This window comes from Arthrobacter sp. P1_D4, assembly GCF_056406115.1.
This window is the reverse complement of record NZ_JBFUAU010000027.1, coordinates 1-57,671: the sequence shown is the minus strand read 5'-3', so window position 1 is coordinate 57,671 and position 57,671 is coordinate 1. Positions and strand designations below refer to the sequence as shown.

Below are 57,671 nucleotides of genomic sequence, written 5' to 3'. Positions count from 1 at the left end.
CCTCGGGCTGGCGACTGATGGGCAAGGTTTTCATTGTTTTGCTCTTACCTTCTGTGCAGCGGGTAACTGCTAGGGTTTGTTGTTTGGAAGCCGGGGTACCTTGTTCTACTCATGGACAGGCACGCTGGCCGGAATTGCGTCGATGTCGTAGTCCTTGTTGGTCGGCAGGTCGAGGTATGGGAAGCGTTCGACCGTTGCACGGATGGGTTTGATCCGGGATCCGTGGTCGCCCCAGTGCACGATGACTTCATTGCCGATGTGTGCTTGGTCAAGGTCCAGGGTCGTGTGCGAGATCATTTCGCGGTAGTAGTACGAATAGACTGCCAGCGATGAGACTCCCACGGGCTTACCGTCTTTGGTGACGAGGTCAGCGTGCCCCCCTGCGGGGGATTGGGGTGTTGTTGGGAACTCGAAGTGTTTGTACTCTTCCCCGACCTCAAATTGGGAGGCGAAAACATCGAGGATATCTTCTTTGTTCCACTTGAGCACCACGGTTTTGCGCTGGGGATTCGCCGACTCGGCCTCCAAGGCTTCACGGCCGATGAAATCGTGATCGAACTTGGCCATCCAGCCCCAGTTCACTTCATATGGAGTCCTCAGCCGCGCCCTCATATCCAAAGGACTGAGGCTGCCTGGCAGACCTCCGGGGGTATTTGAAACCGGTGTTCCGGCACCGAATACGGGGTGGGCGATAAATGCGGGATCGGCATAGGCGGCCGGTAAGAAGGTGCACCCTTGCTGTGGGAACCCTCCTTCTGTGTGGTTGACGACGTAGGTCCGCCAGCCAAGGCGCTTGAGTCCGAAATCCTTACCCGCTTGGTAGACGGCGTCGAAGATGGCCGGGCCGTGCTCGAGTGGGCCCCTCAATTCATAGGCAAGGGTGCCGGACATTCCGATTCGAGACAGCTCGATTTCCACGGCCTCATCTATGCCAGGGACGCTGACTTTTTTGACGTCCAGAAAGTTGAGGCTTCGTACCTGGTCGCCCAGAAGCCGTTCCAGAACCTGCAGCGACGTGGGGCCGGCAACTTGGAACAGGAAGATGTTCCTGAGGCTGATATCGACGTCGATACCCAGATCAGGAGCCTTGAACATGGGCCAGGGCATGGAAGCGAATTGGCGGAAGGACTCCTCGCTGTCCCGGACTGTGAGGGCGTGATTGGCGATGCATCCGTTTTCATCGAGCATGACAAGGTGCTTTGAGGTGCCGATCGGCCACTTGTACACGTTGTTGATGCTGAGGCGTGAAAGGAACTCCTGGGCGTGGGGGCCACTGAAAGTGATTTCGGGGAGGCCGCTGAGGTTGGATGCAATGTAGGCGCCCTTTTTCCATGACAGCGATTCAGCCTTCCACCCGTCCCCTTCCCAGATGTGCAGGCTCCCCAGGACATTCAGATAGGTTGGAACGTCCGGGTATGCCGGCACGTCGTTGACGGCTACGCCTTGCGTTCCGTTGGTGTCTCCCATGATGAAACTTCTTTCTGTATTTTGAGCGGTCGGCCTGGCGCGTAGCCTGTTGTTGTCGGGCCCGCCCTGATTGTTGGGGGTACTAGCGGGAAATCGCTCTTAGACCGGTTCTTCGATGAGGTCGTAGCGCGTTGACTTCACGCGCTCCATGACTGACCGCAGGGTCTCAGGCTCCTGACCTGTAATCTGCTTCACGTGCTGGGACAGGACGGCCTGATAGCCCTGGGCAACTGCCATGTCTGCTGTCACGAGTTCGTCGCTGGCCCAAAGGTGACCGTCTGGATTTAGGGGCATATTCGGATCGTAGGTTCGAGGCATCCCTATGGAGTCGAAAAACGCCTGTCGCTCTTCCGGGGTGACCGGCGTATATGCGATCGGGGCGTCGTAGATTTCCGCTCCGATACGGGCAATGTCTTCGTAGTTCAGCAGCTGGGGCCCCGTGATTTCATAGACAGCTCCTTCATGTTCCTGGGGGTCCTGAAGTACGGCGGCCGCTGCCCTTGCCACATCTGCTTTTGCTGCGGGAGCGAGGCTGCCGAAGCCGGTGGCCATTTCCAGCCGGCCGGACGCCGCCGCCGGTGCGATTTGGATGCTGCTGACAATTTCCGAGTACAGCGCGTTGCGGAGAAAAGTGAATTTCAAGCCGGATGCGCGCAGGTCTAGTTCAGTTTGGTAGTGGTCCTTGGCCGACATCGCTGGATTATTGGGTTGGACACCGCTCACCGAGGTGTAGACGATGTGGCGGATACCGGCCCGCTGCGCTGCGGCGATGGCATTGCGGTGCTCTGCGATTCTGCGGCCCAGGTTGAGCCCGCTGATGAGAAACAGCGTCTCAGCGCCGAGATAGGCTGCGTCGAGTGATTCGCGGTCCTGATATTCCCCCTGCAGGACACGAATGCCCTGCGCTGCCCGATCGGACAGCTTCCCAGGCGTGCGGGTGACGAGAGTGAGGTCTTCGTGCGCTGTGTTCTTCAATAGCAGCTTCGTGACGCGGCGGCCCAGGTCTCCTGAGGCTCCGCTAATGACTATCCGGCTCATGCCGTTCCTTTCAAAGGCACCTTGGACGGCCCGCCAAGGTGGAAGTTTTTCGAAATTTTCAGGGTCCTCCTCCGCTGTAAAAAGCGGTCGGGGAAGCCTGTCCTGCAGGTTTGGGACTGCTATCCGGGCGGTGTCAGGGGACTGTGCTCACAAGGCCCAGTCTCCTGACTCCGGGATAGCGGTGGACGGCTACCCGAGTTCAAGGCGTCTACGGGTGGAGCTGGTATGAAGTCATGCGATAGCTGGCTTCGCCGCTCAGCTGTTGCGGTTCGACCCAAACGGAGTAGCCTTCGGCCGCCTCGTACATCGTCCGCGGATTGATGCCGTCGGCCGCGAGCCAGACGATTGAGGAGTCAGGCATGGCATCGTCAACGACGCCATGCCTGACAAGTTGCTGCTGGCGGCGGACTTCGACGTGTGCCCCGATGAGCCGCTTCCAGTCTGGATAGTGTTCCAAGATCACACCTTCCTGCCGCAGGTTTTCAGCCGCGCCTTGCTGGCGCAGCAGCGCAAGGATGCCTTGAAGGCCTATCCGAGGGGTCCCCAGAACGTCTCTCCCGCGTATGTGTCGGATAACGGCTCCAGTGCCTCGGGCCAATTGTCTGGGTCCACGGTCCGCCGTTGGGCCGCCGGCTTGGCCTGGCCGTCCCATCCAATCTGTTCCATGTAGTAGTACAGCTGCATGGCATGCCCGTCCGGATCGACTGCATGGATGACGTAGTCGATGCCCGGGTGGACTTCCTGTGGCAGGTCAATGAGTTTCACTCCGCGCTCTTCGAGAAAAGTTCGCGCTGCTCGGAGCTGTTCGTAGGAGCCTAGCTGGATGCCGAAGGCCAGCAAGGTGCTATGTTCGCTGACCCCCAACACCTTGCGGAGTTCCAGCGGAAATAAACCGAGGCTGTGGTGTTCCGTGTTGGCGCGCAGGAACACGACCCGGTGTCCCTCGACGGTGGTCTCTTCGCTTTTGACCAGGCCCAGCCGCTCTGTATAGAACCGCTCAGCAGCCGCCACGTCTTCAACGAAGATGCTGACAGGGCCGATGCGAACGGGTTTGAACGGACGAGAAAGCAGGACGCCGCCGACGTCAAAGGTCTTGGGCAGTTCGTCCATCCAGCGGTAGCCGGAAGTCAGATCGACTCCGTCAGATTCAGCGGCAACCAGCTCGGTTGCCTCCGAGCTGGTTGGCAGTGAGGGGTGCTCGTTGGCCCAGGGCCACAGGACTTCAGGTTTGCTACGACCGTCCCAGCCGACCTGTTCGATCCCGTATTCCAGTTCATTGGTATGTCCGGTGGGATCGGGAAAGTATGTGTGCCAGTTGGAACCCGGGTCACGACCGTACCGCTCAATTTTGTTGCCCAACGACTCGAGCCACAGGCGGGCCTCGACAACTTCGCGGAGACTCCCTACCTGCCAGGTGATCTGGTTGATGGTGAGGTCGCCACGTGCCGGAGAGTCCATGTGCTCAACCCAGGGCCGCGGCATCAGGACGAACGTGTGGTGATCGCTGTTGTGGCGCAGGAAATAGATGTTCGTGTCAGACAGACCGTCCAGCCACACTCCCGGGTCGTACTTCTGAAGGTCGAGGGCATCCGCCTGATAAAACCCCAGGAGCTCGGTGTAGTACGAGAGCGAGGCGCCGGTGTCCTCCACGCTGATGCCGAAGTGGTTGAGACGGCGGATTTTGAATGGTCGGTCGTAGAGGACGCCGCCGACCGAATGTTGTTTCTTCTGGGTCATTTCTTGTCTTCCTTCATCTGTAGGGGTCACGTCGGCTTGCCTGCGCGTGCCGGCACTTCGCGTGAACTGAAGATTTAGTTGGCCGCCTTGACGACCTGGTTCCGGAGAGTCCCGATGAGGCTTGAGGACACTTCGACTACGTCGCCCGGCTTTACGAACAGTGTTTCCGGGTGAGATCCGTCCGGCTGCTGTTGGCTGGAATCGATAGCTGTCCCCTTCGGCGTGCCGCTGCTGACAAGATCACCGGGATACAGTGTGGTGTCCGCCGACAAATGCTGGATAAACGCAGCGAAATCGTGCACCATCGATTTCGTATTGCCGCTCTGCCTGATCTCGCCGTTGACACGGCACTCGATCGGGATGTTCTGAGGGTCGAGCTCTTCCCCCACCACAATCCAAGGACCAATGGTGGCGGAGGTATCAAAATTCTTTGAGTGCATGAAGTCGGGACCGAAAGAGACGTTGTCTCGGACAGACCAGTCATTGTGCAGGGTGTAACCCCAGATATACGGGAGGGCATCATTACTGCGGATGTCCCGCCCGCGCTTGCCAATTATGATGGCAACTTCCGCCTCGTAATCCAGGCGCTTTGTCCGCTCGGGATAGCGTACTTCTTGTCCGTCAGCGGAAACCGCGCGGTGATCCTTGAGGAAGTACTTCGGCCCGCCCTTGACAAGACGCTCCAGGACTTCAGAAGTGTCTCCGGCCGAGCTGTTTTTGCTCGCCGCTTCCATGTGGTCGTAAAAGTTCGCCAAGGCGCAGAAAATACGGGCCTCCTTGGCGACCGGGGGGTGAAGTTCCACCTCGCCCAACTTGAAGCAGAGCTGCTCGCCCAGCAGACCGCGGTCGTCCTCTGCTGCGGACCATAGATACTCCACGGCGGTTTGTGCTTCCTCAAGGGCCCGCGTTCCCTCCGAGATGAAAGCACTTAGCTCATGCGGGACCACAAGGTCGGCTTGTGCCTGCGCCCGCGCCGCCCCGGTTGTCTCTGCAAGATACTTTGCATAGGTGGCATTGACATCGACCACGGATTCGCTCCGTATGATGCCAACTTTGCGTTCAGGGCCGAAAATTGCGACCTTCATGTGTTCTCCTCATCAATGTTGCTGAAACTGCTTTGGAAGGTATCGGCAGCTGGACCTGCTGGTTTCCAGTGAAAGCGTGTGTCCGCCTCCGGTTACTGGGCCGGGTCCACTCCCACCTTGTCGAACAGGCTGGCGTCGGTGGGGGTGAGGCTGTAAATGGTCAAAGTCTGGATCTTGCCGTCTTTAATCGTGAAAAAATCGCCGAGTTTGAGAGGAACCCCGTTCGCATCCAGCTCTATTTCGACAGCGACGTGGTCGCCGTTCACCACTGGCGGCCGTGGGCTTGGCGTCATCGCCCCTGGAGCTAGTCCGTTTTCGTACATCGTCTTTATTGCGTCTGCGCCCCGGATGGTTCCTTTGGCGTTGATCAGCAGGGCATCAGGTGCAAACAGTGCTGCAACGGCGCTGGCGTCCCCGGCTTTCACTCCCGCAAAGTAGGCGTCGACAACTTTGGTCGGATTTGTCATCAAGATTCGAACTCCCTTAGTGGACCTTGTGCCCGTAGCGCACGACAGGTATTTGATGGATGCTGTTCAGGCAGACAGGTACTTGGAAGAGCCATAGATCGATTTGTATTCGAGGTAGGCGTTGATCCCTTCCGGGCCCAGCTCCCGGCCAATGCCGGAGTCTTTGAATCCACCGAAGGGGGCACCGAGGTCAAGGGTGTAGTAATTCAGGCCGATCGTCCCGGTGCGCACCCTTCGTGCGACCGACAACGCCCGATCTTCGTCGGCGCTCCACACTGACCCGCCGAGGCCATAGTTGCTGTCATTGGCCATTCGCACGGCATCCTCGTCATCATCGAACGGGATGAGCGCCATAACCGGCCCAAAGACTTCCTCCCGAGCGAGACGGTCATTGTTGTCAACGTCGGCGAACACGGTGGGCTGGACAAACCAACCTCGGTCCAACGCGGCCGGGCGCCCGCCGCCAGCAACGAGCCGGGCAGTGGAACTTTTCGCTGTTTCGATATGGCCCAAAACCCGTTCGAGGTGCCCTTGGGTGGCCATCGGGCCCATTGTTACGGATGGATCAAGAGGGTTCCCGAGCTTGTACGAGTCGGCAAAACTGGCAACGGCATCCACAACCTCCTCATACCGGGAACGCGCGATCAGGATGCGGGATTGGGTGGTGCACGTCTGGCTGTTGTTCAGGAACGAGGCATTGTCCAGCCCGGACAGGAAGGTCTCGATACTGCCGTCCTCGAGGAAAACGGCTGCCGATTTTCCACCGAGTTCGAGTGTGCAGCGGCGGATAAGGCGTCCGCATTCTGCGCCGATGATCCTGCCCGCTTCGGTTGATCCGGTGAATGCGATCTTGTCAACGAGTGGGTGTGAAACGAGTGCGGCGCCGGCATCACGATCGCCGAGGACAATGTTGAGCACCCCGTCGGGCAGTCCTGCCTCCCGGGCGGCCTCAGCAAATACATAAGAGTCCAGCGCGGTTTCCGGGGATGGTTTGAGAACGACAGTGCAGCCGGCGGCCAGGGCAGGGGCAATCTTGAACATCGCCAATGCCTGCGGGAAGTTCCAGGGTGCTATGGCACCGACCACGCCCACTGGTTCGCGACGGACGATTGTTGAACCTGCCTGGCTTGGACGTACCTCTTCCAAAGGGAGGGCTTCTATTACATCGGCATAGATTCTCAGAAGGGCGGAGGGGGCGCCGCCATTGAGCATCTGCGACAACCCGATGGGCATGCCGTTTTCCCTGCTGACGAGCTTTGACGTATCAGTGGCACGGCGTTCGAGCGCCTCGGCAAATTTGCGGAGCGTTGCGGCCCGTTCGGCGGCGGTTGACCTGCCCCAGGGACCGTTATCGAGGGCACCCCGCGCAGCCTTTACGGCCGCATCAATATCGGCTTCCGAGCCTAACGCTGCGGCACCGATGACCTCGCCTGTGGCCGCCTCTATCTGGTGCTGGATGCGGACAGTGCTGGGTTCGGCCCACTCTCCGTTGATGAAGAAGCGCATTCGATCGACTTCATTTGGTCGCTCAATAGTGACTGACATGGGTTCTCCTAGCTCGTAGAAAAATTTGGGGACAAAGCGGTCCGAGGAATTAGATGGCGGCACGAGCAGCGGCTTCGGTCGTTTTACGTGGATCGGGCCGGTCCTGTTGTTCGCGCTGCTGTCGCCGGACGTGGGGACGCCTAACCAGTTCGCGGATGATGAACACATCGCACAAGTGCCCCGATGCGGGAGACATTTATAGGTGATCGATAATTCGAGGTTCAGCGCTCACGCGACTCCGACCAGGGGCCTGCAAGGATCTCTCCCTGTTCATGTCTTCGGCGCGAACTGGCTTCGAGTGCATTGGCCATGGACGTCGTCGCTGTCATGATCAGCCGGCGACTTCCCGGAACTGAGCTCAGCGATAAGCCGAGTGCCTGCCACAACCTTCAGGCACTTCCGCAGCATGGGAATGTGCTCCGTAGGGCCAGACGTGTGCTGCATGACAGTAACCCGTGGTTACCTGGTGAGAGCGGGTTGCATCTTTCCCGCAATGTGCCCGTGCTGTGTGGCATACCGCCGCTGGGAGGTGTACTCGGCGTGGGCATTGGCGCTTAAGGGTCCCTATGTGTTTCATCAGTCTTTCCATCGAGGCCGCTGTTGCATCCTTGCAACTGCTTCCAGTGTGGTCTTTTTCGGTGGAGCAGAAACGGGTCAGATGACCCCATCTGATACCTGTATTGTTTTGTGCATCACAGGAGGAACATGAGTACCGACGCACTTGTCGGCCGTTCACACGACGGCCATCATCTGACGAGCTTCATCGGACGGCGTCGCGAGCTAACTGAAGCCCGTGAGCTGATGTCACGCTCCCGGCTTCTGACTCTGGCGGGTCCTGGCGGCGTCGGTAAGACGCGTCTGGCGCTGGAGTTGGTTTCTCGGGTCCGCAAGGCATTCAGCGATGGTGTCTTCATCGTGGAGCTCGCCGAGGTGGAGGACGGCGCAATGGTTGGATCTCACATAGCCGCTGCACTGCGGCTGCCGGACCAGTCCAACCGGTCATCCCTGCAGAGGATCGCAGACTATGTCCAGGACCGGCATCTCCTTCTCGTTCTCGATAACTGCGAGCATCTACTCGATGCAGTGTCCGTCCTGGCCGCCCGACTCCTTGATCGAGCTGCGAGATTGAGGATTGTGGCCACGAGCCGGGAGCCTCTGGGCATCTTCGGGGAGCAGGTCTACAACGTGCCTCCTCTTGCAGCTCCCGTCCATACAGCCGCGGAAGGTATGACAATCGAGTCCTTCGACGCTGTCCGCCTGCTCATAGACCGGGCTCGTAGCGTGGATCCTACCTTCGAAGTTACCGAGGCTAATCGGCTGGCTGTGGCACAACTGTGCCAGAGACTGGACGGGATCCCTTTGGCGATCGAACTTGCAGCGACCCGGCTGCGTTCAGTGTCAGTTGTTCAACTCATCGAGCGGCTTGACAAGCGGTTCGATATTCTGACTGGCGGCAGCCGCGCGGCATTACCAAGGCAGCAGACCCTCAGGGCACTGATCGATTGGAGCCACGAACTCTGCAGTTCAGATGAGCGGCTGCTGTGGGCGCGCCTCTCAGTCTTCCCGGGCGGCTTCGAGGTAGAGGCTGCCGAAGAGGTTTGCGGGTTTGGCCAGCTGACACGCGAAGGCGTGCTCGATCTGATTGACCACCTTGTCGCTAAGTCGCTTGTCGTCGCCGAGAACGTTTACGGCACCCAAACAGGAGGCAGCGTCCGGGTTCGGTACCGCCAGCTCATGACCTTCCGCGAGTATGGTGCTGAGCTTCTCGAATCAGTCGGGGAGTCCACGGACATGCGGCGCCGCCAGCGTGACCACTACCTGACCCGGGCGGCTGCCACAGTGAAGAATTGGTGCGGCCCGCACCAGGCCGAACGACTGATGGCGGCGCGGCGTGACCATCCGAACCTTGTGTCTGCGCTGGAGTGGTCGGCCTCGACTCCGGGGGAGGAACGCGCGGGGCTGCACCTCGCCGCCCTGCTCAGGTACCACTGGACGGCCGGCGGGAACCTTGCCGAGGGCAGGCGATGGCTGGACCGCCTACTTAAGTTAGCAACCGAACCGAGCCCTGAACGAGGAGCCGCACTGTGGGTTGGAGCCTGGATCTGCCTCGTGCAGGGTGACAGGGAACAAGCGCGGGAGCATGTTGCCGAATGCCGGCTGATCGCAGAGAGCCTCAACGACAGGGCACTGGCGGCCCATGCAGATCATTGGGAGGCCCTTTGTGAGGTATTCGACGATCACTTGGACCGCGCCATGGGGCTTTTTACCGCAGCTGTCGGCGTTCACCGCCAAGTGGGCGATACGGCGTCGGCCCTCTACGCCTTATTTCTGCTGGCTTGGACTCAAATGTACGCCGGTCGCACCGGGGATGCCCTGGCCACCTGCCGGGAGGTCTTGAAGGTAAGCGATAGTTACGGAGAACGATGGGCCCATGCCTACGCTGATGCCGTGATGGGGCTGTGCCAGTGGCACGTTGGGGAACTGGATGCGGCGAGGCAATCACAGATCGCAGCACTCGAAATACAACGAGACTTCCCCGACGGCCTTTGCATCGCTCTGACAATTGAACAAATGTCCTGGACAGCTGCCTCGGGCGGACACTACGAATCCGCAGCCGTTCTCTACCATGCAGCCCGGGCCGTATGGAGTGGGATAGGAACCACTATCTCGGCGTTCGGCCCTCTGGAGAAGGACTTCGAGCAGATGGCGACCAAGGTGCGACGCGAGCTCGGGGAAAGGGAATTCAAGGTCCTCACTGCCCGCCCTGAACCCTCTCAGGAGCAAGCCATCGAGCTTGCACTAGGCGCAGCCCGCACAGGGTACGCCTCGACAGGTACCCCACAGCCCGGCCTCACGAAAGTAAGTACCAAGCGCCGTAACGGCACGGCTGAGACCCCAGACGGCTATGGGAAGCATGGAGGTACCGCGCTCACTCAGCGAGAAGCTCAAATCGCCGGCCTGGTTTCCCAGGGGCTCAGCAATAAGGAGATCGCAGCCCAACTCGTGGTGTCACCCCGAACGGTTGGAGGGCATATTGAGCGTATTTTGGCGAAACTTGGTTTCAACTCACGCACTCAAATTGCATCGCTGATGTCTGGTCCGGCCGGGGCGGGACTGGTAGGCCGAAAGAATAGTTCATCACACGGCCAAACGTAGGTGCAGCGCGATTAAACGGAGCCCGTCTGTCTGACTCACGCGGGGTCCGGCACGCGATGGTGCTGGACCACCCCCAAGGTCTCCGTTACAAAGCAGTGTTTGCATTTGGCGGCCTAAAAACCGGCCTGTCCAGACATGCAGCCATGGGACGACCCGCCCCGCTGACCTGCAAGTAGAGGACATAACCTCCGGTAGGCGAGCAGAGGAACAGGGGTGGGAGCTGCTTCAAAAACAGTCTTGCATCGCATGGGAACAAAAATGTGCCTAATTGTGGACCAATGAAGCCGTGAGTAAAGTGTGAGGAATTCGAGCCACACTCAACGGAGAGGTGCCATAAATGTCAGAAAAATGTAATCCGGATCCACTATTCTCACCGTTACTGGTAAATAAGAAATGGATTCGTAATCGTTTTGTACTGCCAGCGATGCAACGGAAAACGCGTGATTATGCGCCGACCCTTGGCATGGCAGATACCCTGCGAAAGTGTGCCGAAGATGGCGCAGGTCTAATAATCGCCGAAGGGGCAGCACCAGATCATCCTGCGGCCTACTGGCAGCCCGTTTTCGGCATCATCGGCCAAGAGACCGCAGAGGGTTGGCGTCGCGTCGCGAAGGCCGTAACGGCAACAGGCGCGGTATTTCTTATGCAACTATGGCATCCCGGCGCTTTGCGGCTAGTAGTCGATGGAATCCCAAATCCTTTTCCGAATTACCCCTCACTAAGCCCCTCCGGCTTAGTTCAGGAGGGTCGCATTAACGGCTTAGCGATGACCAGTCAGGACCTCGAAGACACAAAGGCAGCATATGTGCAGAGCGCCATTATCGCCCAAGAGGTAGGAGCGGACGGCATCGAAGTCCATGGCGCCCACGGATACCTATTGGACCTCTTTCTTTGGCATGAAACGAATAAGCGCGAAGATGAATATGGCGGGGCGACCTTAGTCGAGCGCGCACGCTTTCCTGAGGAGATCGTAGCTGCCATTCGTGAGGCAACAGGGGCAGACTTCATAATTTCATTCCGGTTCTCACAGTGGAAGGAAGTGGACTACGGTGCCAGGATCGCTGATCATCCAGATGACCTCCGTCCATTCATCCAGCGCCTTGAGCGAGCCGGAGTGAACCTGTTCCACGTATCCACACGCCGGTTTGATGCCCCGGCATGGCCTGAATTAGACCCAGAGCGCAGCCTGGCTTCGTGGGTGAAGACCATGACTACCGTCCCGGTCATCGCCATCGGCAGTGTCGGCCTAAGTACGGATCTCGCCCAGGACATTTTCGATGATCAGGAACCCGAGCTTCAGGTCGAGCAGGACCTGGCTCGGGTCCGACGCGGCCTCACAGCAGCTGACTTCGACTTTATTGGCGTAGGCCGGGCGCAAATCGCGAATACTGACTTCGTTGCTCGCGTTCGTAACAACCAGTTGTCTGACCTCCGGAATTTTCGCAAGTATGTCGATCTCAGCGAAGCATATGAATCCTACGTGCACGAAGGTCAACTCGTGGACCAGTCGAGAAAGACCGTCTAAGGCAGAGCCGTTCGCGACGGCGAGCATCCTAAGCCGTGGCAACGTCTGAGCGTTCGTGATGGGTAACCACGAAGACCCGTTGCGCGTGCTTCATCCGAACTGACCGGTCTGCTCAGCCATGCAAATACCGGCACCGATGTGGTAGGCGCTCTCCCGAAGGGCTGCCTTCACAGGTCCGAGTCCAGAGCAGATATGGATAGCAGGGGCTTGGCTGACACAAGCACCGTTCAAGGACTATACCGACTATCTGCCGGCAAGCTTCAGGCTATCGCCGCTCATCGGATCACAGATCACACTGTCATCCCTGATCAAGTTTTCCGGACGCGAGCAGTAACGTCACCGCGCCGACAGAATCCGCGGCGGCAGCTGTTATCCCCTACCACATCACCGCCCAGTCCCGGCGGTTCTGGGAGACGCTAACTTCTTGAGCGACCAACTCCGTGGAGCAGGCAAAACTTCCGGCCTTGAAGCTGGTGTTCCTAGACCAAGGGCATGCTCTCAGGGCGCTTGCCCACTCGTGGTGCCAATTTTTTCAGGTAGGTCCCGACATCACAATATTCAGCGGCTTGCTGCCGCACGCCGGATCCCCGGCATCACAAAGGAGTTTTATGTGAACATCTCAACCACAGATCCCAGCACAAGTTCTGAACAACATAAGATCGACGGCTGGCGTGCGACAAGGTTGATTTCTACCCTGATCGTGGCCACGGTGACCTTTCAGCTGACCGCCAGCATGGTCACGCCGGCACTTCCTCAGATGGCCGCCGCCTTCGGTGAGGGACCGGCCGGCGCGGCACCCCTTCAATCGATGTTCTTTCTCTCCGCCGCAATTGCAGTGCCCGTCATCGGACGTTGGAGCGACTTCATCGGTCGCCGTGCCGCCATGCTTGTAGCCCTCGGCACCGTTGTTGCCGGCACCATCCTGGGCATAGTGGCTCCGACGTTGCCCCTGCTCGTTATGGGAAGAATCCTGCAGGGAGCAGGCGGCGCCATGTTCACCCTGGCCTACATCGTCCTCAACGAAAACCTGAACGCGAGAGTCTTTGGGGTATCGCTGGGTATTGTGGCAGCGATCAGCGGTGGAGTCGGCGGTCTGGACGGCTTCGCCGGTGGACTCCTGACCGAAGCCCTCGGCTTCAGATCAATTTTCGTCGTGGTGCTGGTCGTGGCAGCAATCGCTGCCGTGTGCATCCTAAAGGTTGTCCCTCAAGGCCGGCCTCAAGGCGTGAGCGGCAGCATGGATTGGTCGGGTGCCGGCTCCCTCTCCGTGTTCCTGATATTCCTGACATATTTCGTTTCTGAAGGTTCCTCCATGGGATGGACGTCTCCGATCTCACTGGCACTTCTTGTCGGAACAGTGGTCACTTTCGCGGCTTTCTGGGCTATAGAAAAGAGGCGCAGGCACCCCCTTATCGCCGTCCACTACCTGCGTTCCCGGCAGTTCTGGCCTGTTATCGCTACCAGCCTGCTCGCCCTCGCCGGCATGTTCGCCATGCTTAATTTCACCGTGGTGGTTCTTAGCCAGGACCTCCAACATGGCTTCGGACTAAATCCCTCCCTTGCGGCCTTGCTGTTCCTGGCCCCGCCAGCTCTGCTCGGCGTTTGCACTGCCCCCCTGGCCGGTTGGATCGCCGACCGCCGCGGGTGGCTCCTAACCCTGCGGCTCGGAGCAGGCTTCAGTCTGGCCTTCGGCATTGTCGCAGCGGCTTTCTCCGACAATCTCTTTGTGATTATTTTCGCTGTTGCCGCCCTTGGCATTTCCTACACAGGCTTTCTCTTTACAAGTCTTAACGGGCTCTCTGTCGTGTTGTCCCCCAGGGAGGCCCCCGCGGCACTGCCCGGCCTTAATGGTGCCAGTTTCGGCACTGGCGCCGGTCTCGGCGTCGTGCTTGTGCAACCATTCGCCGCCCAGGCGGCTTCCGTCGGCTATGCTCCCGCGTTATGGGTTTCCGTCGGCATTGCAGCCGCAGCCTGCCTCGTCTCCTTCTTGGTGGCGGCACCCAACGGCGAAAAGCTCTGAGACCCTAGCCCGGGGGTTTCATGACGGGTCGCTGAGGCCCGATCCGACACCCAAAATGTGCACAATGTACACACCCCCGAAAACAGCCAGTTCAACTCATTGCGGCCACGAGCGGCGCCCACATCACAGGGGCGCGGCACTTCTTTGTGCTGACAAAATTCTTCTCCCTTGAAATCGGGATCATCACCATGATCACGGGGGGATTTGTCGGGGCGGAGACGGGTAATCCCTGTCAGGCGACTACTGGGACTAACTGGGTGCTTGCGACAGCCTTCAGGGTGAACCCCTCGGTTTCTGCCTGGTCGCGGGTGATGCCCGTGCCGGCGGCGAGTAGTTTGCGGGCGGCCATATGGTCCGCGGGCGCGTTGACCGATTCCACAGCCGTGAGGACGCCGTCCCTGAAGCAGAGGACGGAGAACTTAGCTGCCGCCTGGTCACCCAGGACCAGCGTGTCGTCATCGGGTCGTGCGAGCCCTGCCATCTGCAGCCGGTATGGGCCCTGTGTGGACCAGAACCAAGGCAGCTCCGTGTACGGGTGGTTAGCCCCTAGGACCGTGCGTGCGGCATGACGGGCCTGATCGGTGGCATTCTGGACCGACTCCAGACGCAGACGGACCTGGGCGTGTGCGCTGGGGAAACTGGCGCAGTCGCCGATCGCCAGAACGGCAGGGTCCGCTGTGCGCAGCGTTTCATCGACAACGATGCCGTTGCTGGTTTCGAGGCCGGCGTCCGAGGCCAGGGTGTCGTTGGGCTGAACGCCGATGCCCACGAGGACCAGATCAGCAGGATAGGAAGCCCCTGTGGTGGACACTGCGGCTCCGACGCGGCCATCCGCGCCGGGCTCGAAGCGGTCAATGCCTTCGCCGAGGCGCAGGTCGACGCCTTGTGAACGGTGGGCGGCTGCGAACCACTCACCCATGACGGGGGTCAGTGCACGTCCCATCGGGCGAGGCGCGAATTCCAGTACGGTCACGTCGCATCCGTGGGCCAGGGCGGCGGCGGCGAATTCCAGTCCGATGAATCCGGCACCGATGATGACGATATTGCGGGCGGTGGGCAGCGCCGTGTGCAGCGCTTCTGCATCTGTCAGGGTTTTCAGTCCATGGATGCCGGACAGGGATGCGCCCGGGCAGTTCAGCATCCTGTTTCGGGCACCGGTCGCGAAGACGAGGTGGTCGTAGTCGAGTGAACCTTCGGTGAGCTTGACCTTCCGTTCCGCCCGGTCGATGGCGAGTGCCTGGGCGCCTTCATGGAGTGTGACGTTCTTGTCCACGAAAAAGGAAGCTCCGCGCAGCGGCAAGGGAGCCGGCTCCTGGCCCGGGGCCAGGTAGTCCTTGGACAGCGGCGGGCGCTGGTAGGGCAGTCCGGATTCCTCGGCGATCACATGGATCTCGCCCCCGTACCCCTCGGTCCGCAATGTATCGGCGACCTGTAGGCCGGCCTGTCCGCCGCCAATGATGACAACGCTCATGTCATTGCCCCGCTTCTAGAGTTGGCCGGCAGGGATGTCGACGACAATCCCTGTGAGTTCTGCGTCGATTTTGATCTGGCAGCCCAGCCGTGAGCTGTCCATCCGCTCCGCGGTGGCGCAGTCGAGCATTTCGTCTTCGTCGTCGCTGATCTCGGGCAGCGCCTCGGCATATTCCGGCCGCACGTAGACGTGGCATGTGGCGCACATGGCCTGCCCTCCGCACTCGCCGATGATGCCGTCAATGCCGTTGCTGACGGCGGCGCGCATCAGTGTTGTGCCTTCCTCGACCTGGAGGGTTTGCTGGGTGCCGTTTGGCTGGGTGTAGGTGACGGTGGGCATCGTTGCTCCTTGTATTCGGGGTGCTCTTAGTTCCAGGTGACGGGAAGGCTGGTCAGGCCGCGGAAGACCCAGCCGTCCCAGCTTTCATTCCGCCGTTCGTCTACGCGAAGCCCTGGGAAGCGCTTGTAGGCCATCGGTACGGCAATCTGACCGATGGAGGTCTTTGCGGCCCAGTGCCCGGCGCAGAGGTGGACGCCGCTGCCGAAAGCGAGGTGGGGGCGCTTTGGCCGGTGGATATCAAAGTCTGCTGCAGAGGCGCCGAAGTGGGCGGCGTCGTGGTTGGCGGATGCAACGACAACGCCGATCCCGGCGCCTGCGGGGATCCGGACCCCTTCCAGGACGGTTTCCCGGGTCGTTTGGCGCGGGTACATGCCGATCGGTGATTGCCACCTGACGGCTTCGTCAAACACCGACGCCCACAACGAGGGGTCGGCGAGGACCTGCGCCCGCTGTTCGTGGTGGTTGCTGAGGGCCCAGACCATGTTGGTGACCATGTGTTGGGGCTCGTTCATTCCGCCGGAGATGGTCAGCTTGACATTCGCTGCAACGTTGGATGTTGGCAGCCCGCTGTTTGCGAACGCGGACACCATCGAGGCATCCGGATTCTGCCGGTAGTAGGGGATCAGTTCCTTGAGTAAAGCATCGGCCTCCGCGGTCGAAGCGTCACACCGGTCCCAGATCGACTGATCGTCCAGGACGTTGCCCATGCCCGCGATGAAGTCGTGGGACCAGCGGCGGACCTGCTCCACTGATACATCCTTCAGCCCCAGCAGGTCGATGAGGTTCTGCGAGGCCACAGGGGCGGCATAGTCCCGGTTGAGGTCCGCCTCCTCTGGGCCAAGCTCGGCGACATTCTCAAGGTAGGTTTCGGCGTTGCGCTCAAAGACCGGGCCCCAGACTTCCTTGATGGACTTGGGACGAAGCACAGGATTTACCGGTGCCCGGTCTACTGAATGCTCCGGATCATCCTTGCGCAGCATCGGCTGGGCACCGATGGCCCGGGTCATCGTGGCGCCGGAAACGTTGGCGCTGAAGATCTCCTGGTCCTGTTCCACCGTGTGGCAGCCGGCGTAGTTGGTGACGAGGAACTTGTTAAGCTGCGGAACCCAGGCGACCGGCGACTCTGCCCGCAGCCGGGCATAGGTCGGGTAGGGATTCGATGCAAGTTCAGCCACGTCAACCCAGTCAGCCACGGCGTAGTCGACGGCGTCCTGCGAAGCGGTGGTGCGAGCTTGATCGCTGCTGCCGGGCACCGAGGCCGCGTCATCGCTTCGGGTCTCCGAGTTCCCGTGGTAGGGGCACTGTGCGGCTGGTGTCGTCATTGTTGTCTTACTCCTACTGGCACGTCGTTGTGTAGCCGGTCCTGCTGGCACTTCTTTGTGTAATCAGTGTCACAGGCAATATTTCTCTAGTAAACTGCGAATATCAGCGGAAGTATTTCGATTCTTTAGGAGAAGTGATTTTCGTGCCGAAATTCACGTTTCGTCAGCTCGAGCTCTTCGCCGCGCTGCCGGAACACACCACCCTGGGATCCGCGGCGCAACAGCTTCACATCTCCGAATCCGCGCTTTCGCATGCCGTCAGCGAGCTGGAGGCAGCGTTGGGGGAACAACTGTGCATCCGGAGGAAGGCCCGGGGCATGCACCTGACGCCGACTGGGCGCCACTTCGCGAAGCGGGCCAGGGAGCTGCTTCGAGAGGCCAGTGCGCTGGCAGAAGGATTGGGTGAGATCCGCGGCGAGCTGAAGGGGCCGGTGTCGCTGGGCTGCTATACGGGCCTGGCAAGCAACGTCCTGCCCGCCGTGCTTGAGGGCGTGGCGAGCCTGCACCCCAAGGTCGAAATCAGCATCACGGTAGGGGACCACTCTGACCTGTTGCCGGCGCTTGAAGATGGAACCCTGGACACGGCCATCGTCTATGACATTGGCTTGCCAGCGGACGTTGAGCGCAGGGTCATCTACAAGACCGAAGTCATGGCCGTTCTGGGGGCCAACGATTCACTTGCTGAAGAAGATGATGTGGATCTCGCTGATCTGTCGGCCAAGCCACTCATCATGCTCAACACGGCCCCCAGTACGGAATATACGCAGTTGATGTTCGCTCAGCGTGGGCTCAAGCCAAACGTGGGTGCAGTAGTCCCGCAAATTGATCTTGTCCGGGCGATGGTCGGGCGGGGGCTCGGCTACAGCCTCTTGATGTCGCGGCCGAATCAGATCCCGGTTTCCAGCGAGGGCAAGGGACTCGTGACCAGGCACCTTCGTCCCCGCGCCGGCCAGACCTCTGTTGTTGCAGTTTGGCCCAAAGAAACGATGCTGACTGCCCGGGCACTGGCTGTCATCCAATATGCAGTCGAGGTCCTGGACGCCATTGAACCCGAATAGCGACCGCCGGGTGCCACAAGAATCACGAGCAAGGGTCGGCGCCCGCCCCATTCCTGGACGGACTCAACAGTGAGATCCTCTGCGCGGGCTCGAGCCCGGCGAAGTTTGGAGACGTCCTCAGCATCAGTAGGTCAGTCAGCCGACCTCCCAGGGGTAATCACCGACATCGATTCGAGACCTTCTCGAAGGGCGTGCGTCTATTGGGTGGCTTGATCGCTTGGTGGCCCAGTCCTCCCGTTTGCGCGCTATCGCAGCGAGATCCTCAAACGCCCTGCCCGCCGCGAGGACGAATTCCACGTCTCGGCGGGCGCATAACGATCGATGAATTCGAAAGCAATTCCTGATCCTGTCTGGGCGGGTGTGGGTGTCGGTGGCCCGCCCGTTGCCTGCTGGCCCATCTGCTCCCCCGCGCTGCGTCAAGGGCGCCGAGGTTCTGGCTGGCGGCTATCAGCCCGAAGGTGCGGTTTCTTCTGGGCCCCAACAGTGCTCGCCGGTCTGCTCCTAGGATCAGGCTGCGTTGCGTGCTGGCTCTCGAGTGGACGCCTGGATAATGACCACGTGGTTCCGGAAGCAGGAACGCTCTCTTACCAGGCGGACCGCTCCCGGGATTCCCCGAACGGCACTTCTTCACTGAGTTCTAGAACGTACCGGCCTGCGTGATGGCGGGTGACCAAAATGCCGGCGGGCCGGCGGCTCAGAGCCACTTCGACGAGCGACGACTCAGCCTCGTTCAGTAACTTGTCGACAAGATTTGGGTCAGCAGTGGACACCTCGCGCCACTCTTCCGAATATTCCGGGAGGGAAGGGCTTTGATCGTGTACCGCGGATCTGGTCGGATTCGGGTTGGGGAGTAGCGTCAGATGGGACATAGTGTGACGCCATCCCCGCGCAGGAACAGCCGGCGGTCAGCCGTTCCGTTCTCGATCACCCAAATCAGATGCCCGCGGTCTCCGACCGCGTCTACCCATCCGGCGTACTGGAGATCCCCCAGACACACCTCGACGCCGTCGCCTGGGCTCAGGGCCGCACGTCTTGCACGTGCGGCCGCCGCAGGTGATGGAAAGGAAGCGTCAGATGATGGCGGCCTTCAGTTCTTTGGCGGCCAGGCTGGGATCCGCGGCTCCGTAGATTGAGCCGCCCGCTACGGCCACGTCCGCCCCTGCCCGCTGGACAGCGTTGATCGTCGAGAGGTTTACTCCTCCGGCTACTGAGAAGGGGACGCGCGCTTCTTCGCCGGCGGCCAGGAGCCCCTTGAGGTCATAGCCGGGCTGTGACTGCTCATCAAGGCCGGCGTGGAATTCCACGAACTTGGCGCCAAGGGCACGCGCTTCCTTGGCGCGGGAGACTTTATTGGATATCCCAATGAGGTCCACAACGATGCCTTTGCCGTGCGCACGGGCGGCTTTCACGGCGCCGGCGATGGTCGAGTCGTCTGCACTGCCCAAGACTGATACCAGGTCGGCGCCGGCTTTGAAGGCGATGTCGGCCTCCAATTCTCCGGCGTCCATGGTCTTCATGTCAGCGAAAACGATTTTGTCGGGGTGGGCATTCTTGATGGCGGTGACAGCGGAGAGGCCTGCAGCCTTTATCAGGGGTGTTCCGAGTTCGATGATGTCCACGTATTCGGCTACTTTGGCGGCCAATTCGAGGGCGTCTTCGACGGTGAGGAGGTCCATTGCAACTTGGAGTTTCATGATCGGCTCTTTCTTTAGGAAATGTTGGGCAAAAGGAATTCAGGGGTGCGTTGTTGACGGGTGTTTCCGCTGCATCAGTCGTCGCCTCCATCGTCGCCATCCTGAGTCCTGCTATTCGAGATTGGCGTGCCGGGTCCAGAGCTGTTCGGCAGAAATGCTGGTTTCCTCCCAGAGGGCTTGGAACACCGCTTCGGTGGCGAGGAATAGCACCTGTTCGAAGAGGCTTCCGGAATATTGCCGAGACGCACCCGATTGGTGGTCGGCTTTCTGCGGGGCCGGGATAACCACGAGCACGTCGGATACTGCAGCCAGTGGGGAGTTTGTGTTGGCAGTGAATGCGGCCACCTTTGCACCGGCCTTTGCCGCAGTTTCTGCCGCCTTCACCACGCTTGAGGTTGTTCCGGATCCAGAGGCCACCACCAGCAGATCCCCGGCGCGGATTGCAGGAGTGGTGGCGTCCCCTGCGATGTGGACCGTGAGGCCGAGATGCATCAGCCGCATAGCGGCCATCCTGAGAACCAGTCCACTGCGGCCTGCCCCTGCAACGAACACCCGGTTAACGGTGGTGAGATGGGTGGCCAGGTGAGCAAGTTCCTGTTCATTGATGCAGTCTGCCGTCTCTCCAACCTCGCCCCGGATCAGAGTGAGGCTGTGGCCGATGGCGCCCGCGGTTTTTTGACTGACAGGTGTTGCTGTTGGCATGGTTCCCAATGTCTCTCCTTTGACGGGGTGAGCCGTATTTAGCCAGCCGTTGAGTCGCTGGATGTCTTATCCTCGATACGTCCCGGCGCCCACCACCCATTACGGCGGGCCGAACCTGTCGGAAGCCAGTAGCGGTGCCGCCTACGGTGATATCGTCTGCCGTTCAAGGGCAAACCGGGCATATTCTTCCAACAGCACGGGATCATCCACCGACCCGAGATCCGCGACCGTTTCCAGCCGCGCTCCTTGCAGAAGCCGCTTGATGGGGACTTCCAGCTTCTTTCCGGTGCGGGTATGCGGAATTCCGGGCATGAAGACAATCTCGTCAGGCAGGTATCGGACGGAGAGGTTCTCACGGATTGATCTTGTGATCGCCTCTTGGGTCACGTCCGGATTGGCACCGTCGGCCAGGTGGACGAACAGCGGCATGTAGTAGTCAGTGCCCAGTTCCGCACCGACAACCAGGGCCTCGGCGACTTCCGGCAGCGATTCGACCACCGTGTAGATGTCTGCCGAACCGAGCCGCAGCCCGTTGCGGTTGAGGGTCGAGTCGGAACGGCCGTGGATGAGGATGCCCCGGTGCGTGAACTCGATGTAGTCCCCGTGCCGCCACACCCCCGGGTACATCGCGAAGTAGCTCTCGTGGTACCTGCTGCCATCGTCTCCCCAGAAGCTCAGCGGCATCGAGGGCATTGCCCTGGTCACTACCAGTTCGCCCTTGCCCCGGGTGGGATTGCCGGCTTCATCCCACGACTCCACGCGCACTCCGAGGGCCGGAGCCTGGATGTAGCCGACATGGACCGGCAATGTCGGGGATCCTCCCACGAAGATGGAGGCGATGTCGGTGCCACCACTCATCGAACTCAACCAGATGTCACCCACATTGCCGTAGACCCAGCGATAACCGTCGGCCGAAAGCGGCGATCCAGTGACCTGAAGGGAATTCAGGGCGTCCAGGTCGTGGTCGCGCATCGGTACCAGAGCCGCCTTCGCGCAGGCATGTACAAATCCCGCACCCACACCGAGGACCGCGACCTGCTCGGCTGCGGCAATCTGCCACACCCGGTCGATGGACGGGAAGGTGGGGTTTCCGTCGACGAGTACCGCCGTCGCCCCCACCCCCAGTGCGGAGACGAGCGCGTTCCACAGCACCCAGCTCGTAGAGGCCACGTTGAGATAGCGGTCCCCGGGCCGCAGGTCGGAGTGGATGAGGAGCATCTTCATTTCCTCAAGAAGCGCCCCGCCGTGCCCGTGCACGATGCCCTTGGGAATGCCCGTTGTCCCGGAGGAGAACAGGACCCACAGCGGGTGGCTGAACTCGACGTCCTCGAAGACGAGCTCCGCCGGTTCGGCCACGGCCTGGGCCCAGTCCACGGCCGGAACCCGGGTTGGGACACTCGGGACAGATGTATGCCGCCCCACCCAGATGATGTGCTCGAGGGTGGGAAGTTGAGCGAAGATCTCCCCCAGCTCCCCACGGCGGTCCCGGTCTTTCCCGCCGAGCCGGTAGCCCGGCGCGGCGATGACGACCTTTGGACCGAGCTGGGCGAACCGCGAAACGATCGCACCCGGGCCGAACTCAGGGGCGCAGACGGACCAAATAGCACCGATAGTGGCAGTGGCGAGCAGCCCGACGACGGCTTCGGCAACATTCGGAAGGATTCCGACGACCCGGTCCCCGTGGCCCACCCCGCGGTCCCGAAGGTGCGCGGCGAGGGATGCCACCTCGCGCCTCAGCGCGTCCCAGGTGACCTCTTCGCGCGTCCCGTCCTCGGCGATGCCCACCAGCGCAATTCCTTCGTGGCCCTGCAGCAGGTGCCGGGCGAAATTGAGGGTGCGTCCCGGAAACCACCGCGTGTGCGGCATGGCGTCAGTGGTGCAGACCGGTCCTGCCGTACCGCCGAACTCGACTCCCGCAAACCGGGCAAAGAGTTCCCAGAACTGTTCCGGCTCATCCACCGACCACTGCCAGAGCTCGTCGTAGCCTGCACTGACATCAATGCCTTGCCGGCCCAGGAAGGCGGCGAATTGCCCGATGCCGGTCTCCGCGCTGCGTTCGAGGTCGGGCTCCCAGATCACTTCGCCGTCTGCGGCGTGGGCGTTGAGGATCATGCGCTCTCCAAGGGCCGGGAAGCTTCCCTGCGTCGCTCGGCGATCTGGGATGCTGTGAGGGGCTCGGTTCCGATCAACACAAAAAGGACCCGGGCCGTGCGGTCGGTGCGATTGGACCACGCGTGGCTGGTGGCGCGTTGCACGGCCACGTCGCCGGCGCGCATGGTTGCCTCACCCTCGTCGACCAGCAGCGTGATCTCGCCCTCGAGCACGACAGCGTAGTCCAGCGAGTCGGTGCGATGGAACCAGAAGTGCTTGGAGCCGCTGTGCTCGGCGCCTGCTTCGGCCTCGTCGTGCCCGTCGAGCTCGCTAAAGATCACCGAACCCGCCTCGTCCGGATAGACGGCGTCCGGCGGGAAGTCTGCAATGCGCAGGATCGTCTCGCCGGCAGCGGGGAAGCTGGGAATCTCGGCGTCGGCCGCGGCCGGGTCCGCGTCGGTGACGTGGTCGATGCGTCCGGCCGCGGTCAGCCAGGGCACGGTGGCACCGAATCCCGGAATCACTTCCGAGGACCAGTGGTTGGGCGCGGCACCGTCCGAGAGGATGATGGCGCGTCCCTGGTCGTCGTGCCCGGTGACGATGCGGCGTACTGGGGGGCGGGTCATCAGACCACCCATTCTTCGTGCGGGTAGGTGCGCGGCTCGGGCCACCAGGGAGCCTTCTGGCGTTCGGTGGAGATCGGTGTGCGCAACGTGCCGACGCCTTCGAGCTCGAGTTCAATGACGTCGCCGGGCTTCAGGAACTTTCCGATTTCAACGCCGGCGCCGAAGCCCATCGTGCCCGATCCAATGATGTCGCCCGGCTGCAGGCGGTCGGAGATCGAGACGTAGGCCAGCAGCTCTGCGGGGGTGTAGACAAAGTCCTCGACCTTGGTGTCGGAGAGCACCTCCCCGTTGACGCGGACCTGGCCGCGCAGTCCCTCGATGGAATCGATTTCGTCCATGGTGGTGACCCAGGGGCCAATGCCGTAGCCGAAGTCCTTGCACTTCTGCGGGCCCATGCCGATCGCCATTTCCGCGCCTTGGATATCGCGTGCGCTGAAGTCGTTGAAGACGGTGATGCCAAAGAGGTGGTCCAGCGCCGTGTCCGGGGTCAGGTCGCTTCCGGACTTGCCCACGACGTAGCCGACCTCGAGTTCCCAGTCGAGGGCTTCGGTGAAGTCGGGGTAGGGCAGAACCTGGTTGTGGCCATAGGACATGGCCGTAGTGCCCTTGAAATACCCCGGACGCTCGTAGATCGACCTTGCCGGCTGTGCCTTGGCGACAATGCGGTGGAAGTTCTGGATGTGCTGCTCGAAGGTCAGCCCGTCGCGAATGACCGGGGCGTCGACCGCCGCCCGCCACGAGACCTCATCGATGGCAAGCGAAGCGTCGTCGGCCGCGGCAAGCGCAGCGTGTGCGGCGTCCAGGAATACGGCGCCTCCGCCGATTCCCGCCGCCAGGCTTCCGGGAAGCACCGCCAGGGCGAGAGCCCGGGCGCGCTCGGGCTCGGCAGCCTTGCGCTGCAACGTCAAGGCATAGGCGCGGGCAAGGTCAATAACCCGGCCCTGCTCCGGCTGGGCCGCGACGAGTCGAATCTGCTCGCCGTCGGGCGTGGGCACTGCTATACGTCCCAGTTTCATGGTTGCTCCTTTGGACATCAAACATACGATACGTACAGTATCGCATTGGGTTGGTGGGGTTGCAATAGACAAGTTCGTGGGGGTGACGCTCAGTTACCGACCGTGGCGGCCCGGGTGGCCCTCAGGAGTGGTTCGCCGTCGCAGAGCTCCTCCAGCCCGATGTCCGGCGGAAGCATGCCCAGGCTTCGACGGATCCCGGTCAGCAGTCCAAGTCCGCGCTGATCCACCGCAAGCGTGCGGGCGCGCGCGCCCCAGGCCGCCGTGGCCGCCGCCTGGTAGCCGCAGCGTTCAAGCAACTCGATTCCCTCCGCGTCGGTCATCGACTCTCCGGCCGCCACCCCGCGCACCAAAGCGCCCAGGTAGCGTTCCAGCTCTGCGGAAGCGAGAAGCTCGGCGCGGACCACCAGGCCTTGGCCCGGCAGTTCCGGCAGCAGGGCATTGACGTCCACCACGCGCCGCATCCCGGCCTTTTCGGCCAGTTTGTCGAACGGCGGCCCGAGCAGGGTCGCGTCCACTTGGCCGCCGAGCAGCGCGTCCAAGCGTTCGCGAACGCCGCCCACCACCACGTAGTCGACCTCGACGCCGGCGTCCCGTAGCAGGTGCTTGGCGATGAGCGCGAAACCGTTGTCGGGGGCGTCCACGGCGAACCGGCACCCGGCCAGGTCCGCGAGGGATTCCACGTCACCGCCTGCATGGATGCCCAGCTGCGTGGTCTGCTCGACCTGGGCAACCAGGCGCACGTCGGCGCCGGCCCGGGTCCATTCGAACAGGTTGTCGATAGCCGTGACCACCATGTCCTGCTCCCCGGCAAGCAGGGCCCGCAGCTGCTCCGCGCTCGAGGGCGTCCGGGTGGGCAGCACCTCAACACCGCGCAGAAATCCCAGCTCGGCCGCCAGCAGATAGGACACCGGCGGAACGAAGTGGCTTTGACGCAGGATCACGGGGCGGCCCCGCCGGCCGCGGCGACCGCGTCCGGGCGATCCACATACCAGGGAGGCAACTGCCCGCTAGGCCCACGGACCGTTGAACGCTGGATGCCGAGACCAGAGATTTCCGCCTCCATCACGTCGCCGTCCCTCAGGTAACGGCCCCAATGCGAACCGTTGCCCGCAGGCGAACCGGTGATGAGGACATCGCCGGGCAGCAGCACGGCCACCGAGGAGGCGTAGGCGATCAGGCTCGGGATGTCGAAGAGCAGGTCATCGGCCAAGGCATCCTGCATCAGCGTGCCGTTGAGGCTCAAGCGGATGCGGAGCTTCGCAGGATCCGGGACGAACCGCTTCGGCACCACGTAGGGGCCGGTGGGGAAGAACGTCGGCTGGTTCTTGGCACGGAACCAGTCGGTGCCCATCATCGCGATGTCGTTGCGCGGTACGAGCGTGCGCGCCGTGATGTCGTTGACGATCGTATACCCGGCCACGTAGTCGAAAGCGTCTTCGGCCGCGACCCGGTGCGCCCTGCGGCCGATGACCACGCCAAGCTCCAGTTCCCAGTCGACGTTTCCGCCGACATCCGGCAACTTCACGTCATCGTAGGCGCCGCAGACCGCCGAGGGGATCCCGGTCCAGACGTAGGGGTCGCCCGTCCGGCCGCGCTCGTCGATTTCGGCTGCGGCGTCGGCGGCCAGTTGCGCCGCATCGGCGCCTTCCTTGCCGAGCTTGTGGGCCACACTCATCTGCAGGACGTGCTCACGGTAGTTCGCCCCCGCGGCGATGATGGTGCCCACCGGCTGCACCGGCGGCAGCACCCGCAGCCCGTCGAGCGGGCGTGCGCCCGCCGCTGCCGGGTCGATGGCCTCGAGGGCGTCCAGGTGCGCATCCCAGTCAGCGAACAGGTCCCCGATCCGCCCGATTCCCGGCACCACTGTGCGCAGGTCAACGACGTCGTCGCCGAAGACCACACCGGGAAACTCCTCCCCGCCGTCCTCGAAAGTGCCCAGCATGAATCCGTTCACGCGTGCCTCTTCCATGAATCCTCCATTAGTCATTGTCTACTGCCGCTATACCGGTGGGGCCACGTACAGGCCCTTGTCGCGGTCGTTGAACATTTCGCGGGCGATGAATTCGTCCATGTCGCCGCCGGTTCCCCATTGGTCGGAGGTCTCGGGGTCGCGCGTGTCAAAGATGCTTGGATGCCAGGTATCCTCATCCACCGAATCCAGCTCGGTGGTGTATTCCATGGTGTTCCCGTTGGGATCGTGGAAGTAGGTGAAGGTGTTGTCCCCGGCCTTGTGGCGGCCAGGGCCCCAGATTTTCTTGAACCCGGACCGCAGCAGCTTGCCGCTTCCGCGCATGTACTCGTCGATGCCGCGCAGCTCGAAGGACGCGTGCTGCAGCGAGGCATGCGGACCGCGGGAGATCGCTATGGAGTGGTGTTGTGCATTGCAGCGCATGAAGTAGAAGAGGTCGCCCATGTGCGGGTGGTTCAGGGTGTCGGAGAGACGGAAGCCCAGATGCTGTTCATACCAGGCGCGCATCTTTTCCGGTTCCGGGGAGTTGAGCACCACGTGGGAGAGCCGCACCGGGATCGCCTCGCGTTCCTCGATCTTGCGGTGCTTGCGCACCTCAACATCGGAGGAGACCTCGATGGTGCGTCCCTCCAAGTCGAAGAAGCGGAAGCCGTATCCCCCACCGAGGGTCTTGACGTCATCGGGTTCGCCAATGAGCTTCACGCCCTTGGCAATGAGGTCCGAGGCGAGCTGGTCCACCGAGGCCTTGTCCGCCGCGCCGAACGCGACCATGTCAAGGCGCTTCTCATCGGCCTCGCGCACGCGGACCGAATACTGTTCCGGGGATCCCTCGGCGGCGAAGTAGGTCACGCCGCCGTCGTTCTCCATTTCGGTGAGGCCCCAGTGGTTCTTGTAGAACTCAACCTGCTTCTGGTAGTCGGGCACCGCGATGTCGAAGTGCCTCAGGTGTGTGATGGGGCTGAATGCCATGATGGTCTCCTGTGTTCTGTCCGTTTGACGCGGATGTGGGTTTAGATGCGTGCCGGCACGTTGTGGCCGGCCTGCGGAATGCTGCGGATGAGGCGCTCCAGGGCCTCGGGGGTGTCGCCGAGGCCCAGGATGTAGCGGTCCGGGCGAACGACGACCGCCTGGGCGCCGGCGGCGGCAAGGATCTGGCCGACCTTGGCCGGATCGAACAGGACCACGACGTCGGCATGTTCCTCAAGTAGTTCCCGCAGTGGGGCCGGGACCGCGGCATAGAGCTCGCGGGTTGTTGCCACCAGGAAACGGCTTCCCACCATGTCATCCAGGCGCACCCCGTCGGCGAGGATCGGCTGCATGCCGAGCCGGCCGGCGCGTTCGTCGGTGCCGCCGTCGTGCAGGCCAGGGCCCAGCGCGGGTGAGATCGGTGCGGATGCGGCGGGGTTTGCGCGGATGAAGGCGTCACGCTGCTTCGCGGTGTCGGCGTCGGTGGTTTGCATGAAGCCCGCCGCCCGGGTTGCCTGCTCGACCCAGAACCGTGCATGCGGCATGCGTTCACTCTCGTAGGTGTCAAGGAGGCTGTCGTCGGCCGCACCGCGCTTGACGGCATCGAGCTTCCACACCAGGTTGGCCACGTCGCGTATTCCGGCGCATAGGCCCTGACCAAAAAGCGGTGGCGCCTGGTGGGCTGCGTCCCCCGCCAGGAAGATGTTCCCGGCGCGCCACTGCCGTGCGATGCGGCCACGGAAGGTATAAATAGCGAGCCGGTCTGCAGTGAATCTGTCTGTCGGCAGCACGCCGTGGCTGATCTTTTCCACACCCGCAGGGGTGGCAATTTCCTCGGGGTCGTCCCCCGGCATCAACATGAACTCCATCCGCACCCGTTTGCCGGGGAGGCGGATCCACAGGGCGGGCCTTGTGTGATGACCCAGGAAGATCATGTCGGAAGACAGGCCGGGGCCTTCTTCCAAAATGCCGTCCGCGACAAGCCACTGTGCATCCTCGCCCAGCTTTTCGCACTCGATGCCCAGCGCCTGGCGGCTTGGTGAACGTGCCCCGTCCGCTGCGATGGCCCAGCGGGCGCGAATTAAGGATTTCGCGCCGTCGGAGCCACGCACCGCCACCTCGACGCCCGGTCCCTCATTGCGCACGGAGAGCACGCTGGTGCCTCGGCGGAGCTCGACGCCGGGAAGTTCTTCCACGACATCCCGCAGCAGGACCTCGATGTCCGGTTGGTGAAAGGTGAGATCGTCGTGCCAACCCTGGGTGCCAAACTGACCCGTGGGCAAGGACACCAGGACTTCCCGCTCCTCGTTCTCGATGTGGAAGGAGGACATCGGCAAAGTTACCTCGGCAAAGCGCTCGGCGACTCCCAGCGATTGGAGGGTGCGGAAGGTTTCACCATCAAAGTGCACGGCGCGGGCAGTTGGCCAAACCTGGACATCACGCTCCACCCCGATGGCGGTCAGACCTGCGCGCCCCAGCAAGGCCAGCGCAGTGACTCCTACAGGCCCTCCCCCGATCACTACCACGTCGACGTTGACGTTAGCCATCTTGCTCCTTCAAGTTCAGTACGTATCGTTTCGAATAAAAAGTAACATGCATCACTTAGCCGCACAAGGGCACGGGTGGGCTTGAATGCGCGTCTAGCCTTGCGACTCAGGCCTTCCAGACGGTCTTGAGGTTGCAGAACTCCCGGATGCCGTCCGCGGCGAGCTCACGCCCGAACCCGGAGCGCTTGATCCCGCCGAACGGAAGCTCCTGGTGCGAGACGGTCATGCCGTTGACGAACACCGCGCCGGCGTCAAGATTGGCCGTGAACCATTCCTCTTCCTGGGCGTCGCTGGTCCAGACCGCGCTGGAAAGCCCGAAGGTGGTCTGATTGGCGATCCGCAGGGCGTCCTCGCGGTCCGCCGCACGATAGAGCGAGGCGACGGGCCCAAAGGTCTCCTCCTGGATGATCCGCATCCCGTCGCTGAGCCCGGCGAGCACCGTGGGGGCGTAAAAGAAGCCGGGGCCCCCGGGGGTCACCCCGCCGGTCAGCACCTGGGCACCCAGGGCGCGGGCGTCCTCAACGAGCCCGGCCAGCTCATCGCGCCCTGACAGGGTGGCCAAGGGCCCTACCTGGGTCGCGGGATCCAGCGGGTCCCCGACGACAAGCTCCGACATCAGCTTCACGAATTCGGCGGCGAACGCGTCATAGACCTCGGTGTGCACGATGAAGCGCTTGCCGGCAATACAGGACTGGCCGTTGTTGCTGATCCGCGCACGCACGGCGGTCGCCGCCGCGGCCGAGACGTCCGCCGAGGGCATGACAATGAAAGGGTCCGACCCACCGAGCTCCAGCACGGCCTTCTTCACATGGTCCCCGGCAATGGAGGCAACGGAGCGCCCCGCCGGCTCGGAACCCGTCAAGGTGACCGCCTTGACCCTCGTATCGGCCAGGACGCCGGCCACCTCGGAGCCGCCGATCAGCAGAGTGCGGAAGGAGCCGCGCGGGAACCCTGCCCGCTCAAAGAGCGTGTCAAGGAAGAGCGCCGCCTGCGGCACGTTCGAGGCATGCTTGAGCAGGCCGGAGTTGCCCGCCATAAGCGCCGGGGCCGCAAACCGGATGACCTGCCAGAGGGGGTAGTTCCAGGGCATGACCGCCAGGACGGTGCCCAGCGGTTCGTAGCGAGTCCACGCGCGGGTTGCGCCGACAGTTGACGGGTCCGCCAGCGGGGCATCGGCCAGGAATTCCCCGGCATGCTCGGCGTAGAAACGCATGGCCTTGACGCACTTGTGCACCTCGGCAATCGATTGCGCAATCGGCTTGCCCATCTCGACGGTGATCAATTCGCCCAGGCCCTCCGCCTGACCCTCCAAGATGTCCGCCGCGGCGAGCATCCACTGCCCACGCTGGGCGAACGTGCTGCCGCGCAGGAGCCGCGCCGCTTCGGCGGCTTCCGCGATGCGATCCTGGACTTCCTCGGCCGAGTGCGGCTCAATGATCATTTCGGTCGAACCGGTGGTCGGGTTGACGGTTGCGATTGCCATGGTTGGGATCCTTTCCTGGAGACGTGTTCTCTGTCACGACTATATAGGATACGATTCGTATCGGATACTATTTGGGTCTACTCAGTAAATCCACCCACGCCCGCAGCCCGTGGACCGGCTGCCCGACATCCAAGGAGTGCCCCCGTGAGCACCAATGGCGAGTTACCGAACAATCTTCCGCTCTTTCTCACCGACGCCGACGTCGCCAGCCTTTCGGACTGGGCCGGGGCGATCGAAGCCATCCGCACCGCCTACAAGGCCCCCGACGACGAGGGCGGCACACCGGGAAGGATCTTCGCCCAGACACCTCGCGAATGGTTGCGGATCATGCCCTCGGTGCCGCCCAACGGCCAACTGTTCGGCGCAAAGTCAATCGCCGGGTCCTTCGCGGACGGCCTGCGCGTCAGCTATCTGATTTCACTCTTCGACAAGGACACCGCGGATCTGGTGGCTCTCGTGGACGGAAATCGCGTCACCGGCCTGCGCACCGCAGCGACCACTGCCGTGGGCACCTCCACGATCGTGCCGCAGCGGCCGCTGATCGTCGGTGTGATCGGCTCCGGCTTTGAGGCGCGTTCCCACCTGACAGCCTTTTCCCACCTGCTTGAGTTCGCCGACATCCGTGTGTTCAGTCCGACCCCTGCCAACCGCGAGGCCTTTGCACGCGAGTTCGACGGCACGTTCGGCGCACCCGCACGAGCTGTCGGCTCGGCCCGCGAGGCCGCGGAAGGCGCGGATCTCATCCTGTGCGCGGCACGCTCCCGCGACGAGTCCCCTACGCTGCTGGCCGAATGGGTCGGCCCGAACGCCGCGGTGGTCTCGATCGGTTCCACGACCCCCGCACAACGCGAGCTGCCCGCGGAGCTGATCGCCCGCGCCGCGGTCGTCGTGGTGGACACCCGTGACGAGGTCGTGCACGGCAGCGGGGACATGATCGCGGCCCGGGCACACGGCGTCGATGTCGATTCGCTCATTGTCACACTCAATGCCGTCCTGACCGGCGAAACCGCCATCGACGCGGAGCACGGGATCCGTATCTACAAGTCGACCGGTTCCGGCCTGCAGGACATCGTTGTTGCCGAGATGCTCGTTAACCGCGCCCGCGCCGAGGGCATCGGCACCGTCCTGCCCGTCGGCATCGTCACCAGCCGCAAATAGACCCCACTGATAATAAAGGAGAACAACATGGTGGAATACACCAAATCCGAAGCCCGCTCCTGGGCCCGGGAGAACTTCGTCGGCACCGTCGCGGTGACGCACCCGTCCTTCACCCCGGACTTCTCTGCCATCAACGAAAACGCGATCCGCCACGACATCCTCCTGCTCAAGGAACGTGGCTACAAGGGTTCCCTGCTGATCGCCGAAGCGAATATCACCCCGGAGGAGAACGCCCGAATCACAGCCATCGCCCGCGAAGCAGCCGGCCCGGACTTCGCCCTCTTCTTCCACGCAATCTTCGGCACCCTGGAAGAAAACATCCATGCGGCAAACCTGGCTACCAAGGCCGGCGCCGACCGCGCGCTGCTGGCCTACCCTTCATCGTTCTGGCCGACCTCGTACGACGAGGTGTTCGACTACACCAAGCGTTTCACCGACGAAACCGATCTGGCCACCATGCTGTTCCCGCTCCCCGCCTGGGGCTTCGAGCGCATCCACCCCGCAGGCATGAGCGTGGACTTCGTGCGCCGCGTCCTCGACGCGATGCCGAGCATCGTCGCCATCAAGGCCGAACAGGGCTACCCGGGCATCCCCGGAGTCATGGAGATGTACCACCACTTCCGCGATGAAGTAGTGATCTCCTGCCCCATCGAGGCCGAAATAATCCCCCTCATGTCGGTCTTGGACGTCCAGTTCTCCGGCACCGCGAACACGAACTGGATGGGAGACTACTACCCCAAGGCCTTCGAACTGGCGCGCACCGGCAAATGGGAAGAAGCCATGAAGCGCTACTGGGAGGTCCAGCCGGCCCGGGCCGCCAATATGGCTGTATCGTCCACTTCCACCCCGGGCACCAGTTCCATCAACCGCACCCAGTGGAAGTACCAGGAGTGGCTCTCCGGCTTCAACGGCGGCGCCCTGCGCCCGCCGGCAGTCAGACTTCCCGACCGCTTCATGAAGCAGCTGCGCGCAAGCCTGGAAGCCTCGGGACTGCCCGTCACCGATTCCCCGGACTCGGAATTCTTGCGCGGACGCGTCAGCCCCTAAGCGGCCGTCCGGCGGAGTGCCGGCATTGGAAAGCCCCTTGGACCACTGAACCGGCATGCTGGTTCAGTGTCCCAAGGGGCTTCTTTGCGCGTGAAAACGGCTTGAATGACCTTGAATGACTAGATGCAGCACCGGAACCGATCCGGCGACCGCGGGCCACCCTTGACGAAATCAGAGGACGCAGGGAACGGGATCGTGCGTCGGCCGCCGAAACGGACTACAAACAGGCAAGCGGCGGGTGGATGTCGATTCGACATCCACCCGGCGGAAGAGGCCCTCGGTTCCGGTCCAGGACCGGTGATGAGTGTGCTCCTGCGTCGGCGTCAGGCCCCGGGATTATCCGAAGAACGCGTTGAGTCGTTCACCGGCCCGGCGTTGGTCCCGGCACCCGGCACCCGGACATCGGCAGGCCGGGTGGAGGATCATCGCTCGTGCTCATGACTCGCACCGCCCCTATGCGCCGGGGTTTGAGAAGAATGCGTTGAGCCGGTCGGTGGGCAGGTAGTCCGCCGGGTCGCCGGCCAGGTCTGTCAGGTCATTGTGGTCCCACGAGGGGTCCGCGACCTTGGCGAGGTTCTCCCGGGAGACGATCACCGAGGGTTCAACGATCTGGTTGATCTTCGGTCCCTCGCCCTTCAGGATGCGCAGGGCCACATCGACCACTGCCTCACCGGTGCGCACGGACGGGGTCGTGGTGCCGAAGTAGGGGTAGCCGGGGTTTGCCAGCGCCCAGGAGGAGAATCCCTGGCTGGACCCGTCGTCCGCGATCGGCGGCACCTCCATGCCCGATTCCACAAAGGCGTTGCGGATGCCGACGCCCATCGTTCCGGCCTGCAAGACGGCGTCAACCCCGGCAGGGTGGGTCGCAAGGAACTTCTGGACCTCCGCCTGGGCCGTGGCCGGTTGGAAGAAGCCGGTGACCGACCCGGCGACCTTGACCTCCGGGCAGTTAGCCAGGACGGCGTCGATGCCCAGGCCCGCGAAGGTCGAGACCGGGATGCCCGGGATGCCGTCGACGCGCAGGACGTTGCCCTTGCCCCCGATTGACGCCACGGTGCCGGCGGTGACCTGGGCGATAGCGAGCGGGGTATTCCTCGTCACACTCACGGCGTACTCGGAATCGATCGGCACCTGGGCGGCAACCAGCGGGATGCCGGCGTCATGGGCGGCCTTTGCCAAGCCCACGGACGGCTCCGGTGCGATGGCGGTGTAGATGATCACGTCCGGCTTGAGCGAGAGCGCTTCGTTGAACTGCTGAAGCTGCAGGGGCACGTTCGACGGGTCATCTGGGGCGAAGTCGCCGACGATCTTGACACCATTGGCCTTCAGGCTCGTGCGGATCGCCTCCGACATGGAGGCAATGAAGGGGCTGGCAGGTGGCATGCCCACGATCGCAGCCGTGAAACCCTCAGTCTTCTTCGACTTGTAGTCGGCCCATGCCGATTTCCGGATCTCGTAGGGGTAGAGGTTGTAGCCCGCGGCGATCTCCTTGGGCAAACCGGACAGCAGGCCGTTCGGATCGTTCGCCCTACCCGTAGGCAGCGACCCGCAGGTCCCGGCTGCCGCCGGCGACACCTTGGCGGGGGTTGCCCCTCCGGAGGAGCCCGGGGCCGCTGGCGCCGATGCCGAGCAGCCCGTCAGGACGAGGGCGCCGGCCCCCAGAATCGCGGCGCCGACCGTCGAGAAGCGGGGGAAAAAGGTCGTCTTCTTCATGGTTTATCTCCTGCCATATAAAACGATTCGTATCGTATGGCATCAGGTTAGGCACATGCGGTACGATTCGTCTAGTTTCGAATATGACCTGAGACACATTTATCGGCCATTCAAAGGAGATTCGCCGTGAACAACCAACCATCCGGCCTGATGCTCGCCGGGGTGAGCAAGCGGTTCGGTGCCACGCGCGCCGTTATCGACGGTGACCTCCATCTCCGGCCGGGCGAGATCCACACGCTCCTGGGCGAAAACGGCTCAGGGAAGAGCACGCTCGTAAAGATCCTGGGTGGGGTGCACCGTCCTGACGCCGGCTCCGTCACATTGGACGGCGTCCCCGTCAACAGCCGATCGCCACGACAGGCCATGGACCTGGGGATTGCGGCGGTGTTCCAAGAGGTCCTCACCGCGGGGAGCCAGTCGGTCCTCGAGAATGTCTGGCTCGGGTCCCACGGGACGTTCCGTCGCCGGCTGGGCCGCGCCGAGCAGCGATCAATAGCGCAAGATGTCCTCTCGCGTATCGCCGGCGAGGTACCCCTCGATCTTCCCGCCGGCCAACTCTCGCTCTCCGAGCGGCAGTCCATCTGCATTGCGCGGGCGCTCGTGCGAAAGCCCAAGGTGCTCATCCTTGATGAGTCAACGGCTTCCCTGGACGTTAGGTCCCGTGATCGGCTCTTCGTCGAGCTGCGCCGACTCGCGGCCGGGGGGACCGCCATCCTGTTCATCTCGCACCGGATGGACGAGGTCGCGGAGATTTCGGACAGGGTCACCGTTCTGCGGTCCGGCCGGAGCGTGTCCACCGTGGACCGTTCGGACCTGTCCGTCGACCGGTTGATCTCGGACATGACCGGAAACTCCGGCCACAACGAGACCCGGCGGCAGCCGCACGACCCCGGGGACGTCATCCTTCGGGGATCCGCCGTCCGTCTGGCACCGGCCTCGGCACCCATCGACTTCGAGCTGCGCGCCGGTGAGGTCGTGGGCCTCGCCGGGCTTGAAGGCCACGGACAGGACCAGTTCATCAAGCGCCTGGCCGGCGTGGCTGCCGGGCCGGGCAGGGTTGTTCGCCTCCTGCCCGAGGGCGCCGCAGACCTTACCGAGCGGAACGGGGATGCCTTGGGGGTCGCGTACCTGCCTCGGGAGCGTCGCGGTGAGTCACTGTTCGAGTCCATGTCGATCCGGGAGAACTTCGCACTCCCGACCCTGGGGGAGGACCGTCGCTGCGGGTTGCTGGACACCCGCAGCATCGCCAGGCGGTTCGATGCGTTCGCTCGGTCCTTGTCACTGCGCTTCGGCGCCGCGCAGGATGCAATTTCAACCCTGTCCGGCGGCAACCAGCAGAAGGTGCTGCTGGCCCGCTGGCTTGCCACGGACCCCAGGGTCCTGCTGCTTAACGACCCCACGCGAGGGGTCGACATCGGGACCAAGCGGGAGATCTACGCAATCCTGGACCGGCTCAGTGCCGAAGGCATGAGCGTCGTGGTCCTCTCCAGCGAGGTCGACGAACTCGTCGACCTCGCAGACCGCGTCCTGGTTTTCCGCGACCAATCAGTGTTTGCCGAGATCCCCCATTCCGAGCTTTCCACCGAGTCCATCGTCGCCGCATACTTCGGCCAGAAATCAGAGGTGCATACATGAACCGCGTCCTCCCCCTGTTCCAGCGCTGGCCTTTCGCCTTTGCCCTGCTGCTCGCACTGGTGCTGCTGGTGTTGAACCTGATCGTCTCACCGTCCTTCCTCTCCCCCGCGCGTCTCCCCGGCACCCTGGCAACGCTGGCGCCGTTCGTGCTGGTGGGATTCGCCTCCACGCCCTCGATCCTCGCCGGTGGCATTGACATTTCGGTCGGTCCCCTGGCCACCTTCAGCAACTGCCTGTTCGTCGCCATCCTCATTCCCGCGGGGCTGGGCAACTGGCATCTCGCGGCACCCATCATCCTGGCGGTGGCCGCCGGAATCGGAGCCCTGAACGGAATCCTGGTCGCCGTCGTGCGCCTGCATCCGGTGGTCGCAACCACCGGGATGCTGTTCCTGCTCGTTGGCCTGTCGCTGACCATCGCCCAGAATCCGGTGGCCGCCCCGAATAATTGGACGGAGGTCTTCGCCGGGGGCATCGGCATCGTCCCGGGCGCTCTCCTGACCATCGGCGTCGCCGGGCTGATTTGGTTCGCCCTGCGCCGCACGGCCTTCGTCAGCAATCTCCTCGCGACCGGCGAGAGTGATGTTTCAGCCTACGGTTCCGGCGTGAACATCAAGGCAATCCGGATCCTGGCCTATACCCTCGGCGGCCTCTTCGCCGGAATCGCGGGAATCGCCCTGACGGCTATCGTGCAGTCATCGCAGTCTTCGCTCGCCTCCACCTATGCCCTGCTGGGGCTCGCCGCGGCCGTGCTGGGCGGAACGAGCCTGGCCGGCGGCCGCGGCGGGCTGTTGGGTGCCCTCTTCGGGGCGGTCTCCATCTATCTGCTGCAACAGTTGCTCACGGCCTCGGGCGTGGCACCCAGCCTCATCCAATTTGCCTACGGCGCCGTCCTCGTCGTTGGCGTCGTGCTGGGCGCGACGCTGCTGGCCCCCCGCTTGAAGAGGAACGCATCATGAGCAGTGACACCCTGTCCCCCGCACCAAAAACCCAGGCACCGACGGTCCGGCCCAGACCCTGGACCAGGTTCAGGGCCTGGGTCTTCGAGGTACCGGCCCTGCAGGTCCTTGTCGTGCTGGCCCTGGCGGCCTGGCTGGTGATCACCATACCGGCAATCGCAAACCCCAGGTCAATCACCTCGATACTGGTCATCACGTCCCTGCTGGCCCTGGCAGCCATGGGCCAGACGCTTGTGGTGATCCTGGGCGGGCTTGACCTGGCGGCCCCGGGTTACATCCTTTTCGGTACATTCATGGCGGCGAACGTCGCGGGTAAGCTCGGGGTCCCTGCGGTCGTAGCCCTGCTGATCACAGTCGTGGTCTGCGGCGGCGTCGGCGCCCTGATCGGCTGGATCTGCCACCGCTTCGCGGTCCAGCCACTGGTCGTCACGCTGGGCACCGGCGCGGCCATCACGGGCGCGACCCTGTTCCTCGCCGACGGCGACTATTCCTCCGCCCCGCCGGAGGCGCTGCGTTCCCTGGCCAGCCTAAGGGGGACCACCCTTGGCCTGCCATTCCCCCCGATCATCCTGATCGTGCTTCTCTGCGGGGTGGGAATGTGGCTTTTCCTCAATCGCACCGCGGCGGGACGTCGCTTCTACGCGACGGGAATCAATTTCCGGGCCGCTCAATTGGCAAGGGTCCGGACCGCTGCCGTGTGGACCATGGTCTTTGCAGCCTCCGGAGCCCTGGCCGGGGTTGCCGGCATCTTCATCGCATCCTTCGGCGCGGGATGGTCGCAAACCATCGGGGAACCCTACCTGTTCTCCGGCCTGGCCGCGGTCCTCGTCGGCGGCTCGATCTTCGGCTCGATTCGCGGCAGCTACACCCGGACGCTGCTGGGCGCACTCACTCTCACCCTCTTGTCAACGATCATCGTCAGCAATGGGCTGACGGATGCCCAGAGCCGCATCGTCTTCGGGGTCATCATCCTTGCTGTGGTGTCGCTCTACGGTCGGGAACGCCACGTCCGAGACAGGTTCTGAGGCCTGGTCCGGTTTCCGCTACTTTCGCCGTTCCACTGCGACACGCGCTAATCACGATACGATACGCGCCGAGTCGAATGTCAATTTTGGATGAATCATTTCATCCCGGTCCAACTGAAAACCAAGGAGAATAAATGTCCCCCGAGACAGCAACCGTCGCCGAAGTGCTTTCCAGCCCCTGGAAAATCGACGGCCTGACAATCAAGAACCGCTTTGTGCTCAGTCCGATGGCCGTACTTCAGCCGACGAAGGACGGCCATCCCAGCGATCAGACCATCGCGTTCCTCACTACGCGGGCACGCGGCGGCGCAGGGCTGCTGATCATCGGTGGAGGCGTGGCCACCGAGCGCGGGAACCAAGAGGCACCGTTCCAGCCCCTGATGCGTTTCGACCGGGACGAGTTCATTCCAGGTCTGCGGCGCATGGTCGATGCCGTGCACGAGCACGATGCACCCATCTTCGCCCAGATCTTCCCGAGCTTCGGCGCCATGGGCGTGCCGGGCGAGGGCCGGCCCACTAGGGCCGCGAGCCCGAAGCCCGTCCGCATGGCCGCACCCCGCCTGCCGCACGGTTTCTACATTCCCGGCGGCCGAACGAACCCGACGCCGGAGGAGATCACCAAGGAGGAAATCCGCGAGGTCCAGGAGCAGGCCGTCGCCGCAGTGCGGCGTGCCAAGGCGGCCGGCTTCGACGGCATCGAGCTGGGCGCACACATGCGCTACCTCTATTCCTCCTTCCTCTCACCGCGCACCAACTGGAGGACGGACGAATACGGCGGCAACGCCGAAAACCGCGCCCGCATCCTCACGGACACGATTCGGGCGATCCGGGCCGAAGTCGGAACAGACTATCCGGTGGGCCTCAGGATGAGCACCAACGACCACCTTCCCGATGGCCAGGGACCCGAAGGGTTCGCCGAAGTTGCAGCGATCATTGAAAAGGAAGGCGTGGGATATATCGCCCTGAGCGATGCGAACTACGAGTCGATGGACAACAACGTCACCTCCCACTCAGGCGCCATTTTGGAGCACGGCGAGCCGCAAGCATTCCGCACCGCCATGCCCGAGGTCCCGTTGCTCCTCAGCAGCACCTTCGACCCGCAACAGTGTGCAGACGCCATCACCGCCGGGTTCGCGGACGCAATCATGCTGGCGCGGCAAATGCTGGCCGATCCGGAGTTCCCCAACAAGGTCCTCCAGGGACGACAGGATGAGATGCCATGCCCGAGGTCCCGTTGCTCCTCAGCAGCACCTTCGACCCGCAACAGTGTGCAGACGCCATCACCGCCGGGTTCGCGGACGCAATCATGCTGGCGCGGCAACCTTGGTACAAATACGTGTGTGCCCGGACTCCGACTTGGAGCCCGGGCACACACGCATGTCTTGCCGCCCCACATCGGCAGCTGTTCAAGAAGCCTCAGTCCGCCGGGCGCAGCGCCCTGCCCGTTCCGCGGTAGATGGCGACAGTCCGCTCCCCCGCCCGCACCACCACATCCACTATCATCCGGCGGCCCTCGTGAAAGGTCACTTCAGCGGAGGCGACCAGCTCCTCCGAGATGCAGGCTGGGGAAATGTAGGAGATGGAAGCCTCGGCGGTCGCGATTCCGGCGCCGAATGTGTTTGCGGCCATAGCGAACGCGGTGTCTGCCAGCGCGAAGACCAATCCACCGTGGGCAATCCCGTGCCCGTTGGCCATTTCGGGCGTGACCCGGAGGACGGCCGTGGCACGGCCCTCGCTGGCGCGCAACACCTGGATGCCGAGCCCGTCCAGGCTCCGGTCGGCGGCCAGCATCGAGCGGGCCGGGTCGGCAATGATCGCTGGCTGGTTCACGACAACCTCTCCACTACCATCGCCATGCCCTGGCCGCCGCCCACGCAGAGCGTCGCCAGGCCGAGCGATCCGTCCGTGGTTTGCAGTCCGTTGATGAGCGTTCCGACCAGCCGCACGCCGGTCGCACCGAAGGGGTGGCCCAAGGCGATCGCCCCGCCAAACGGGTTGACCCGCTCGGGATCTGCGCCCAGCTTCCGCACCACGGGAACCACTTGGGCGGCAAAGGCCTCGTTCAGCTCGACGATGTCGATGTCACCCATCGACAGGCCCAAACGATCCAGCAGCCGGCGGGATGCGTCCACCGGACCCAGTCCCATGATTTCCGGCGAGAGGCCGCTTGCGGCACTGCCCAGGATGCGGGCCAGCGGCTTCAACCCCAGTTCGCCCGCGCGCCGGGCGCTCATCACCACCAGGGCTGACGCGCCGTCGTTGAGCGGGCTGGCGTTGCCCGCGGTGACGGTTCCGGACTCGTGGAACACCGGCTTGAGGCTCGAGAGGGCCTCCAGAGTGGTGCCCGGACGCGGGCCGTCATCGGCGCGCACCACCGTGCCGGCAGCCGTGGCCACCGGCACGATCTCGCGCGCGAAGTACCCGGACTCGATCGCCCGTTCGGCCCGGCGCTGGGACTCCAGCGCCCATTCGTCCTGGTCGCGGCGCGTGGTGCCGGTTTGACGGGCCACGAACTCGGCGGTCTTGCCCATAGGGAGGTACACATCGGGCAGCTGCCCTTGATTCCGGGGGTCGACCCACGTCTGGCCGGATTGGAAGATGCCATCGGCACGCCGTGCCGTGTCCGCGAAGGCGGGGTGGGGTGATTCAACCGCGGGCGGTGTCGAGGTGGTCGATTCGACGCCCGCGACCAGGAACGCGTCCCCGTCGCCGGCCCGCACTGCCTGGGCAGCCATCGCGGTGGCCTGCAACGAGGAGGCGCAGAAGCGGTTCACTGTGACCGCGGGGACGCTGTCCATCCCTGCAAGCACCATGATGCGGCGGCCAATGTTGTCGCCCTGCGCGCCCTGCGGTACCGCGCAACCCACGTAGGCATCCGCAAACTCGGCGGAGTCAACCTGTGGAACGGCCGAGAGCGCTCCCCGGATGGCTGCCAGCGCGAGGTCTTCCGGTCGCTCACCGGCCAGCGATCCCTTGCGGGCACGGCCGATCGGTGTCCTGCGATAGGCGACGACGACCGCGTCATTCGGCGCGATGGCGGTTTTCATGATGATGTTTCCTCTCAGTGTGGACAGCTTCCCTAACGGGCTGGCTCCACGGGCAGGGACAGAACAGGGTCAGACTCCTCACATCTAACGTCGAATTAAATATATACGAACCGTATCGTATTGCACAGGCCGAAGCCTCACAGGCCCACACTGGACACAGGAAAGGGAAATCAGGGAGGCAAGGGGCGCCACGAGCATGTCGCAAAGATGCCTCAGGAGGCGCAGGAGATGACAGGCCGTCGCCGCCTACCGGAACCGACGCCGAAGACTTCTTGCGCACCCTCAAATAGGTGCCCGCCACTCAACGCGGGGGCCGGGCCGCTCCCCGGCCAAAGCCGACACCGGCATACTATTCGCCCAACATGCCGCGGGAACCCAAGGTTATAGGCTCAAGTTTTTAGTCACGGAGCCCATCGGGCCCATGGACTCGGACGGGAAACAGGTAGTACTTGGGGCCGCTACCCTGCAGCAAGCCCTTCAAGTGCGGTCTGCATGATGGCATCGGTGGCCTTGGCGTCAAGGGGACCAGACTGGAACAGCAGACGGAAGTACACGGGAGCATAGAGCAGCTCCGTGACGACCTGGGCGTCGAGATCCTTGCGCATCGACCCCTCGCTTATGGCCCGGTCAACCAGGGACGTAACAACCAGCGCGCGCGGGATCCAGAAATGTTTCTTGAATTCAGCCATCGCCGCCTCGTCGCCCTGGCACTCACCGATGAGTTGCGCCACGAGCCGGCCCTCATTGCCCGCGTAGACCTCCGCAAGTGAGGCCATGTGCTCACGAAGCGCGTCGATGGCAGGGACATCCTGGCGCACCGGAGTACGCGCGACATGGTTGTCCAGGAATGTATCGATAACCACGGCAACCTTGCTCGACCACCACCTGTAGATAGTGGTCTTGCTGACGCCGGCTTCACGGGCAATGCGCTCGATCGAGAGCTTTTGCACCGTAAATCCGTCAGGCCCCGAATTTTCGAGCAACTTCATGGTTGCTTCCAAAATGGCCCGACGACTTTCTTCGCTTCTGATTGCCATGGGTCAACCATACGTGCTTAGCCATCCAATACGAAACGTACACGATCACACCTGATGCTTCAATCTTCCGGGTATCGCGAGGTACTGGCGATGGGGGCCCGGCAAAAGCGTCAGCCTGTGTATATAGGAACAACAACGCCCCAAGTGGCCTGGCAGCAAAGGGTCTTCTGGGGCCACGAAACGGATTGCCACGGATTCCCACTCAGGCCCGCGACCTTCGGGCATTCTTCAGTAACCCACCGACGAGGTGACGTGGCATCTTTGCATGGAATTCTGACGCACCTTACACTCAGTACGAAACGGATCGAATCTTTAAGGGAGGTGCCGTGACTGCGTCTTCTGCCACGGAGGTCATGGAAGCCGGAGGTTCGGCCCTGGCGAGGGACTTGGCGGTCAGCTCGGGTTGTCGTGGGCTGTCGGGGCCTCCAATCGCCGGCAGCATCGGCGCCGCACGGAATCGACCCGGCGTTCCCGACGTCGATCCAGCCCGGGGCCGACGGCTACGCCCGCCCTTCCCTGCTCGGCATCTGCTCGCCTACACTGCAGATCTATCACGGAACCTTATCTGAGGTGGACCGGATGACTTCCGTACTCGATACCCGGTCGGTTCCTCCGGCCGAGCGCCGGGACTACTGGTCGGCGGGAATCGCCGAACGCTTCTTCCCGATGCAGGTCGAATCGTTCGGGGCGCCGTCATTCGAGGCCCGCTTGGCCGGTGGCCAGGTCGGGCCGGTCGGGGTCCGGTCCATCCAAGGACTTGCGCACCGGGTGGCACGCACGCAGCGGATGATTGCGACCGCCGATCCGGAGTGTATCTTGCTGTATCTGATGACCAGGGGCGCCGTACATATCGAACAGGAGGATCGCAGCTGCCTTCTTCGCCCCGGTGACATTGCGTGCCAGGATACGTCGCGGCCTTCCACTTTTGAGGGCCGGGAGGGTTTCGAGGTGGTCGTATTCAGCATTCCCAAGTGGTTCATCGGGGCGCAGGCCGAGGGCATCGCCCGGCGTTCCGCGACGCGGGTGGATTCGGGTCAGGGACGGCTCACTGGGCCGGGAACCCCGTTCCTCGTCCAGCTAGCCCGAACCACAACGAGCGGCGGCGGGCTCTTGAGCCCTGACGGGGAAGGCGCTGCAGAGATGCTGCTGCCCTTGCTTCGCAGCATGTACGGCGCGCAGGAGACTTCCGATCCGCGCTCCCGACCTGAGACACTGTTCGCTCGGATGCAGCGGTACGTGATGGACCACCTGCACGACCCGGAACTCGGGCCAGAGCGGATCGCGCAGGCCCACTACGTGTCCACGCGCTACGTCCACAAACTCTTTGCAGCCTCCGGCACCGGAGTGTCGGCCTGGATCCGCGAACGCCGGTTCGAGGGTGCCGTGAGCGAGTTGCGGCGGTCCCCTGAAACGACGATCGCGACGGTCGCGACGAGGTGGGGATACCGCCATCCGGCAAGCTTCAGCAGAGCCTTTCGCGAGGTCCACGGCTGTGCCCCGCGGGAAGCCAGGCATCTGGCGGAGCCTGCCGGGAAGAGGCGGGGTCTTCCCGGCACCTGCCCGTTGGGCAGGGCGGGGGCTCCCCGAAGATGCGCCATCACGCCTGCGGGAAACCGGCCTCCCGCATGCGGGTGCCCCAGATCCCGGACTTGCCCGGGGCGATGATCCCGTTCGGGTCGAGCGTGTCCTTGATCGTCTCGTTGAAGCGTCGCAGTGCGTGGTCGTTGAAGCCGAACTGGTCGGCCGCGAGATCCATGAAGGACAGGTGCGCCCGGTATTCGCCGTAGCCGCGCTTGCCGGCCTCGGCGACCATGCGCTTGGCAAGGGCGTACGCCTTGGCGACCTGCTCAGGGTTCTTCGTGTCGAAGGGGATCACGTTGATGAACGTGGTCGACCTGGCGTTGATCGGGAGCATGCCACCTAGGAAGTCAAGGCCGGCCTCGGCGCACATTTCGGCCATCAGCTTCTGCGCGGCGATCGCGTGCTGGGCCGTGAGCGGGATGACCGGCGAGAAGTCGACGTGGCCGCCCTCCTCGCCGCCTGACCATCCGGCCATCTTGTAGAGATCCTGACTCGGCACCCCAATCTGCACCCGCTCGTGCGGGTTGGGCAGCGTCTCCCAGGCGTCTGCCCCGTGCTTCTGGCCCATGATATCTACGCTCGGAATCTGCAGGAAGCGCGCCTTGAGCTTCTCGAAGTTGTGGTCGACGACCGGTTCGTCGCCGTAGAGGGCGAAGCGCATCATCCAGCGGCCCAGTCCCATCTCCTTGGCGATCTTGTCGATGATCTCCTCCGGCATCGGGCCCTCACCGGTGTACCACTCGGCGCGTGTGGTGAGCATCGAGGCCATGCACAGGGTGTTCGACAGCTGCGGGCGCATGTCGATGGTGCCGGCCAGCATGAGCTCGCGCAGCGCATCGACCACGGCGGGCGTCTGCGCCTCATCCCAGACGCGCAGCCACAGCGGCATGTATACCTCTGGCTTCGGCATCAGCCAGTAGCCCATCTTCGTGACAATGCCGTAGTTCGACTGCATGAACATCTCGGTCGACGTCGGACCGAGGCCGCGCTTGTACAGCGGCCAGGTCGGGTTGTTATCCATTGCACCCGAGCCGGTGCGCATGAGGTCGCCGTTCGGGAGCACCACCTCGAAGCCGCAATGTGAAGCTTGGTCGATCGAGTACGGCATGTAGGTGAGCCCGTGCTCGAGCGTGTTCGAGACGACGCCTCCCCAGCCGATGTCCACGATGGAGGCGACGAGGTTGTGTCCGCCGGCCTTAATCGCTTCGTGCAGGTCGTACCAGCTCACGCCAGGCTCCACTATCGCGTAGCCGAGCTCCTCGTTGATCTCCAGGACGCGGTTCATGTTCCGGAACGAGAGCATCACCGTGCCGCGCACCTGGGGCGCGGCTCCCCCGTAGCCGTTGTTCTTGCCGCGGCTGATGGGCCACAAAGGGATGCGATACTCGTTGGCGATCCGAACGACTGCCTGGACGTCCTCGGTACTCGTTGGGCTGACGACTGCGGACGGGAGATTCGTGGCGGAGCCGGGAACCTGGAAGGGATCCTGGAAATCTTCCAGCCACTCGGCGTCGCTTGCGACCTTGTCTTCGCCAATCGCGGCGGCGAACGCCGCGAGTGCCTTTTCGAGGTCGAACTCGGTGACGCCGGGTGGGAGCGGGCGCGTCGACGTATCGGGGGTGATACTCATCATTCATCATCTCCTTTGATGCGGTGTGTCGTGCGTAACACGTGCTGCTCATCCTGCGCCATCTGGTGCCGGGGTGGGGAGATTGCGGACCCATGGTGCAGTCCGTGCACAGAAGTGTGCACGAACTGCACCATCACACCGCTCCGGCCTCCGGTCCCCTGCGCGCTGTGGTTGCATGGGCTCACTACATCGGACGAGATGAATGGAGAAGGAACCATGGCTGGTGGTCGTCTGGAAGGAAAAGTCGTTCTGCTGACAGGCATCGGGGGCGGAATGGGCCGGGTTACCGCCCGGCTATTCGCCCGCGAGGGCGCCACTGTTGTCGGCTGTGACCTCGATGCCGACGGAGCAGCGGAGACGGTCCGCCTGGTGGAGGCCGACGGGGGCGCCATCGAATCAAGCGCCCCGTTGGACCTGGGCACCCGGGAAAACATCGATCGCTGGGTCGGCGGCGCGATCGAACGCCACGGCCGCATCGACGTGCTCTACAACAACGCCAGCATGCCGAAATTCGCGCCGTTCGCCCAGATGAGCGGCGAGGATTACCGGTCGACCATCCAGAACGAGCTGGACCTGGTGTGGCATGCCTGCCAAAGCGCCTGGCTGCACCTGGCCGCCGTCGGCGGTGCGATCGTGAACATCGGTTCGGGCGCCGGGATCCAGGGTGCCCGGGCCCTGCCGCAGGCCGCCCATGCTGCCGCGAAAGGGGCCGTCATCGCTCTGACTCGGCAGCTCGCCGCCGAGGGTGTCGCCGTCGGCGTTCGCGTCAATTGCGTGAGTCCTGGTGTCATGGCGACTCCGCCGGTACTCGCGATGTTCGAGGAATTCGGCGAGAACGCGCCTGTCGCCCCGATCATCGAGCGCACGATTGACGGCAAACCTGGGGAACCACTCGCCGTCGCGTATGCAGGCCTCTACCTCGCCTCCGAGGAGGCGAAATGGGTCACGGGATCCCACCTGGTCGTAGACGGCGGAGCCAGCGCGATGATGTAGGTCCGATCGAGACCGGCCTATGCGTCGCCACCTGGCCGTGGACCAACACCTACTGTGAACGCTGATGATTCCGCTGGCTACATCGATGTAAGACACTCCGGCATATCGCCTTCAGAGACTCTGTTGACTCGGGCCAAGGGGATCGTCGAAGACCTCACCCCGAACAATTCTGGAGGCATGGACCTCGCTCGTTCCTCACTAATCGTTCAGACACGGAGGGCAGGTGGTTTGACGCCGGAGCCGGGGGTGAAGGGATTCATTGCGGGTTCCATCAGCCCATAGGAGCCAAAGAATCACCGAGCATTCCAGTTTTCTCGAATACTCAATGATCTTCTGGCCTTGTTGCGCGGTTGGCTGCTTAACGGCCCGCCCTTGGTGACCGCCGCCAGCCGACGGTGAGCAACCAGCCATTCCTTCAGATAGCGGGTCGCGTCGGCGTTTTTCACGATGTTGTCCTCTTCGAAGGCGTCGATGGAGGCCACGATGGACGCGGCCGCGAGGGGATGGCCGGAGTAGGTCAGTCCGCCGGGGAACACGCGCTCGTCGAACGTTGCGGATATTTCTTCGGAGATGATGACACCGCCGACGGGAACGTAGCCTGCGTTGACGCCCTTGGCGAAGGTGATCAGGTCCGGCCGGACTTTGTAGGCGTCGAGGGCGAACCAGTCGCCGGCGCGGCCGAACCCTGCCATGACTTCATCCGGGATCAGCATGATGCTGCGCTGGTCGCAGAGGGCCCGATACTCCTGAAAGTGTCGTCAGGGGCAATCTAGAGGGCCGAGTCCTCCTGATGGTGTCGTGGGCCCATTGAGGAGGGCCTGATCCAGTAATGGTTGACTGGATCAGGCTTTCCTTTTCAAGTCATCTTGGTCGCGCCTGGACTTCCGCCATTGGCGCGCTGTGGGTGAAATACGATTAGGCCATGGTTACCAGTGTTGATGTGGCCCGGCATCTTGGATTGTCGCAGTCGACGGTTTCACGTGCTTTGCGGGGGGATCCGGCTGTCGCGCCTTCTACCAAGGAGCGGGTTTTGTCCGGGGCGCGGGAACTAGGCTATGTACCGGATGCAGCGGCCCGCATGATGGTGACCCGGCGGACGCACGCGGTGGGCATTGTGGTCGCGGATCTGACCAGCCCGATCTACCCGGTCATTGTGGAGTCGTTGCAGAATCGGTTGCTGGAGCGTGGTTACCGGATGGTGCTGATTCGGGACCCGGATATTTCGCCGGATCCTGAGGCTGTTGATGTGCTCGACCGTGCGACGGTTGACGGGATGATCTTCGTGTCGGCGAGGGAGGGTTCTGCCGCGGTCCGGCGGGTCCTTGACCGCGGGACGCCGGTGGTGCTGTTGAGCCGTGATGATGTCAGCGTCGATGTCGAGGCGGTCCTGGCGGATGACAGGGGCGCGGGTGAGCTGGTGATTTCCCATCTGCAGGGTCTGGGGCACACGAGAATCGGCGTGCTGTCCACTTTGCGTGACCGGTCCAATGGCCGTGACCGCGAGGATGGTGTCCGCGCTGCGATGGAGCGCCGCAGCATCCCGGTACGCGAGGACTGGATTCAGCACCTCCGCCTGACGCACGAGGACGGGGTGCGGGCGGCCCTGGAGATGCTTGATCGCCAGGACAGGCCTACGGCACTGTTTTGCGTGACGGATGCTTTTGCGTTTGCTGCGTTGGACGCTGCAACCCAGTTGGGCCTTCGGGTTCCGGAGGAGCTGTCGATTGTGGGATTTGATGACTCCGGGCCATCCCGCTGGGCTTTTGTGAACCTGACCACGGTGCACCAGCCCATTGCGGAGATGTCGTACGAGGCGGTCGACCGCCTGGCCGGGAGAATCGAGGGCGGGCCTCCCAGCCAGACGCGGAAGCCCGTATTTCCGGTCAGGCTGGAAATACGGGGGACGACCGCGCCGCCTCCTCAGGCGGTATTGCGGCCGCCGCTCAGGTCGAGCGTCTGACCGGTCACGTAGCTCGCTTCGGTCGAGAGCAGCCACGTGGCCAGGGCGGAGAATTCCTCGGGCAGTCCGACCCTGCCCATGGGGACTTTGGCGAGCAGCTGGGCGTTCCGTTCCGGGCTGAGGTCTTCAAGGAGCCGGGTCTTCATCATGGACGGTGCGATGGAGTTGACCGTAACCCCGAAAGGCGCGACTTCCTTTGCTGCCGTTTTGACCAGGGCCACGAGTCCGGCCTTGGACGCTGAGTAGGCGGCCTGGTGCGGGTTCCCTTCACGGGCGGAAATTGAGGACAGGATGGCCACCCGGCCGTATCCCTGCTGTGTGAGGGCGGGGAGGAGGCTCGCCAGGCCGTGCAGGCAGCCGTCCAGATTCACGCTCAGGGTCCTAGCCCATCCGTCGGCGGGCATTTCGGTCACCGCGACCTCGGGGCCCTGGATTCCGTGGGCGAACAGCGCCCCGTCGATCCGGCCGTACCGCTGCAGTACTGTCTGGACGGTGCGGTCCCAATCGGTCCTTCTGGTGACGTTCAGTGCCATGCAGTTGGCGGGGCTGCTTCCGTCGCCGAGCCCGCCGTCGGCGACGTCGGTGCAGACGACAGTGGCGCCTTCGCGTGTGAGCCGGTCCGCGGTGTCGGATCCGAGCCCGCCGGCGGCGCCGGTGACCAGGATGACCTGATCCCGGAAACGGCCGGGCCAATAGATCTCGGCGCTGGCGGTTCGGGGCCGCGGGGTGCTGCCTGCGGCTGCCCCCGGTGTTGTCACGTCGGTGAGTTCGCTCATGATGTTCTCTCCATTTCAGTTTTCAGGGGTGAGCCGATCAGAATCCCGGTTGCGGTGTGGATGTGTTTGAGGTGTGCGGCTGTGCCGCCGGTCTCGACGGCCCAGACGTCAGGGACTTCGACGCTGATGGGCGCGTCAGGCAGTGCCGCCAGGATCTCCCGGAGAGGGAACACTCCCTCCCCGGGGGCCAGCCGCTTCGCACGCGACTCGATCTGCCGCGCGGATCCGTTCACGTCCTGTCCCAGCGGCATGCAGTGCGGGACCGGCAGTGCCGGGGTTTCGGCCGGGCCGTCACAGAGCTGGATGACTGTGACCGCGCCGGAAGGCAGGGCTTTCAGGTCTTCAATTTGGCTGCCCGCCCGCACGAAATGGAGCGCGTCCAGCATGATGCCGCACCCCGTCCGGTCGACCAGCAGGCCGGCAGCGGGTACGGAATCCAGCGGCTGATAGGAGATCGGCTCGATGGACGGACGGATTCCGTACTGGGCGGCATCGTCAACCAGAGCCGCAAGGCTGTCCGTCAGCCGGGCGCGGTCCGGATCACCGCCGATGACGTTGAGAACGCTCGCGCCGAGGGCCGCTCCTGCCTCCAGGACCGGTTCCCATTCCTCGCGGCCGCGGTGTCCGTCCAGGGTAAATACTTCAATGTCGCGGACTGAGAGGCCCGTACCGGCCAGGCGTTCGATGGTCTGCGCGGACATGAACGAACCGGCAGCCATCGGGTACTGAGTTTCACCCCGGGTGGCCGGGTGAACCCGGACCCCGACCGAGGTGAAGCCCGCATCTGCCGCTGCCTCCACCAGGTCCGGCGGACTCAAATGCAGCGCCGACAAGTGCGCCAGACCAATCGTTCTATTCATAACTTCCATCCTGCTCGCTAAGTGTTGACTGCCATCAAGCGGTGTGCGTATGATCTAAATCACTAAATGACTACGTAGTCATTAAAGCACTCAATCCGCTCGCCCGCAAAGGTGCAGCCGAGCAAACAGAAAGGTTGCGGTGAACCGCAATGCCTAGTTCCCACACTTCGAGCACCGGGGGTACCACCATGGGCGCCCTGAACCACCCACCCGTCGTCTTCAGTGCCAGGGCAGGACGGCGGGCAGCGCTGGCCAGCACCGTTGGCGCCGTCGTCGACTGGTATGACTTCTTCCTCTACGGCACCGCTGCCGCCGTCGTGTTCGGGCCGTTGTTTTTCCCCTCGGACAACCAGGTCGCCGGGCTGCTGGCCTCCATGGGTTCGTTCGCCGTCGGCTTCCTGTTCCGCCCCATCGGCGGGGCCATCTTCGGCCACTTCGGCGACAAGTACGGCCGCCGCACCATGCTCTTCATCACCGTCATCATGATGGGACTGGCCAGCACCGCCATCGGGTTGCTCCCCACCTACGCCGCGATCGGCGTCGCCGCACCCCTCCTGCTCGTGACCCTGCGGGCCATCCAAGGCATCGCCGTCGGCGGCGAATGGGGCGGCGCGGCCCTGATGGCAGTAGAAAACGCGCCGGCAGGCAAACGCAACTTCCTCGCCACCGGCGTGCAGATCGGCTCCTTCGTCGGACTGCTGCTCGGCACCGCAGCGTTCTCCCTGGTCACCGCCCTGACCACCCCGGAACAGTTCCTCGCCTGGGGCTGGCGSCTSCCGTTCCTGATCAGCATCCTCTTCGCCCTKRTCGGMCTCTGGATCCGKGCCGGCGTRCCCGAGTCRGCRSAGTTCACCGCCGYCAAGGAAGAACACAAGGCCGCGCGCGCACCGTTGGCCGAAGCGCTGCGGACCAGCCCCAAGCAGATCCTCGCTGTGATCGGCATGCGGATGGTGGACCAGAGCACCTTCTACATGGGCTTCACCTTCTCCCTGGCCTACGTCAAGAACTTCACCCACACCCCTACCTCCACGGTCCTGACCGCTTCGATGGTCGCCATGGTCCTGGCCATCCCCTTCCTGGCACTCTGGGGACGCCTCGCGGACAGGTACGGCCGGAAGTGGTTCTACATCATCGGCCCGCTCGCCGCGGCCCTTTCAGCCGCGCCGTTCTTCGCGGCGCTGGAAAGCGGTGAACTGATCCCGATGATCCTGGGCTTCGTCGTCCTGATCAATCTCGGGCACAACATCTCCACCTGCGTTCAGCAGACCTGGTTCACCGACATGTTCGACGTCCGGATCCGCTACAGCGGCGCAGGATTTGCCTATGCACTGGCCGGGGCCGTGGGCGGCTTCATCCCGCTGATCGCCACCGCCCTCATGGCCAGCAGCGGCAGCTGGGCCCCTGCCGCGGCACTGCTTGCCGGGCTGTGCCTGATAGCCCTGGTGTCCAGCCTTTGGTCCTATAAGTGGGCCAACAAGGAACACCGCTAAACCCACCCAAGAAGCAGGACGCGCCCAAACCAGCGGCGAAGCGAAGACGAGTGTGCGGCAACCGGCAACCGGGACGCCAGTTGCTACGCATTCACCCCCTGCACACAAAACACAGACCACAGATACAGCCAACAATTAAGGCCAGAGCCGAGTGAACACCACAGAATCCGATGACCTGACCACAGCCCCCGCCAAGACCCTGGACTGCGACGTCCTCGTCATAGGCTCCGGCGCGGGCGGGCTTTCCGCAGCGGTCACGGCCGCCTACCACGGCCTGAAAGTCATCGTCGTGGAGAAGGCCCCGGTCTGCGGGGGCGCCACGTCCTGGTCCGGCGGCTGGGCCTGGACCCCGGCAAATCCGTTGGCGAAAGCTGCCGGCGTCAGCGAGGACCGGGAAGCCATCCGCACCTACCTGCGCCACCGCCTCGGCCCGGACTACCAGACCGAGAAGGTCGAAGCATTTCTTGAGGCCGTGCCGCACATGGTGGGCTTCTTCGAGAACAAAACCAGCCTGCAGTTCACCCCAGGCGAGAATATCAAGGACATCTACGGCCAAACACCGGGAGCCGGAACCGGCCACCGCTCGGTCGGGCCCAAGCCCATCAACGCCCGCAGCATCAAACCCGAAGTACGCGCCAAGATGCGCCACCAGCTCTATGAGACCTCGTTTCTGGGCATGGGCATCATGGCCGGCCCCGACCTCACCAAATTCCTTTCAGCGTCACAGGGCCGCATCATCGGCCTGTTCCACGCCGCACGCCGCTTCACCCCGCACGTCTGGGATCTTCTGGTCCACCGCAGGAACATGCAACTGGTCAACGGAACCGCCCTGACCGGCCGGCTGATGAAGTCCGCCGACGACCTCGGCGTCCACATCCGCGTCTCCACACCCGTTACCCGCCTGCTGACCGACGGCACCGGGCGGGTATCCGGCGCCCTCGTCGATTCCCCCGAAGGCACACTGGCCATCAAAGCAGCCCGCGGCGTGGTGCTGGCAACCGGCGGATTCCCCCACGATATTCAACGACGCAAAGAACTGTTCCCCAAAACCCCTACCGGCCGCGAGCATTGGACGCTGGCGCCGGCTGAAGCCAACGGCGACGGCATCTCGCTGGGCCAGTCCGTCGGCGCCCGGTTCAAAACCAATGTGAAGTCAGCCGCTGCATGGTGCCCGGTCTCGCTCGTGCCCTACCGCAACGGCCGGACGGGCACATTCCCACACATCATGGACCGCGCCAAGCCCGGCTCCATCGGAGTAAGGGCCAACGGCAAACGGTTCGTCAACGAGGCCAACGGCTACTACGACTACATCACCGCACTGATCGACGCCACGCCCGAGGGCGAGGCGGTGCAGTCCTGGCAGATCGCCGACACCCGGTTCGTCCGCAAGTACCCACTGGGCATGGCCAAACCGCTGCCCGTGCCGCTGTTTCCCTACCTGCGCTCGGGCTACCTGAAGAAGGGCCGCACGATTGAAGAACTCGCCACCAAATCCGGGATCGACCCAGTCGCCCTGCGGCACACCGTGGAGCGCTTCAACGAACACGCCCGCCAAGGCGTGGACCCGGACTACGGGAGAGGGGACACCGAATTCAACCGCTACGGCGGCGATCCGAACGTGGGTCCCAACCCATCCCTGGCACCCCTTGAAAAAGGCCCCTACTATGCGGTCAAGGTAGTGCCAGGAAGCTTCGGTACCTTCGCCGGCCTCGACGCGGACGGCCGCGCCCGCGTCCTGAACAACGACGGCGAAGCCATCCCGGGGCTGTATGTAGCCGGCAACGATCACGCATCGGTCATGGGCGGCCACTACCCTGCCGGCGGCATCAACCTGGGACCCGCACTGACATTCGGCTACATCGCCGGCCGCGATCTGGCCGGGGCCACCGACTATGAAGACGACCCCGCGCCAATGGCACAAGCAATCCAGAAAAAACAGGACGCCACAGCCCGGCAGCCTTCCGCATACCAGCGATAACGAGCACCTCATGGCGCCCCGGCGCGGCCCAACGCCGGAAGACGGCGGGCTCCCCAAACGCGGTTCCACAGGGAGGGCGTCGGCCCTCCCCAATGACGATGTGACCTGCTGAACCACTGAGGCATCGCACCATCAGTGGCAGCGCAAGGCGAAGATTCGTCGGTTACGAGTGCACCCTTACGGAATCTTCATTATCGGAGTTAAAAACACGGGAGTGGAAGTAGGCGCTAGAACTCCCCTTCCGTGATGACCAGTTCAGTGTTTCCACATATACATACGGCATCACTTCGACGTGAGGGGAACTGGATCTACAGCTACCCGACTGCCGGCCTGATTGTGTCAAGTATTTCTGGCCCCGGGCGAGCAACTGAAACTGGCCCCAACCGGTGACGATCGTGACGGTAACAGCGCATTTAGGTGTTCTAGATAATGCACTCAAAGTGCAGTATGATGCACTTGTGGATGAGAGTACAACGAGCTTGGCGCTGGCAATCGGCGCCCGGGTTAAGCAGGAGAGGCAGTCGCGGGGCTGGACGCTTGATCAGCTTGCGGAGTCTGCAGGGGTAAGCCGCAGGATGGTCATCAACGTGGAGCAGGGTGCCGCGAATCCCAGCGTGGGAACTCTGCTGAGGATCAGCGACGCGCTGGGTGTGGGGCTGCCGGCGTTGGTCGAGCCACCTCGCCCGAAGCCGGTGAAGGTCACGCGCAGTGGTGAGGGCGCTGCTTTGTGGAATGGTGAGTCCGGCGGGCGCGGGGTGTTGGTGGCCGGCACCGAACCGCCGGACGTGGTTGAACTGTGGGACTGGACGCTGGGTCCCGGCGACCGTCACGTAAGCGAGGCCCACACATCGGGCACCAAGGAGCTCCTGCAGGTCCAGCAGGGCACGGTCACGGTGGAGGTCGCAGGTCAATTGCTCACCCTCGATGAGGCCGATGCGGTGACATTCCCGGGCGACGTGGCACACTCTTACGCCAATCCGGGCACGGAGCCGGCGAGGTTCTCCCTGGCCGTCTTCGAGCCGGGCGTGGGGACGGGACACCGGCCGGAGGCGTCCGATGCCTGAGTCGGGCATGCTTCAGGAATTTCTCGACGGCGGCCATGTTGACGCCACCGTGTTCGCGCTGCGGCCCGACTACCGGGCGTTGCTGCTGGCCGTTGACGGACTCGTCCCTGGCCCGAGTGACCAGGCCGGTGAGGAGATGCTCCAGGCGGCGGAATCCGCAGCCCGGGAGCTGCTCAACGGCCGGCCGGTTGAGCAGCTCCCGCACGTGGCTGCGTGGCGCGAGGCTTATCAGGGCTTCGGCGCCAAACCGAACCGCACGCGCAACTCCCTGGAGGCGCTCCTGCGCCGGGCGGTGTCCGGGTTGCCCCGGGTGAACCGTCTCACCGATCTCTATAATGCGGTTTCGGTGCTCCACCAGGTCCCGCTGGGTGGGGAGGATCTGACCCGCTACAGCGGTGCGCCGCGGCTGGTTCGAGCCACCGGCAAGGAGCCCTTTGATACCGCCGCCGACGGCGCCGCGGTGATCGAGCACCCGGAATCCGGCGAGGTGGTGTGGTGCGACGATGCCGGGGTGACCTGCCGGCGCTGGAACTGGCGCCAGGCACGCCGCACCCAGCTCGGCGAGGAGACCACCGCCGCACTGTTCATCCTCGACGCGCTCGAACCCATGACCGATGAGGCGCTCCACACCGCAGCCGAGGACCTGGTCTCCCGGCTGACCCTACTGGGTCCCGACGTCCGCGTCGCCCGCCGCCTGATCCCCGCCGGCACGATGACCAATGGAGATGCTCAATGAAGGAGACTGACATGCCCTTCCACTCCCGGACACGCGCGATCGCTGACCGGCCGGCCCGAAAGGGCCAGCCGTGAGCCAGCGCGTCCCCAAGAATGTTCCCGTTCCGCCGTGGGGGCTGGCCGTGGCGGCCATGCTCTCGGTCCAGCTGAGCTCGGCCCTGTCAGTGGATCTGATTGCGGCGGTGGGGCCGGCCGGAACCGCCTGGCTCAGACTCAGCGTGGGAGCACTCATCTTCCTCGCCATCGCCCGACCCCCATTGCGCACACTGCGCCGCCCCGACATCCCCGTGCTCCTGGGGCTGGGCGCCGCCACCGGACTGATGACCATCGCCTTCCTCGCCTCCATCGAACGCATCCCGCTCGGCACCGCCGTCGCGATCGAGTTCCTCGGTCCGCTGACTGTCGCCGCGGTGCGAACCCACAGCGCACGGTCGCTTATCTGGCCAGCCCTGGCGCTGCTGGGCGTCGTCCTTCTGACCGAACCCTGGGCTGGTGAGATCAACCTCGCCGGTATCGGGTTGGCAGGGCTCGCGGCCGTCGGGTGGGCCGTCTACATTGTGCTCACCCAACGGATCGGCGACCGCTTCACGGGCATCGGTGCGCTTTCACTCACCGTTCCCGTCGCCGCTGCCACGGCAGCGGTCGTCGGCATCCCGCAGTCCGCCGGACACCTTAACCTCGGGATCCTCGCAGCCGCCTTCGGACTGGCCCTTCTGATGCCGGTGCTGCCAATGGCGCTCGAGATGCTCGCCCTGCGCAGGATGACGCCCACCGCGTTCGGCACCCTGATGGCCCTCGAACCCGCCATCGGCGTGCTCCTCGGGCTGCTCGTGCTGCACCAGCAGCCCTCGCTAGTCCAATTCGGTGGCATCACGCTCGTCGTTCTCGCCGGCGCCGCCGCGCAACGCGGTGGCCAACGGCAACCGCGCTCCCACGAACACGCCAGCACCGACCCCGACCTCATCAGCCAAGGACCGAGGTAGGCGACAATCCTCCAAATAGGGGGTCCGCCAGACTGTCGCTACGCGGGAATTCCCTGCTGACAGGGCCCCGCAGCTCAGCCCGCCCAGGCATCGGCAGCTGCCTCAGATTTTTGCTTCCCTGTTATTCAGACCTAAGGAGTTATCACCATGTTCACCGGCTTGAGTGCCTTCCCCCTGACCCCTCTGGCAGATGATGCTGTTGACGAGCCCGCCTTCGTTCGCCTGATCGAACGGCTTTCGGAGGCGAAGGTTGACTCCATTACCGCGCTCGGATCCACGGGCTCCTACGCGTATCTGAGCGGCGAGGAACGGAGCCGTGTGGCCCGCCTTGCCGTCGAGCACGCCGGCGCGACACCGGTGTTCATTGGTGTTGGGGCCTTGCGGACCTCACACGTCCTCGCGAACGCTGAAATGGCAGAGCAGGCGGGGGCTTCCGCACTCCTGCTTGCGCCCATGACCTATCAGTCCCTCACCGAAGATGACGTGTTCGAACTCTTCCGGACCGTCACCGCGAACTCGTCGCTGCCCGTGATCGTCTATGACAACCCGGGCACCACCCATTTCACCTTCACGACCGAGCTTTACCGACGCATCGCGGAACTGACCGGAATCGCCTCCATCAAAATCCCCGGCGTGCCGGCCGATCCGGAGCAGGCACAGGCGCGGGTTCAGGAAATCCGCGCCGCCGTCCCGGCGCACGTGACCATCGGAGTTTCCGGTGACGCAAAGGCCGCCGCCGGACTGGCCGCCGGGTGCGATGCCTGGTACTCCGTCATCGGCGGCACCGTGCCCGCCCTGGCGCTGCGGATCACCCGGGCCGCCCTGGAAGGGCGGGTCTCAGACGCGACCGCTGAGTCCGAACGGCTTGCACCGTTGTGGGAGTCGTTCGCCGAGTTTGGCGGGAGTATCCGGGTCGTTGCGGCCATAGCGGAACAGCTGGGACTGGCATCACCATCGTGCCTGCCGCTTCCCCTCCAGGGATTGACCGCGAAGCAGCGTGCCCATGTTGGCAGGATTGTCGATGAGCTCGGGCTTATCCCGTAGCGCCGGCCTCGACGTTTCACGCGGGAAGTACCGCCGGGGCGGGGCGCTGGCGCGCTACGTCTTCGCCGCGACGCTGGTGCGAAGCGCAGACGGCGGCGCAGTGGTCGCCATCGTGCTGCTCGCGCACGCCTGCGGGATGCCGGGCTGGCTGGCCGGCATCCTGGGAGCATCAATCACCGCACCCCACATGCTCGGCCCCTTCATCGCCCGACGCCTCGATACAGCCCGTGACGGACGCAAGGTCATCGCGTGCTCCGCAGTCCTCCACGGGGTGCTGCTCGGTGCTGCTGCACTGCTCCTGCCCGTCGCCTGGCCGATCTGGCCAGCCATGCTGCTCTTCGTCTCCGGCATCTTCGGGCCGATGCTCACCGGCGGGATCAGCAGCCGCCTGCCCTCCATCGCCGGCCCCGGGCAGCGCAGCCAACGCAGAGCACAAAGCTGGGACGTCGCAAGCTACGGACTCAGCGGCACCCTCGGCCCGGCAGCAGTGGCATGGATCGCGGCAGCATCCGACGCACTCACCGCGACACTGGTTCTGGCCGGAGCCGCCGTCGTTGGTGCTGGAGCCGTCCTCGCACTCCCCAAGCAAGAGCCGCCCGACAAGGCCGTTGAGGTGCCAGGCCGTTGAGGTGCCA

General features: G+C 63.5%; 47 protein-coding genes and 2 pseudogenes (1 of these 49 running past the window's edge). 20 read left to right on the top strand and 29 right to left on the bottom strand.

Annotated elements, in window-relative coordinates; genetic code table 11:
• The 8 genes from purU to AC1D0A_RS20955 all read right to left on the bottom strand — a co-directional run.
• Positions 1-34, bottom strand: partial view of a formyltetrahydrofolate deformylase gene (gene purU / locus AC1D0A_RS20990; RefSeq protein WP_476946735.1) — the beginning only. 887 nt of this gene lie to the left of the window's left edge; 34 of the gene's 921 nt are visible here — the first part of the coding sequence; its start codon is at positions 32-34; its stop codon lies beyond the left edge, outside the window.
• Positions 35-105: 71 nt separating this feature from the next.
• Entirely contained in the window at positions 106-1,467 is a 1,362-nt protein-coding gene (locus AC1D0A_RS20985; protein WP_476946734.1) for a hypothetical protein, read from the bottom strand.
• 99 nt (positions 1,468-1,566) lie between these two features.
• Positions 1,567-2,505 carry an NAD(P)H-binding protein gene (locus AC1D0A_RS20980; RefSeq protein WP_476946733.1) on the bottom strand — a complete coding sequence of 313 codons (939 nt, stop codon included), beginning with the start codon at positions 2,503-2,505 and terminating at the stop codon, positions 1,567-1,569.
• Between the two features lie 208 nt (positions 2,506-2,713).
• Positions 2,714-2,968, bottom strand: coding sequence for a hypothetical protein (locus AC1D0A_RS20975; RefSeq protein ID WP_476946732.1), 255 nt, complete (start codon positions 2,966-2,968; stop codon positions 2,714-2,716).
• A 65-nt stretch (positions 2,969-3,033) separates the two neighbouring features.
• Positions 3,034-4,242 carry a VOC family protein gene (locus tag AC1D0A_RS20970; protein ID WP_476946731.1) on the bottom strand — a complete coding sequence of 403 codons (1,209 nt, stop codon included), beginning with the start codon at positions 4,240-4,242 and terminating at the stop codon, positions 3,034-3,036.
• Positions 4,243-4,316: 74 nt separating this feature from the next.
• Positions 4,317-5,327 (bottom strand): fumarylacetoacetate hydrolase family protein, encoded by a 1,011-nt coding sequence (locus AC1D0A_RS20965; protein ID WP_476868237.1) that lies wholly within the window; start codon positions 5,325-5,327, stop codon positions 4,317-4,319.
• Between the two features lie 92 nt (positions 5,328-5,419).
• A complete protein-coding gene (locus tag AC1D0A_RS20960; protein ID WP_476946730.1) occupies positions 5,420-5,794 on the bottom strand; it encodes a nuclear transport factor 2 family protein in 375 nt (124 codons plus the stop codon).
• Between the two features lie 66 nt (positions 5,795-5,860).
• The gene (locus AC1D0A_RS20955) at positions 5,861-7,339 is read right to left on the bottom strand and encodes an aldehyde dehydrogenase (RefSeq protein ID WP_476868235.1); all 1,479 of its coding nucleotides are present in this window, start codon (positions 7,337-7,339) and stop codon (positions 5,861-5,863) included.
• Positions 7,340-8,044: 705 nt separating this feature from the next.
• Between AC1D0A_RS20955 and AC1D0A_RS20950 the strand changes: the two genes are divergently transcribed.
• From AC1D0A_RS20950 to AC1D0A_RS20940, 3 genes are all read left to right on the top strand, one after another.
• Positions 8,045-10,495 (top strand): LuxR C-terminal-related transcriptional regulator, encoded by a 2,451-nt coding sequence (locus tag AC1D0A_RS20950; protein ID WP_476946729.1) that lies wholly within the window; start codon positions 8,045-8,047, stop codon positions 10,493-10,495.
• A 337-nt stretch (positions 10,496-10,832) separates the two neighbouring features.
• Positions 10,833-12,020: an oxidoreductase gene (locus AC1D0A_RS20945; protein ID WP_476868233.1), complete on the top strand. Its 1,188-nt coding sequence runs from the start codon at positions 10,833-10,835 to the stop codon at positions 12,018-12,020.
• 616 nt (positions 12,021-12,636) lie between these two features.
• Positions 12,637-14,040, top strand: a complete 1,404-nt coding sequence (locus AC1D0A_RS20940) for an MFS transporter (protein WP_476946741.1) — start codon at positions 12,637-12,639, stop codon at positions 14,038-14,040.
• A 232-nt stretch (positions 14,041-14,272) separates the two neighbouring features.
• On the opposite strand, the gene AC1D0A_RS20935 is transcribed toward AC1D0A_RS20940, so the two are convergent.
• From AC1D0A_RS20935 to AC1D0A_RS20925, 3 genes are read right to left on the bottom strand one after another with little or no spacing between them, the layout of a single operon-like run.
• A complete protein-coding gene (locus AC1D0A_RS20935; RefSeq protein WP_476946728.1) occupies positions 14,273-15,511 on the bottom strand; it encodes an NAD(P)/FAD-dependent oxidoreductase in 1,239 nt (412 codons plus the stop codon).
• A gap of 15 nt (positions 15,512-15,526) precedes the next feature.
• Positions 15,527-15,850 carry a 2Fe-2S iron-sulfur cluster-binding protein gene (locus AC1D0A_RS20930; protein WP_028276580.1) on the bottom strand — a complete coding sequence of 108 codons (324 nt, stop codon included), beginning with the start codon at positions 15,848-15,850 and terminating at the stop codon, positions 15,527-15,529.
• 26 nt (positions 15,851-15,876) lie between these two features.
• Positions 15,877-17,172 (bottom strand): cytochrome P450, encoded by a 1,296-nt coding sequence (locus AC1D0A_RS20925; RefSeq protein WP_476946727.1) that lies wholly within the window; start codon positions 17,170-17,172, stop codon positions 15,877-15,879.
• A 134-nt stretch (positions 17,173-17,306) separates the two neighbouring features.
• On the opposite strand from AC1D0A_RS20925, the gene AC1D0A_RS20920 reads away from it, so the two are divergent.
• Entirely contained in the window at positions 17,307-18,230 is a 924-nt protein-coding gene (locus AC1D0A_RS20920) for a LysR substrate-binding domain-containing protein (protein WP_476868230.1), read from the top strand.
• A gap of 1,070 nt (positions 18,231-19,300) precedes the next feature.
• On the opposite strand, the gene hxlA is transcribed toward AC1D0A_RS20920, so the two are convergent.
• The 10 genes from hxlA to AC1D0A_RS20870 form a co-directional block, all read right to left on the bottom strand.
• The gene (gene hxlA, locus AC1D0A_RS20915) at positions 19,301-19,924 is read right to left on the bottom strand and encodes a 3-hexulose-6-phosphate synthase (protein WP_476946726.1); all 624 of its coding nucleotides are present in this window, start codon (positions 19,922-19,924) and stop codon (positions 19,301-19,303) included.
• A gap of 111 nt (positions 19,925-20,035) precedes the next feature.
• On the bottom strand, positions 20,036-20,626 hold the full coding sequence (hxlB, locus tag AC1D0A_RS20910; protein WP_476946725.1) for a 6-phospho-3-hexuloisomerase: 591 nt from the start codon (positions 20,624-20,626) through the stop codon (positions 20,036-20,038).
• 141 nt (positions 20,627-20,767) lie between these two features.
• On the bottom strand, positions 20,768-22,738 hold the full coding sequence (locus AC1D0A_RS20905) for an acetoacetate--CoA ligase (RefSeq protein ID WP_459384522.1): 1,971 nt from the start codon (positions 22,736-22,738) through the stop codon (positions 20,768-20,770).
• Positions 22,735-23,343, bottom strand: a complete 609-nt coding sequence (locus AC1D0A_RS20900) for a cupin domain-containing protein (protein ID WP_476858218.1) — start codon at positions 23,341-23,343, stop codon at positions 22,735-22,737. Before AC1D0A_RS20900 ends, AC1D0A_RS20905 begins: the two co-directional genes overlap by 4 nt.
• A complete protein-coding gene (locus AC1D0A_RS20895) occupies positions 23,343-24,359 on the bottom strand; it encodes a fumarylacetoacetate hydrolase family protein (protein WP_476858219.1) in 1,017 nt (338 codons plus the stop codon). Before AC1D0A_RS20895 ends, AC1D0A_RS20900 begins: the two co-directional genes overlap by 1 nt.
• Positions 24,360-24,448: 89 nt before the next feature.
• A complete protein-coding gene (locus tag AC1D0A_RS20890; RefSeq protein ID WP_476946724.1) occupies positions 24,449-25,300 on the bottom strand; it encodes an ABC transporter substrate-binding protein in 852 nt (283 codons plus the stop codon).
• Positions 25,297-26,328, bottom strand: a complete 1,032-nt coding sequence (locus AC1D0A_RS20885) for a fumarylacetoacetate hydrolase family protein (protein WP_476944186.1) — start codon at positions 26,326-26,328, stop codon at positions 25,297-25,299. The genes AC1D0A_RS20890 and AC1D0A_RS20885 overlap by 4 nt, the downstream gene beginning before the upstream one ends.
• 30 nt (positions 26,329-26,358) lie before the next feature.
• A complete protein-coding gene (locus AC1D0A_RS20880; RefSeq protein WP_476868224.1) occupies positions 26,359-27,297 on the bottom strand; it encodes a VOC family protein in 939 nt (312 codons plus the stop codon).
• A 41-nt stretch (positions 27,298-27,338) separates the two neighbouring features.
• Complete coding sequence (locus AC1D0A_RS20875) at positions 27,339-28,841, bottom strand: bifunctional 3-(3-hydroxy-phenyl)propionate/3-hydroxycinnamic acid hydroxylase (RefSeq protein WP_476946723.1); 1,503 nt, start codon at positions 28,839-28,841, stop codon at positions 27,339-27,341.
• A 106-nt stretch (positions 28,842-28,947) separates the two neighbouring features.
• Entirely contained in the window at positions 28,948-30,324 is a 1,377-nt protein-coding gene (locus AC1D0A_RS20870; RefSeq protein ID WP_476946722.1) for an aldehyde dehydrogenase family protein, read from the bottom strand.
• A 144-nt stretch (positions 30,325-30,468) separates the two neighbouring features.
• Here AC1D0A_RS20870 and AC1D0A_RS20865 point away from each other — a divergent pair, with 144 nt between their 5' ends.
• Both AC1D0A_RS20865 and AC1D0A_RS20860 read left to right on the top strand, forming a co-directional pair.
• Complete coding sequence (locus AC1D0A_RS20865) at positions 30,469-31,482, top strand: ornithine cyclodeaminase family protein (protein ID WP_230008245.1); 1,014 nt, start codon at positions 30,469-30,471, stop codon at positions 31,480-31,482.
• Between the two features lie 27 nt (positions 31,483-31,509).
• Positions 31,510-32,529 carry a dihydrodipicolinate synthase family protein gene (locus tag AC1D0A_RS20860; RefSeq protein WP_459384515.1) on the top strand — a complete coding sequence of 340 codons (1,020 nt, stop codon included), beginning with the start codon at positions 31,510-31,512 and terminating at the stop codon, positions 32,527-32,529.
• A gap of 453 nt (positions 32,530-32,982) precedes the next feature.
• Here AC1D0A_RS20860 and AC1D0A_RS20855 read toward each other — a convergent pair whose 3' ends face one another.
• Positions 32,983-34,242, bottom strand: a complete 1,260-nt coding sequence (locus AC1D0A_RS20855; RefSeq protein WP_476946721.1) for a substrate-binding domain-containing protein — start codon at positions 34,240-34,242, stop codon at positions 32,983-32,985.
• Between the two features lie 126 nt (positions 34,243-34,368).
• Here AC1D0A_RS20855 and AC1D0A_RS20850 point away from each other — a divergent pair, with 126 nt between their 5' ends.
• The 4 genes and pseudogenes from AC1D0A_RS20850 to AC1D0A_RS20835 form a co-directional block, all read left to right on the top strand.
• Positions 34,369-35,877, top strand: coding sequence for a sugar ABC transporter ATP-binding protein (locus tag AC1D0A_RS20850; protein ID WP_476946720.1), 1,509 nt, complete (start codon positions 34,369-34,371; stop codon positions 35,875-35,877).
• Positions 35,874-36,833, top strand: coding sequence for an ABC transporter permease (locus tag AC1D0A_RS20845; protein WP_476946719.1), 960 nt, complete (start codon positions 35,874-35,876; stop codon positions 36,831-36,833). Before AC1D0A_RS20850 ends, AC1D0A_RS20845 begins: the two co-directional genes overlap by 4 nt.
• On the top strand, positions 36,830-37,858 hold the full coding sequence (locus tag AC1D0A_RS20840) for an ABC transporter permease (protein WP_476946718.1): 1,029 nt from the start codon (positions 36,830-36,832) through the stop codon (positions 37,856-37,858). Before AC1D0A_RS20845 ends, AC1D0A_RS20840 begins: the two co-directional genes overlap by 4 nt.
• A gap of 134 nt (positions 37,859-37,992) precedes the next feature.
• A pseudogene (locus tag AC1D0A_RS20835) lies at positions 37,993-39,012 on the top strand (oxidoreductase); the annotation flags it as partial.
• A 262-nt stretch (positions 39,013-39,274) separates the two neighbouring features.
• Here AC1D0A_RS20835 and AC1D0A_RS20830 read toward each other — a convergent pair.
• The 3 genes from AC1D0A_RS20830 to AC1D0A_RS20820 form a co-directional block, all read right to left on the bottom strand.
• Positions 39,275-39,688 carry a PaaI family thioesterase gene (locus AC1D0A_RS20830; protein ID WP_476946717.1) on the bottom strand — a complete coding sequence of 138 codons (414 nt, stop codon included), beginning with the start codon at positions 39,686-39,688 and terminating at the stop codon, positions 39,275-39,277.
• Complete coding sequence (locus AC1D0A_RS20825; protein WP_476946716.1) at positions 39,685-40,905, bottom strand: acetyl-CoA C-acyltransferase; 1,221 nt, start codon at positions 40,903-40,905, stop codon at positions 39,685-39,687. Before AC1D0A_RS20825 ends, AC1D0A_RS20830 begins: the two co-directional genes overlap by 4 nt.
• A 458-nt stretch (positions 40,906-41,363) precedes the next feature.
• Entirely contained in the window at positions 41,364-41,942 is a 579-nt protein-coding gene (locus AC1D0A_RS20820) for a TetR/AcrR family transcriptional regulator (RefSeq protein ID WP_476946715.1), read from the bottom strand.
• Positions 41,943-42,521: 579 nt separating this feature from the next.
• On the opposite strand from AC1D0A_RS20820, the gene AC1D0A_RS20815 reads away from it, so the two are divergent.
• Positions 42,522-43,607 carry a helix-turn-helix domain-containing protein gene (locus AC1D0A_RS20815; protein WP_476946714.1) on the top strand — a complete coding sequence of 362 codons (1,086 nt, stop codon included), beginning with the start codon at positions 42,522-42,524 and terminating at the stop codon, positions 43,605-43,607.
• Here AC1D0A_RS20815 and AC1D0A_RS20810 read toward each other — a convergent pair.
• Positions 43,540-45,156 (bottom strand): FAD-binding oxidoreductase, encoded by a 1,617-nt coding sequence (locus AC1D0A_RS20810; RefSeq protein ID WP_476946713.1) that lies wholly within the window; start codon positions 45,154-45,156, stop codon positions 43,540-43,542. The two genes, AC1D0A_RS20815 and AC1D0A_RS20810, sit on opposite strands and share 68 nt — an antisense overlap.
• 213 nt (positions 45,157-45,369) lie before the next feature.
• Here AC1D0A_RS20810 and AC1D0A_RS20805 point away from each other — a divergent pair, with 213 nt between their 5' ends.
• On the top strand, positions 45,370-46,146 hold the full coding sequence (locus AC1D0A_RS20805; protein ID WP_476946712.1) for an SDR family NAD(P)-dependent oxidoreductase: 777 nt from the start codon (positions 45,370-45,372) through the stop codon (positions 46,144-46,146).
• A 344-nt stretch (positions 46,147-46,490) separates the two neighbouring features.
• Here the strand turns inward: AC1D0A_RS20805 and AC1D0A_RS20800 are convergent.
• Positions 46,491-46,886 (bottom strand): annotated as a pseudogene (locus AC1D0A_RS20800) (aminotransferase class III-fold pyridoxal phosphate-dependent enzyme); the annotation flags it as partial.
• 182 nt (positions 46,887-47,068) lie between these two features.
• Between AC1D0A_RS20800 and AC1D0A_RS20795 the strand changes: the two are divergent.
• Positions 47,069-48,106, top strand: a complete 1,038-nt coding sequence (locus AC1D0A_RS20795; protein ID WP_476868212.1) for a LacI family DNA-binding transcriptional regulator — start codon at positions 47,069-47,071, stop codon at positions 48,104-48,106.
• Here AC1D0A_RS20795 and AC1D0A_RS20790 read toward each other — a convergent pair.
• Complete coding sequence (locus AC1D0A_RS20790; RefSeq protein ID WP_476946711.1) at positions 48,067-48,882, bottom strand: SDR family NAD(P)-dependent oxidoreductase; 816 nt, start codon at positions 48,880-48,882, stop codon at positions 48,067-48,069. The genes AC1D0A_RS20795 and AC1D0A_RS20790 overlap by 40 nt on opposite strands.
• Positions 48,879-49,742, bottom strand: coding sequence for a sugar phosphate isomerase/epimerase family protein (locus AC1D0A_RS20785; protein ID WP_476946710.1), 864 nt, complete (start codon positions 49,740-49,742; stop codon positions 48,879-48,881). Before AC1D0A_RS20785 ends, AC1D0A_RS20790 begins: the two co-directional genes overlap by 4 nt.
• Positions 49,743-49,891: 149 nt before the next feature.
• On the opposite strand from AC1D0A_RS20785, the gene AC1D0A_RS20780 reads away from it, so the two are divergent.
• The 7 genes from AC1D0A_RS20780 (at position 49,892) to AC1D0A_RS20750 (ending at position 57,664) form a co-directional block, all read left to right on the top strand.
• Positions 49,892-51,232, top strand: a complete 1,341-nt coding sequence (locus AC1D0A_RS20780; RefSeq protein ID WP_476946709.1) for an MFS transporter — start codon at positions 49,892-49,894, stop codon at positions 51,230-51,232.
• 151 nt (positions 51,233-51,383) lie between these two features.
• Entirely contained in the window at positions 51,384-53,210 is a 1,827-nt protein-coding gene (locus tag AC1D0A_RS20775; RefSeq protein WP_476868208.1) for an FAD-dependent oxidoreductase, read from the top strand.
• A 458-nt stretch (positions 53,211-53,668) separates the two neighbouring features.
• Entirely contained in the window at positions 53,669-54,274 is a 606-nt protein-coding gene (locus tag AC1D0A_RS20770; RefSeq protein WP_476946708.1) for a helix-turn-helix domain-containing protein, read from the top strand.
• Positions 54,267-55,010, top strand: coding sequence for a B3/B4 domain-containing protein (locus AC1D0A_RS20765; RefSeq protein WP_476946707.1), 744 nt, complete (start codon positions 54,267-54,269; stop codon positions 55,008-55,010). Before AC1D0A_RS20770 ends, AC1D0A_RS20765 begins: the two co-directional genes overlap by 8 nt.
• Before the next feature lie 130 nt (positions 55,011-55,140).
• On the top strand, positions 55,141-55,992 hold the full coding sequence (locus AC1D0A_RS20760) for an EamA family transporter (protein ID WP_476946740.1): 852 nt from the start codon (positions 55,141-55,143) through the stop codon (positions 55,990-55,992).
• Positions 55,993-56,139: 147 nt separating this feature from the next.
• Positions 56,140-57,036 (top strand): dihydrodipicolinate synthase family protein, encoded by an 897-nt coding sequence (locus AC1D0A_RS20755; RefSeq protein ID WP_476946706.1) that lies wholly within the window; start codon positions 56,140-56,142, stop codon positions 57,034-57,036.
• Positions 57,014-57,664 (top strand): hypothetical protein, encoded by a 651-nt coding sequence (locus AC1D0A_RS20750; protein WP_476946705.1) that lies wholly within the window; start codon positions 57,014-57,016, stop codon positions 57,662-57,664. The genes AC1D0A_RS20755 and AC1D0A_RS20750 overlap by 23 nt, the downstream gene beginning before the upstream one ends.
• The last annotated feature ends 7 nt before the right edge of the window (positions 57,665-57,671 follow it).

Excerpts from the sequence above, each read along its gene's own strand:
- AC1D0A_RS20960 (WP_476946730.1), bottom strand. The coding sequence starts at position 5,794 with ATGACAAATCCGACCAAAGTTGTCGACGCCTACTTTGCGGGAGTGAAA.
- AC1D0A_RS20790 (WP_476946711.1), bottom strand. The coding sequence starts at position 48,882 with ATGAGCGAACTCACCGACGTGACAACACCGGGGGCAGCCGCAGGCAGC.
- AC1D0A_RS20985 (WP_476946734.1), bottom strand. The coding sequence starts at position 1,467 with ATGGGAGACACCAACGGAACGCAAGGCGTAGCCGTCAACGACGTGCCG.
- AC1D0A_RS20870 (WP_476946722.1), bottom strand. The coding sequence starts at position 30,324 with ATGGCAATCGCAACCGTCAACCCGACCACCGGTTCGACCGAAATGATC.
- AC1D0A_RS20795 (WP_476868212.1), top strand. The coding sequence starts at position 47,069 with ATGGTTACCAGTGTTGATGTGGCCCGGCATCTTGGATTGTCGCAGTCG.
- AC1D0A_RS20935 (WP_476946728.1), bottom strand. The coding sequence starts at position 15,511 with ATGAGCGTTGTCATCATTGGCGGCGGACAGGCCGGCCTACAGGTCGCC.
- AC1D0A_RS20760 (WP_476946740.1), top strand. The coding sequence starts at position 55,141 with ATGCTCTCGGTCCAGCTGAGCTCGGCCCTGTCAGTGGATCTGATTGCG.
- AC1D0A_RS20855 (WP_476946721.1), bottom strand. The coding sequence starts at position 34,242 with ATGAAGAAGACGACCTTTTTCCCCCGCTTCTCGACGGTCGGCGCCGCG.
- AC1D0A_RS20815 (WP_476946714.1), top strand. The coding sequence starts at position 42,522 with ATGACTTCCGTACTCGATACCCGGTCGGTTCCTCCGGCCGAGCGCCGG.
- AC1D0A_RS20880 (WP_476868224.1), bottom strand. The coding sequence starts at position 27,297 with ATGGCATTCAGCCCCATCACACACCTGAGGCACTTCGACATCGCGGTG.
- AC1D0A_RS20955 (WP_476868235.1), bottom strand. The coding sequence starts at position 7,339 with ATGTCAGTCACTATTGAGCGACCAAATGAAGTCGATCGAATGCGCTTC.
- AC1D0A_RS20895 (WP_476858219.1), bottom strand. The coding sequence starts at position 24,359 with ATGAAACTGGGACGTATAGCAGTGCCCACGCCCGACGGCGAGCAGATT.
- AC1D0A_RS20860 (WP_459384515.1), top strand. The coding sequence starts at position 31,510 with ATGGTGGAATACACCAAATCCGAAGCCCGCTCCTGGGCCCGGGAGAAC.
- AC1D0A_RS20810 (WP_476946713.1), bottom strand. The coding sequence starts at position 45,156 with ATGATGAGTATCACCCCCGATACGTCGACGCGCCCGCTCCCACCCGGC.
- AC1D0A_RS20970 (WP_476946731.1), bottom strand. The coding sequence starts at position 4,242 with ATGACCCAGAAGAAACAACATTCGGTCGGCGGCGTCCTCTACGACCGA.
- AC1D0A_RS20900 (WP_476858218.1), bottom strand. The coding sequence starts at position 23,343 with ATGACCCGCCCCCCAGTACGCCGCATCGTCACCGGGCACGACGACCAG.
- AC1D0A_RS20750 (WP_476946705.1), top strand. The coding sequence starts at position 57,014 with ATGAGCTCGGGCTTATCCCGTAGCGCCGGCCTCGACGTTTCACGCGGG.
- AC1D0A_RS20755 (WP_476946706.1), top strand. The coding sequence starts at position 56,140 with ATGTTCACCGGCTTGAGTGCCTTCCCCCTGACCCCTCTGGCAGATGAT.
- AC1D0A_RS20885 (WP_476944186.1), bottom strand. The coding sequence starts at position 26,328 with ATGGAAGAGGCACGCGTGAACGGATTCATGCTGGGCACTTTCGAGGAC.
- AC1D0A_RS20840 (WP_476946718.1), top strand. The coding sequence starts at position 36,830 with ATGAGCAGTGACACCCTGTCCCCCGCACCAAAAACCCAGGCACCGACG.
- AC1D0A_RS20825 (WP_476946716.1), bottom strand. The coding sequence starts at position 40,905 with ATGAAAACCGCCATCGCGCCGAATGACGCGGTCGTCGTCGCCTATCGC.
- AC1D0A_RS20980 (WP_476946733.1), bottom strand. The coding sequence starts at position 2,505 with ATGAGCCGGATAGTCATTAGCGGAGCCTCAGGAGACCTGGGCCGCCGC.
- AC1D0A_RS20875 (WP_476946723.1), bottom strand. The coding sequence starts at position 28,841 with ATGGCTAACGTCAACGTCGACGTGGTAGTGATCGGGGGAGGGCCTGTA.
- AC1D0A_RS20965 (WP_476868237.1), bottom strand. The coding sequence starts at position 5,327 with ATGAAGGTCGCAATTTTCGGCCCTGAACGCAAAGTTGGCATCATACGG.
- AC1D0A_RS20905 (WP_459384522.1), bottom strand. The coding sequence starts at position 22,738 with ATGATCCTCAACGCCCACGCCGCAGACGGCGAAGTGATCTGGGAGCCC.
- AC1D0A_RS20820 (WP_476946715.1), bottom strand. The coding sequence starts at position 41,942 with ATGGCAATCAGAAGCGAAGAAAGTCGTCGGGCCATTTTGGAAGCAACC.
- AC1D0A_RS20805 (WP_476946712.1), top strand. The coding sequence starts at position 45,370 with ATGGCTGGTGGTCGTCTGGAAGGAAAAGTCGTTCTGCTGACAGGCATC.
- AC1D0A_RS20765 (WP_476946707.1), top strand. The coding sequence starts at position 54,267 with ATGCCTGAGTCGGGCATGCTTCAGGAATTTCTCGACGGCGGCCATGTT.
- AC1D0A_RS20930 (WP_028276580.1), bottom strand. The coding sequence starts at position 15,850 with ATGCCCACCGTCACCTACACCCAGCCAAACGGCACCCAGCAAACCCTC.
- AC1D0A_RS20925 (WP_476946727.1), bottom strand. The coding sequence starts at position 17,172 with ATGACGACACCAGCCGCACAGTGCCCCTACCACGGGAACTCGGAGACC.
- hxlA (WP_476946726.1), bottom strand. The coding sequence starts at position 19,924 with ATGAAACTCCAAGTTGCAATGGACCTCCTCACCGTCGAAGACGCCCTC.
- AC1D0A_RS20785 (WP_476946710.1), bottom strand. The coding sequence starts at position 49,742 with ATGAATAGAACGATTGGTCTGGCGCACTTGTCGGCGCTGCATTTGAGT.
- AC1D0A_RS20945 (WP_476868233.1), top strand. The coding sequence starts at position 10,833 with ATGTCAGAAAAATGTAATCCGGATCCACTATTCTCACCGTTACTGGTA.
- AC1D0A_RS20950 (WP_476946729.1), top strand. The coding sequence starts at position 8,045 with ATGAGTACCGACGCACTTGTCGGCCGTTCACACGACGGCCATCATCTG.
- hxlB (WP_476946725.1), bottom strand. The coding sequence starts at position 20,626 with ATGCCAACAGCAACACCTGTCAGTCAAAAAACCGCGGGCGCCATCGGC.
- AC1D0A_RS20845 (WP_476946719.1), top strand. The coding sequence starts at position 35,874 with ATGAACCGCGTCCTCCCCCTGTTCCAGCGCTGGCCTTTCGCCTTTGCC.